Below are 57671 nucleotides of genomic sequence, written 5' to 3' on the forward strand. Positions count from 1 at the left end.
ACCGCCTGCCATCGGAAGTGGCGTTCACGTTTGACTGGAACTACCCGGCCTTCGTGAAAGCGTCGGGCGAAACCCTGGCCATCATCGCGCGCGAAACCAAGGACAACAAGGATGTTGCCCTGAAATACGCGGGCCAGGTGGCTGGCGTGAACAATTACTACAAGAACCGCCAAGGCATGCTCGATTCGTACGCGGGCAGCGACTTCCTGGCACGCAAGACGGCAGAACATGAAGCCCTGAAAACCTGGGTCAACGCGAATGCTGCCCGCAAGGCGGAATTTGCCGGCGACATCGAGCAAGTGGAAAAGCTGATCGCCGAGCGCGATGCCGACACCAAGCGCGATTTCTTCCTGGGCTACGCACAGCCACGCCTGCTGAACACGGCACGCAGCCTGTACCGCCTGTCCAACGAAAGCACCAAGGCCGACACGGAACGCAAGTCCGGCTACCAGTCGCGCGACTTGCCACGCCTGGAAGCGGGCATCACCTCGGTCGAACGCACCTACGATGAAAAAGTCGACAAGGCGCTGGTACTGAACAGCCTGGCCAAATACGCCGCGCAACCGGCAGCACAGCGCCGCGCCAGCTTTGACGCCGCCATCGGCATCAAGGACGGCATGTCGCCAGCCGACCTGTCCGCCGCCCTGGACAAACTGTATGCAGGCAGCAAGCTGGCCGACAAGGCCGAGCGCGCAGCATGGCTGAAACGCACGCCAGCCGAATTCCAGGCCAGCAAGGACAGCTTCATCCAGGCAGCCGTCGCCATGTATCCGGATTCGCTGAAAAACGAAGCAGAAGACGAAGAACTGGCAGGCAAGATCCAGCAAGCCTACGCCAACTACATGAAAGCAAAAATTGCCTTCATGAAGAGCAAAGGCCAAGCCGTCTATCCTGACGCCAACAGCACCCTGCGCGTCACCTTCGGCCGCGTTGCCGGCCGTGACCATGGCGCCGACGGCACCACCTGGACCGCGTTCACCACCGTCAATGGCGTCGTGGCCAAAGCCACGGGCCAGGGCGAGTTCAATGCACCGGCAAATCAACTGGCCGCGATCAAAGCCAAGGACTTCGGTAAATTCGTCGATCCGAAGCTGAAAACCGTGCCGGTCGACTACCTGGCGACCCTGGACATCACCGGCGGCAATTCCGGTTCGGCTGCGCTGAACTCGAAAGGCGAATTCATCGGCCTGGCCTTCGACGGCACCTTGGACTCGATCATTTCCGATTGGGACTACAACAAGGCCAACACCCGTTCGATCCAGGTCGACCTGCGCTACATGCTGTGGAACATGAAACACATCGACCACGCAGACAACCTGCTGAAAGAAATGGGCGCTGAATAACAAAAAGCAATAACCCGGCAACGGGCGCTTTAGCCTGAGCCACTCCTGCGGGAGTGGCTTTTTTTTCGCCTAACGTTTGTTCACTTTCGCAAAACGGTAAGGCACGGCTTGCTCTGCGCCAAACACTTGCGCGCTGCCACTTCCCAGCGGCAACATGACCCGCCGGCCATCCTGCAGCAGCAAGGCCAGGTCGGCGCCGGGAAAGCGCTGCGCCAGCAACGGATAGGCTTGCCGTTCGATGGGGGCGGCGGGAATCACGATGCGGTAGTCGCTCTCGCCAAAGTCCAGCAGCAGCGCGGGAAGCGCTTCAAGCCCCGGCAGCGCCGTGATGCGCAGGCGCGCGCTTCCCTTGACGAGCTCGAAGGCCGACCACAGGGGCAAGGTGCGCTGCATGGCGCCGATCTGCAGCAGCGGCGCATGGCGCGCATCCGCCGACGTCAGCACGATGTCAGGCCGCTCTTCCGGCACGGCGCCATCGATGGCCAGCAGCCAGCCCCGGTAGCGTATCAACGCGCCCTGCGCGACGGCCGTGACGGATCCGCCCTGCGCCACCGGTTCCTTGCCCGCAGGCAAGCGCAATGGCGCCGCCTGCACCGCCAGGCCTATCCCCCACACCAGCGCCGCCAGCGCTGCCATCGCCGCCTTGCCCATGCCGCCTCCCCTTGCGCGTGAAACGTATTCATAACACAAGTACGGCAACCAGCCCCTGCGGCGCCTCAAGGCAAGAGCCGGTGCTACAATTGGCCCCTAGCGGGCGTACTTACCCAGCGCGCCTTCCCCCTCCCAGACTCAGACCGCTATGCCACCAGACTTGCGCACGACCTACGAACTCGGTAACCACAACCAGACCACGACCTGGCTGGAATGCATCACCTTCTATCAAGATCTTGCCGCACGCTATCCGCAGGTGCTGCACTTCGAACAGATCGGCCTGTCCGACTCGGGCGTGCCCATCCACGCTGGCGTCGTCAGCGCGGACGGCGTGTTTGACCGCGAGCAAATCAAGCGCGCAGGCCGCACCGTGTTCTTCAACAATAACGGCATCCACCCGGGCGAACCGGAAGGCATCGACGCCTGCATGGCCATCGTGCGCGACCTCTGCACGCAGCCGGAACGCCTGGCGGCGCTGGGCAGCACGGTATTGCTGTTCATTCCGATCTACAACGTCGATGGCAGCCTGAACCGCGCCAACACGTCGCGGGTGAACCAGGATGGCCCGGAGCAATTCGGTTTCCGCGGCAACAGCCGCCACCTGGACTTGAACCGCGATTTCATCAAGTGCGACAGCCTGAACGCGCAAGTGTTCAACCGCCTGCTGGCCAGCTGGGACCCGGACGTGATGGTCGACACGCACACGTCGAACGGCGCCGACTATCCGTACACGATGACCCTGATCCACACGCAGACGGATAAGCTGGGCAATGGCCTCGGTCCCTTCCTGCAAGACACCATGCTGCCGCACATCTTTGCGCAGATGGAACAAGCCGGCTGGCCCACCTGCCCGTACGTGAACCCCGTCAAGGATAGCCCCGACCACGGCATCGCCGAATTCCTCGAAGTGCCCCGTTTCTCGACGGGCTTTGCGGCCTTGCATCACGTCATCGGTTTCATGCCGGAAACGCACATGTTGAAACCGTTTGCCGACCGCTACGCTTCCATGCGCGCCCTGCTCGACATCACCATGGCGTTCACGGTCAAACATGGCGAACAGATCAAGCAGCTGCGCGCGCAAGCGAAGGCGGCCGGACGCACGCAAGCCGCATGGCCGATCCACTGGACCATGAATGAAGAACAGCCGTCGACCTTCCCCTTCAAGGGCTATGCGGCGCAATACACGCCGAGTCTGCTGGGCGACTACCAGCGCCTGTCCTACGACCGCTCGCAGCCGTGGGAACGCGATATCAAGTATTACAACCGCTTCGATGCGGACGTCACCGTGGCCGCGCCGAAAGCCTATATCGTGCCGCAAGCGTGGCGTGAAGTCATCGAACGGCTGCGCTGGAACGGCGTCGAAATGCACCGCATCACCACCGAACAGACGCTAACGGCGCGCTACTACCATATCACCGACGTCGGCACGCGGGCCACGGCCTACGAAGGCCACATGTTCCACGACAATGTGGAACTCGAAGCGCGCACGGGCCAGTTCACCGTGCAGGCAGGCGATTATGTCGTCAGCCTGGACCAGGACAACGCCCGCTACGCCGTGGAAACCCTGGAGCCGCAGGCGCACGACAGCTTCTTCCGCTGGGGTTTCTTCAACAGCGTGCTGGAGAAGAAAGAAGCGTTTTCCGATTACGTGTTCGAAGACATGGCATCCGAGCTGCTGCGCGACGAGCCGGCGCTGGCCGCCAAGTTTGCTGAGTGGAAAGCAGCGAATCCCGCCCTGCTGAGCAATCAGGAAGCCGTGCTGAATTTCATCTTTGCACACTGCCAGCGCTTTGCCGAGCCAGAATGGCGTAGATATCCCGTAATTGCCCTGATGTAAATCAAGGCTGTAGCGACTGCAACATCCTGGCGCCGCATCGGAGACCCCGGTGCGGCGCCTCTTTCTGTGCCCTGCCCACAAGGTAATCCCATGCACTACGCACTGAACCTGCGCACCTTTATTTACAGCCATTATTTTTACCTGGGCTTGCGCGTGGCCATCGGTCTCGTCGGCCTGGCCTTGCTGACCCAGGAAATCAGCGACAGCGCCACCGCCATGACGGTGTGCATCGGCGCCCTGTGCACGACCCTGATGGACATGCCCAGCCCGCTGCGCCACAAGTTCAATGAAATGCTCGCTTCTGTGCTGCTGTGCAGTGCCGTCACCTTGCTGATCAGCTTGTGCGGCCCCGTGCAGTGGCTGTTGATGACGGTGCTCGTGCTCGTGAGTTTCCTCGCCAGCATGATGGTGGTGTACGGCAAGAAATCCATGCCCTTGCAGCTGGCCGCCCTGTTCATCATGACCATGTCGATGGAGCACCAGATGACGTGGCAGCAATCGTTCCACCATGCGGGCCTGTTCATGCTCGGCGGCCTCATCTATCTGGCGTACGCCATGGCCATCGCCTGGGTCTTGCGCCACCGCATCAAGCAGCAAGTGCTGGCCGAAGCCCTGTTCGAACTGGCCGCCTACATCGACATCAAGGCCGATTTCTACGACACGCGTTTTAACCTGACGGAACAGTTCAACAAACTTGTGCGCCATCAAAGCATCCTGGCCGACCGCCAGCAGGCATCGCGCGACTTGATTTTGCGCAGCCACAAGAACAGCAAGGATGCTATCGTCGTGCAGGTGCACGTGTGCATGCTGGATCTGTATGAACTGATACTCTCCACGCACACGGATTACGCGCTGCTGCGCCAGCACCTGGCGGACTCCGACGTGCTGAAATCCTTGCACGACCTGGCCTACAAAGCGGCGCGCGACATCGAAGCCGTGGCCTACGCCGTCACGCGCAAGCGCGCCTCGTATGCGCAGATCAGTTACGACAAGGAATGGGCCGATATCGAAGAGGAAATTGCCCGCCTGCATGTAAAAGGCGATGCTGCGCAAGAAGCGCTGGCCACCCTGCGCGCGCAGCGCAACAAGATCCGCGCCATTCTGAAAATGATCGCGGAATTGCACCTGGCCAGCCAGAAAGTGTATGACAACGTGCCGTTCTGGAGCGGCGCGGACATGGCGCCGTTCCTGTCGCAGCAGAAATACGAACTGAAAACCCTGCTGTCGAACCTGCGCCTGGACTCGCCCGTGTTCCGCTTCGCCCTGCGCGTCTCGATGGCCATCTCGGTGGGATTGCTGATCGGACACTGGCTGCCATATGCGGCGCACAGCTACTGGATCGTATTGACCATCGTCATCATCCTGCGCCCCACGTTCAGCATGACGCGCCAGCGCCGCGCCGACCGCATCATCGGCACCATCATCGGCTGCATCATCACGGCCATCGTGATCCGCTTCGTGCACAGCAATATCGTACTGATGGCCATCCTGTTCCTCTCCATCGTGGCCACGCCCACCTTCATCTATTTGCGCTACCGCTACACGGCCATCGCCGTGAGCCTGATGATTCTGCTGCAAATGCACCTGGTGGCGCCCAGCAACCCGAACCTCGTCAGCGAGCGCCTGATCGACACCCTGATCGGCGCGGCAGTGGCGACCGTGTTCAGCTTCGTGCTGGCCAATTGGGAATACCAGAGCCTGCCACGGCTGGTGCGCCAGGTGCTGAATGTGAATGTGAGCTATATGCAGGCCAGCTTCGCGCTGCTGCAGGGGAAATGTTTCGATGACTTCGCCTACCGCATCGAGCGCAAGCGATTGATGGACAGCCTGGCCGCACTCAGCTCGGCGCTGGTGCGCATGCTCGATGAACCGGCCAGCAAGCAGCGGGCAGTGGAAGACATCAACCTGTTCATCGTGCAAAATTACTTGCTGGTCGCCCACGTGGCGGCGCTGCGCTCGATCCTCGGGCGCCACGCCAGCCAGCTACCCGTCGCGCCCGTCAACGCCCTGCTTGGCCACAGCCATACGCAAGTGTGTCTGACCCTGTCGCGCGCACTGGAACAGCTCGATAACAAGGCCGCCATCAGCGCCCCGCTGGCCGCGCCTGCCGCACCGCCCGTCAGCGACGTGACCTGGTCGGGCTGGCCGCTGGTGCAGCGCCGCATCCGCTTGTTACAGGCAGATGCGGACAAGATCGTGATACATAGCGCGGCGATCGTGCATATTGTAGCGCCGCGCTAAGCCGGCGCAACTTACTTCAGATACTGCTCAAACCAGCCGATGGTGCGCTTCTGCAAGTCGCGCTGATGCTCGGGCTTGCGGAAGGAATGGCCTTCGCCATCGTAGATGAACAGGCTGGACGGCACGCCCATGGCGCGCAAGCCGTGCCAGAATTCCAGCGACTGGGCAGCCGGCGTTTCCACGTCGCGCTCGCCCACGTAGATCAGGGTCGGCGTCTTGGCCGCCTTGATCGATTCGATGGGCGAAGCCTTGCGGTAGACGGCGGGATTGTCATACGCGGAGGCGCCAAAGAACGGGATCATCCACTGGTTGATGCCGTTCTGGCCGTAATAGCTGATCCAGTTCGACACGCCCGCGCCCGCCACGGCCGCCTTGAAGCGGTCGCTGTGCGTGACGCCCCACATGGTCATGAAGCCGCCATACGAATGGCCGATCAGGCCCAGGCGGTCCCCGTCGATGGGCGCCACTTTTTGCGCGGCATCAATGCCGGCCAGGATGTCGCGCCAGTCGCCGCCGCCGAAGTCGGCCATGTTCGCGCGCGTAAAGGCCTGGCCCTGGCCAAAGCTGCCGCGCGGATTGGGCAGGAAGACGAAATAACCCTTTTGCGTCAATTCATGGATCAGGGTACTCGCTCCCACGTAACGGGGCGAGGCGGCGGCGCCCGGGCCGCCATGCACGTTGACGACCATCGGGTAGCGCTTGCCTGCATCCGCCTTCAACGGCCCCAGCAGCCAGCCTTGCACCTTGTATTGCTCGTTGTTCCAGCCCACGTTCTGCACCGTCAGTTGCGGCGCAAAACCGTCATTGTCGCGCGTAATCTTTTTCAACTGCCCCACCGGTCCCGCCACCAGGTAGCTGGCGTGCGTGAAATCTTCCTGGGCGGCAGCGGCGTGACGGCCATCGGCGCTGAACGACAGGCGGCCATCGCTGCCGCTGCTGCTGAGCTCACCGAGCAGCACAGGCCGGGCCGGGCCGCTTTGCGCATCGACGGGCACCAGCGCCAGCTGCGAATCGATCAGGGCCGTTGCCAGCAAGCCGGCGCCGCGCCAGACGACGCCATTGAAGGTGCCGCGATAGTCTGGCGTGAGATTGCGCGGCGTGCCGCCGGCCAGCGGTACGGTGTAGATATCGCCGCCGATGGAGCCGAAATCGCTCATCAGGCCGCCGATGAAGACCACCGTCTTGCCATCCGGTGAAACCGAAGGCAGGTTCAGCTGCATGGCCGGCGACGCGATCACGCGCAAGGCGCCCGTGGCTGCATCAATATGGCTGAGCTTGGCGACCCACCAGTTGCTGTCGCCATTGCCTTGCGCGCTGGTGGCGACAAAGCCGCGGCCATCGGGCGTCCAGCTGTATTCATATACATAGGTGTCGCCGGGCGACAGCAGACGCGGCTCGCCGCCGCTGACCGGCACGACGGCGATGCGCTGGGCATCGTCTTCGCTGCCCACTTCGCCCACCTGGCGCGCACCCGCTTCCACGGCGCCGGCCAGCTTGCGCGCGCCCACCGTCGCGAGCAGGGCCAGCTGCTTGCCATCCGGCGACCAGCGCGCCGTACTGGCCACACCTTTGATGCTCGTCAATATCTGGGCTTGCGCCTGTGTCATCGTGGCAAGGTACAGCTGCGCCGTGCCCGCCTTGGCGTCGTAGCCGACAAAAGCCAGCTGCCGGCCATCGGGCGACCAGCTGGGCTTGTCGTAGGAACACACGGCGCACGGATCGAATTGCTGCACGATGGCGCCGTTGGCGGCGTCGCGCACGACGATGACCGCGTGCGGACGCTGCGGCTGTTCGCCCGCCCTGCTCGATTCGATGGCGGCGATGCGCTGGCCATTGGCCGACAGGGCGACGGCACGGTAATCGCGCAAGGCCGGCTCGGTGGCAGGAGCGGCCTGTGCCAGGGTGCCCAGAAGGCTGCTTGCCAGCAAGCCGCAAGCGGCCAGATCAGTTATTTTCATCATGTAAATTCCGGTTAGAAATAAAAAAAACCGCCGGCAAGCGCGGCGGTTTCGGATAGAACAGACTGCATTAGCGGGCCTTCTTGCCCAGATGCGAATGCCGCATGCTGTACAGGAAATAAATGGCTACCGTCACCGCCATCCACACACTGAACACGACAAACGTCGTATGCGGCAAATCGCGCATGATGTACAGGCAAGCGAGCACGCTGAGGCCAGGAATCACATATGGCCCGAACGGCACGCTGAAGCCTTCGATGCGGTTCGCGCCCTGCTTGTGGCGCAGCACGGGCACGGCGATCGACACCACCATGAAGGCTGTCAAGGTACCGATGCTGACCATGTCCCACAGGTACGTGGCATCGACGGAACCAGCCACCACGGCCACCACCAGGCAAACGATGATGGTATTGCTGACCGGCACCAGGGTGCGCGGGTGGATCTTCTGGAACGACTTCGGGATCAGACCGTCGCGGCTGACGGCAAACAGGATGCGCGTCTGGCCGTAGATCGTCACCAGGGTCACGCTGAAGACGGAAATGACGGCGCCGGCCGACAGCACCAGCGCGGGCCAGGTCTTGCCCGTGACGTTTTGCAGGATCACCGCCAGGCCCGCTTCCTGGCCTTCGAACAATTTCGCCTGTTGCGCGCCGAGGGCGGCCACGGCCACCAGCAAATAAAACACGGTGACGATGAGCAAGGCGCCGAGAATGCCGCGCGGCACATTGCGCGTAGGATTTTTCACTTCATCCCCCGCCGTCGCCACCGTATCGAGGCCGATGAAGGAGAAGAAGACGGTGCCGGCCGCGGCTGTGACGCCCGTCATGCCGGCAAAGCCCTTGCTGTTGTCGGCATTGAAGAAGGGGAAGAAATTGTCGGCATTGAAGCCGGAAAACGCGATAACGATGAAAAACACGAGGATCGCCAGCTTGATGATGACCATGATGGCGTTCATCAGGGCCGATTCCTTGGCGCCGCGCAGCAGCAAAAAGCCGCACATGCAGATCAGGAAGATGGGCGGCAAGTTGATGTGGCCGGCATGAAACTCCATGCCATGCGGGCCGGAAACGATCATCGGCGTGCGCAGCATCTCGGGAATGTGCCAGCCGAAGGCATTTTCCAGGAAATTATTCAGGTAGGACGACCAGCCGATGGCCACGGCACTGCCCGCCAAGCCGTATTCAAGCAGCAGACAGGCGGCCATGATGAAGGCAAGAAACTCGCCCACGGTGGCGTAGGCAAACGAATACGAGGAGCCGGAGGCGGGAATGCGGAACGACAGCTCCGCATAGCACAGGGCCGTCAGGCCGGCCGTAATGGCGGCGATCAGGAAAGACAGGACGACCGAAGGGCCCGCCTTGGGGACGGCTTCGACCATGGTAAAGAAAATGCCCGTGCCGATGGTGGCGCCGACGCCGATCATGGTGAGGGAAAACAGGCCGATGGACCGGCTCAAGCCGCTGCTGCTGAGGCCTTCACCATATTCGACCGTGGTATCGATCGGCTTGGTGCGGCAAAGTTTCTGGACCAGGGTTTGGCTCACTAGACTTCCTTTATGAGGCATGCACTTGAACACCTGCCAAAACCTACTGCGCGTCGTGATTTGCGGCCTGCGATGCTCACTGTGCATTCGCACAGCTGCGCTTCTTAGCCACAACTTACATCCGCTCGCTACGGTTTTGTCAGGTGTCGTTCGAAACATGACGGGTAAAAACACTTAAAAACGGCGCCCCGGCCCTACCTGGCAAAAAACCGGAAAGATCGCGTCCATTTTCAAAACTAAGCGATTATAGGGCTTTCATCGGTTCAGCTAAACAGAACTTTGATGCAAGGAAACAACGCCAGGCGTGCGCCATCAAACGCGCACTGGCGCTAGTGCTGCATGGAATGGCCAATATGAAAGAAAAAGCGCGCCGCTGCAAGTGCAGGGGCGCGCTTTTGATTCAGCTCAACTAGGCTGGATTACTTCTTGCCGTGCGGCACATCGGCCGGCGGCCAGCCCGCTTCGTAGCCTTGCGGCACGTCGTCGCGGCGGTCTTTCGGCGCCAGGCCCAGCGCGTAGTACAGCACCGTCAGCAGGATCAGCCAGGCCGGCCCCACCATCAGGGCGATGCGCGTATCGGGGAAATACGCCATCAGGCCGATCACCAGCGCCAGGAAAGCCAGCGAAATCCAGGAACCGTAGGGCGCGAACGGCATGCGGAAGGCCAGGTTCTTGATTTCCAGCGGCGTCAAGGTCTTGCGGAACTGGATTTGCGTGACGAGGATCACGCCCCAGGTCCAGACGGCGCCGAAGGTAGAAATCGAGGTGACCCAGATAAACACTTTTTCCGGCACCAGGTAGTTCAGCAGCACGCCCAGCAGCAGCGCGAAGACGGATACCAGGATGGCGCGGCGCGGCACGCCGCTGGCCGTCGTTTCCGCAAACGCCTTCGGCGCCTGGCCTTGCAGCGCCAGGTTGTACAGCATGCGGCCCGTGCTGAAGATACCGCCATTGCACGACGACAAGGCTGCCGTCAGCACGACGAAGTTGATGATGCCGGCGGCCGTCTTGATGCCCAGGCGTTCGAACGTCATGACGAAGGGGCTGCCGGTGGTGCCGATTTCATTCCATGGGTAAATCGACAGGATGACGAACAGTGCGCCGACATAGAAAATCAGGATGCGCCAGAACACGGAATTGATGGCGTCGGGAATCGATTTCTTCGGGTTCGCCGCTTCGCCGGCCGTCAGGCCGATCATTTCCACGCCCAGGTAGGCAAACATCACCATCTGCAGCGACATCAGCACACCCTGCGCGCCATTCGGGAAGAAGCCGCCGTGCGTCCACAGGTTGGAAATGCCGATGGCCACGCCGCCATTGCCGAAACCGAAGATGATCATGCCCGTGCCGCCGACGATCATCAGGATGATGGTGACCACCTTGATCAGGGCAAACCAGAATTCGAATTCGCCGTAGGCTTTCACGGCCAGCAAGTTGATCGCACCCATGGAGCCGAGGGCCGCCAGGGCCCAGATCCAGCGCGGCACGTCGGGGAACCAGATGCCCATGTAGATGGCGACGGCGGTAATTTCCGCCACGCACGTGACCAGCCACAGGAACCAGTAGTTCCAGCCCGTCAGATAGCCTTGCAGGGGACCCAGGTAATCCTGGGCATAGCGGCTGAAGGAACCAGCCACGGGATTGTGCACGGCCATTTCGCCCAGCGCGCGCATGATCATGAAGATGACCGCGCCACCGATGATGTACGACAGCATGATGCCGGGACCGGCCATCTTGATCGCATTGCCGGAACCCAAAAACAGGCCCACGCCAATCGCGGCGCCCAGCGCCATCAGGCGAATCTGCCGCTCGCCCAGGCCGCGGTGCAAGCCTTGTTCACTCGTTTTCATTACGTGTCTCCGTTTTTTTCTTGAATACACCGATCCCTCCACCCCAATGGCGGTTCCGCTCTTGCTGGAAAGGAGGAAAAGGCGAGCCGGCGGCAAGCGCCGGCATGCTCAGCTGATCAGGCCAGTTCGGCGATCAGTTCGATCTCGACGCAAGCGCCCAGCGGGATTTGCGCCACGCCGAAGGCGGAGCGGGCGTGCTTGCCGCTGTCGCCGAAGACTTCGACGAACAGTTCCGAGGCGCCATTGGTCACCAGGTGCTGTTCCGTGAATTCGGAAGTGGAATTGACCAGGCTCATGACCTTGACGATGCGCTTGACCTTGCTCAAGTCGCCGCCGCATGCGTCTTGCAAGGTGGCGATCAGTTCGATGGCGATGCCGCGCGCAGCGATCTTGCCTTCTTCCGTGGTGACGTCCTTGCCCAATTGACCCACCCAGACCTTGCCATCCTTCTTGGCCAGGTGGCCGGACAGGAAGACGGTGTTGCCCGTGCGGGCATGCATCACGTAGGCGGCAGCTGGGGCGGCAACGACTGGCAATTCGATGTTGAGGGCTTTGAGTTTTTCGTAAAACGACATGCTATTTCTCCAAGAAAACAATATAAGCGAAACCAAAATTCATGCACGGCAGGGCACGGAGGATGACGCCCTGGCAGCGCGGCAGTGACCGACAACAGTGCCAGATTAAACGTCATCATATTGGTGAACCAGCAGTTTTAGTTCACAAATAGGCCAGGTTATTCAGTGGATTATACCGACAATCAAACAAAATTCAGCATCGGTTCATGAAGCATGCTCTCCAGGCATCGAGCGTGTATTTTTTCATTCAATTGTCACTTGTGCAATGTCAAGCCCTCCGGGTCAAGGTTTATCGCCTGCAGAAATGCCTGGTCGTGCGAAACCACAAGTAACGCCCCCTGATATTGCAGCAGCATCTGCTCGAGCGCCTGCAGGCTGGCCAAGTCCAGATGATTGTCGGGTTCATCTAACAGCAGCAATTGCGGCGGGGTCTGCGCATACAGTTCGGCCGCCAGCGCCACCTTCATGCGCTCGCCCCCGCTCAGCAAACGGCTGGGCATGGTGGCGCGCGCGCCGGCAATGCCCAGCAGCGCCAGCCGCGTGCGCAACTCGCCTTCCGGCACAATGCTGTTGCGTTCCTGCAAGCGTTGCACGGCGCTCCACTCGCCGTCTTGCAGCCCAGCATGCTGGTCCAGCCACGCCACCTGCGCATGGCAGCGCAGCGCGCCGCTGGCGGGCGCCAGCTGTCCCACGATCACGCGCAGCAGGGTCGACTTGCCGCTGCCATTGTCTCCCGTCACGGCCAGGCGGCGCGGGCCGCTCAGCACCAGGTTGATGGCGTGCGCCTGGCCATGCGGCAAGACCAATTCGCGCAGCTCCAGGATCAGTTTCCCGTTCGGCACGCCACTCTCGGGCGCCAGCAGCAGCCGTTCGGCCTCGGGCGCGCAGCGGGCGCTGGCGTCCATCACCCTTTGCTGGCGCGCCTGCTGCGCCTCTTGCGCGCGCACACGCAGCCTGCCCTGGCTATCCTGGCTTTTCTCCTTTTTCGCGTCCAGCAGCAGCTTGCTTTGATTGCCTTCGCGGCCCTCGCGCTCACCGCGCGTCACCCGTTTCTGCTGGCGTTCTGCCTGTTGCTGCGCCTCGCGCTGTTCGCGCCTGGCGCCGGCCTTTTCCGCCTGCAGGGCGGCGGCGTAGCCAGCCTGTTCCAGCGCGCGCTGCTGCGCAAACATGGCGTAATTGCCGCCATAGCTGCGCAAGCCCTGCGGCGACAGCTCGACAATTTCATCGACGTGCTGCAGCAAGCCGCGGTCATGGCTGATCAGCAGCAAGCCGCCTGGCCAGCGCGCCATCTGCGCCACCAGGCGGGCACGTTGATGGACATCAAGGTGGTTGCTCGGCTCATCGAGGACCAGCCAGTCCGCCTGCGACAGCCAGGCCCCTTGCAGGGCGATGCGCTGGCGCTCGCCACCGCTCAGGCCAGCCGTCGGCGTGTCGGCATCGATATGAGATAAATCAAGCGCGTCGAGCGCCTGGCGCAAGCGCGCATGGGCATCCCAGCGGTCTCCCACCAGGGTGTAGTCGGCCTCGTCGATGCTGCCTTCGGCGATGCGCGCCAGCGCCGCCAGCAAGCTGCTCACGCCAGCGAGGGCCGCCACGGTGGGATAGCGCTGCGGATCGAGTTCCTGTGCCACGTAATGCACGGCGCCGTCACAACGCACGGCGCCAGAAGACGGCTGCGCCTGGCATGCCAGCAGGCGCGCCAGCACGCTCTTGCCCACACCGTTATCGCCGACGAGGCCGATACGTTGCGGGGCAAACGCGAATTGCAAATCGGAAAACAGGGTGCGGCCATCGGGCAGCACGAAGGAAAGACGGTCGAGTTGTAGTAATGCGGGCATGGATACTCCTTGTACGTGCAGACAGGGCTGGCGAACCCGCGCGGCGCAAAGGCGCTGTGGCGGGAAGGGCGAGGCCGTGCACAGCACGGCAGTATCAATGGCGCATGTCGAAGTGTCCTGGAGAAATGGGGAAGAAGCGTCAGTGTAGCAGAGCAAGCCTGTTAGCGCTGCCCCAGGGTCGTGTCGCCGAACAGGTGCTTGAATTCGCGCGGCTGCGAGCGCCAGTACTGCGGTGGCGCCTGCACCTGCGCGCCCAGCTGGGCCGCAGCATGCCAGGGCCAGCGCGGGTCGAACAGGATGGCGCGCGCCAGCGCCACCATGTCGGATTGACCTTGCGCAACGATGTCTTCCGCCTGCTGCGCTTCCGTGATCAAGCCCACGCTGATGGTGGGCAAGCCGCTGTCGCGCTTGATGCGTTCGGCAAACGCCACCTGGTAGCCGGGACTCACGGGAATTTGCTGCTGCGGCGAAATGCCACCGCTGGAGACGTGGATGAAGTCGGCGCCCAGCTGCTTGAGTTCCTGCGCGAAGCGCACGCTTTGTTCTATTTCCCAACCCCCATCGACCCAGTCGGTGGCGGAAAGGCGCACGCCCACGGCCACGCTGTCGGGCACGGCGGCGCGCACGGCTTCATACACTTCCAGCGGAAAACGCATGCGGTTTTCCAGGCTGCCGCCATACACGTCGGTACGGTGATTGGACAGGGGCGAGAGGAACTGGTGCAGCAGATAACCGTGCGCCGCATGCAGTTCGATGCCTTCGATGCCGAGCGCATGCACGCGCTGGGCAGCCGCCACAAACGCGCCCTTGATCTGCAACAAACCCATCTCATCGAGGGCGATGGGCACGGTTTCACCGGGAGAGTGGGCAATGGCGGATGGCGCCACCGTTTGCCAGCCGCCTTCGGCCAGGTGCACGCAGGCACCGCCCTGCCAGGGCGCGCGGCTCGACGCCTTGCGTCCCGCGTGGCCCAGCTGCACCACCAGTGGAATCGGCGCGTGGCGGCGGATCGCCTGCACCACGTTGGCCAGCGCCGCCTGGTTCGCGTCCGACCACAGGCCCAGGTCTTCGGCCGAGATGCGTCCCTCGGGCGAGACGGCCGTCGCTTCCGTCATCAGCAAGCCCGCCCCGGACAGGGCCAGGTGGCCCAGGTGGATCATGTGCCAGTCGGTGGCGTTGCCGTTGTCGGCCGAGTACTGGCACATGGGTGCGATGGCGATACGGTTGGCCACGAGCAGCGGCCCCAGTGCATATGGCGTGAATAACTGGCTCATGGCGGACTCCGGAGAAGGGAATGCACCGATTCTACTGTGCTTTGGAAAGCGCGGCTTACACCTGCTTACGTTTGATACAGCGCAAGGGCTAGCCTTGGGCCGACGCGACCGTTAATCTGGACACATCAACAACAGCGCAACACCTTGCCACCCAGGAGAACACATGAACACGACGACTACCGCCAGCCGCATCCACCCCTTGATGGCCGGCGCCGCCATTTCCGTGACCGTCCTGTGCCTGGTCGGCGCGGCGTCCATCGCCGGCATCCTGCCCAATTCGCGGGCGAACGTGCCTGCCACGCCAGCCATTCCTGCCGACGTGGCCGCCATGACGCCGGCCAGCGCCGCGGCCCTGGCAGCGCCCGTGACGGCCCCGCTCGCCGCGCCTGTCGTGGCGCAAGCCGCCCAGGCACCAGCCCCGGCTCCCGTCGTGCACAAGCGCGTCGTGCACCACACGCAAGTGGCGCAGGCGCGTCCTGCCTACAACGATAACAATGATGGCTACCGCGACACGGCTTACCGCGAACCCGTACGCCAGCCGCAGCCAGTGCCTGCACCGGCGCCAACACAACCGAACTACGTGGGCATCGGCACGGGCGCCGTCATCGGCGGCTTGATCGGCAATCAGGTCGGTGGTGGCCGCGGCAAGGCGCTGGCGACGGTGGCCGGCGTGATCGGCGGCGGCATGCTGGGCAATGCGGTGCAGAATCAGGTCCAACAGCAGCCACAGCGTTAATCGTACGGTCCCAGATAATCGAGCTTGCCCACGGCCACGCCATTGTTTCTGAGGATGGCGTGGACCATCGAGACGTGGAAATAAAAATTCGGCAAGGCAAAGCTGAGCAGGTAATTGTCGCCCGAGAATTTCTTGCCCTCGTCGGTCCAGTTCAGCACGACTTCCTTCTGCGCGCTGCCCGCCATCTGGCCCGCATTCACGCTGTCGATGTAGGCGATGGTGTTGGCGATACGTTCCTGCAGCTGCTCAAACGACGCTTCGTTATCCTCGAACTTCGGCGCCGGCACGCCGCTCAGGCGCTCGACCGACATCTTCGACGTATCGCTGGCGCGCTGCACCTGCGCCGTCAGATCCAGCATGTCGGGCGCCAGCTGCGCGCCCAATAGAATCTCGGGCACGATGCCATCTTCCTCCACATGGGCTTGCGCTTTTTCCAGCAGGGCCGAGACGACCCGCAAGCCGCGGATGAAGACGAGAATGGTTGCCTGATACATGGACACGGACATGGCGGACTCCTGAGAATGAACGATGAGCCAGTGTACCCGAGGCGCCGTCTTCCGGCAGCGCGCGCAACGCCACTCCTGTGCGCCAGCGCACCGAGCGGCCCAGTTGCTATTACTTGTCCAGGTTTACCTTGCCATCCGGCGCATGGCCGGGCTGTTCCGCCGCTTCCGGCTGCGGTACTGGCTGCGGCTGCGGCGCCTGCTTATCCTTGCGCTTGCCGCCGAAAAACTTGACGATGGCCGCACCGCCGCCCACCACGGCCAGGATCAGCACTTTCTTGAAGGCCAACAACAGCGCCAGCAGTTTGCCAAACAGGCCCAGCTTGCTGGCCACGCCGCCCGCCACCAGCGCCGCCAGGCCATATTCGGCTACCTTGTCCGTCTTGCTGTCGAAATCCGTGTAGCGGTTACCCTCGGTAAATTCCGTGAACGCCGTCACTTGCTGCATCTCTTTCTTGATCGCCTCGATCTGCTGCATGCTGGCGATCGCGTTCAGGTTCAGCACGCCTTCGCGGCCCAGCACGCGCACGTTGTAGTTGAGCGAGTGTTCGCCGCCATCGACCATCAAGTCCTTGGCCCAGTACAGCTTGTGCGTATCCTTGGCATAGCTGGGTTTTTCCGCCCAGCCCATCAAATGGATGCCGGGATAGCCCTGCTTCTTGCGCTCCGCATTGTTTTCCAGCACGGACGCCTGCATATCCTTGAGCAATTCGTCGTACTTGATGCTGTCCGCATCGTCATCCTTGATATGCCCTTCCTTTTCATACGTGACGATGACACCCCAGCTGTCGCGCTCGAGCACGCTGGTCTTGGCGGGCACGATCATGCCCAGCGATACCATGCCCGGTGGATTGCCCCAGGCATCGACCAGCACGCGCTCGGCGTCCGTCGGCGACAGATAACGGAAGTTGGCGGGCAAGTCCAGGGTGGCGATACCGCCCGGCAAGGTGATCTTGCCGCGCTGCAAGTGCAACTGGGCGAGGAATTGTTCGGCCGTCATTTCCGGCGCAGAAGCCTTCTCATCGGCAGGGGCGGCAGCCGTCAGGCCGGAGAGGGTCAGGCACAGCAGGGCTGTCAGCAGGCGTTTCAACATGAACGGTCCAATAAATTGCAAAAGGGAAAATATTTTAAACCAATTGATTGCTTAATGGATAATTATTTCTGTGCGGCATCTTTTTGGCAAAAAAAGCGCCAGGCGGGTTTCCCCGGCTGGCGCCTGATGCTATGCATGACTGAAAGATCAGGAAGTACGCACCACCATCAAGCCCGCGCGCAAGCCCACACGCACGTCCGGGTTCGGAAACACCACCAGCTCTTCCGCATGCTGCACCGTGTAGACATGGTCGCCATCGCTGGCGATCACGGCGTGCTGCGGCAGGGAGGTGAAATTCTGCGTGCTGCGATCAAACGCCATGCGGAATTCATCGCTGTGCTTGATGATTTCCTGCGCCACCTTGAACACGTGCGGTTGCGCCTTGACGGGCTGCGCAGGCAAGCCGCGCAGCAAGCCATCGAGCGCCCGCGACACATCGTCGAACAGGGACAAATCGTTCTGCCCCAGGGTACCCACGCGGCCCAGCTCCACCGTGCTGGCAGCCGCGCCGAAATGCTCAGCCGAGTAATAACTGTAGGTGCCGGCCGACTGCGGGTTCATGATGATGGCGCCGATGGCCGCCTGGCCCAGCCAGTCGATCAGCTGTGCCTTGGCGTCGTCGGCCACCAGGTCGGGCACGATGGCAAACGTGGGGTACACGGAAGGCCGGATGGCTGTGTGCAAGTCCAGGTGCCAGCGCACGGGGCCCGCCGCGTCAAAGAACGCTGCTGTCGCAGCGATCATTTCATCGGCGCGCGCGCTTTCCGCCGCTTGCGCCAAACTCCCCCGCACGGGACGGAACATGCGATTCAGGTCGGCGTCGATGAAACGCTTGCCGGCCCGGATCGCATCGACATTGCCCACGCAAACGAGCAGGTCGACGGCCAGCGCCGACGCATCGCGCGACAGGGCGTCGAGCAGATGCGCCAGCACTTCGATCGGCCCCGTTTCGTCGCCATGCACGCCCACCGAGACGGCCACGCTGGCGCGCCCCGCATCGGCCTGCGGCTTGACGACTTGCAGCATGCCGGGCGCCGGCAAGGCCACCGTGAAACCGGCGTTGGCGAACAGCTGCGCCACGCCGCTGAAATCGGCCTGCGCCAGCGCCTGCACGGCTGGCGGCAAGCCGCCAGCGCCCGCTACTACCTGGGTTACTACCTGCGTTACTGCTTGCGTCATTACACCGCCGCTTCCGCTGTGGGTTTCGCCGTGATTTTATTCACGGCTTCCGACAAGGTCCACACGTCCAGCATGGCTTGCTCCAGTTCCGTCGCCGCCACATAGGCCGACAGGCCCAGCGCGCCCGTCACGGCATCGACGGCCTGGCCTGCATTGCCTTGCTCGGCGCGCGCCAGCACCTGCGTCAGCAGACGCTGTTGCGTGCGGCGCAGGGCTTGCTGCGCGTAGTTGCGCAACTGCTCCTGCGACTTGCCTTGCGCGGCCAGCTTCAAGCCACGCTCCAGCGTGCCGATACCCGCCTGGCTGCGCAGGGCCAGGCCCACTTGCAGGAAGGCCGCCAGGTCCATCGCCGCAGGACGCGGCACGGACAGGGCCGGGAACAGGAAGCCGGCGACGACTTCCAGCGCATCGACCGCATCCCACGCCTGCACGAAGGCTGGTGTCAAGCCCGGCACCAGTGCGGCTTCCGACTTGATGCCGACGGCTTTCAGCAGGTCGCGCTTCGATTCCGCGCCAAACAGGCGCGTGAGTTCGGCCAGGCCGGCGCCGCGCAACTGTTCGGCAGGCACCGACAGCACGCCGGCGATCATCGTTTGCTGCAGCACGCGCGTTTGCGCGTCGACCTTGATCGACACGTCGCGTGGGATCGTCAGCGCGTCCGCATCGAGCGCGTCGAACACGGGCGCCAGGTTCAGCGCCACCCATGCCTGGCCCCAGGCCAGGATCACGGTCGATTCGTCCACGCCGTGCTCCGCCGCCAGGTTGCGGATCATCAGCGGACCGCAGCGGTTGATCACTTCATTGGCCAGCACGGTCGCCAGGATGGCGTTGGCCAGCGGGTGGTCGAGCGCCGAACGGGTTTCCACCAGCAAGGACGGGAAGTAAGGCTTCAGGACCGGCTCGGCCCAGGTTTCACCGGTCAACGGCAGGCTTGAGAGGATGCGCTTGAAGCGGTTCTTCACGTTGGCGATCACCACGGCCAGTTCCGGCGTGGTCAAGCCACGACCGTCGGCCTTGCGGCGTGCCAGTTCGGCCACCGACGGCAATTGCTCCAGTTCGCGCGACAGGGCGCCCTCTTCTTCCAGGCTGGCAATCAGGGCGGCATAGCCATCCTGTACGGCGCTTTCGCTTTGCGCCTGCAATTCGCGCACCAGCAAATGCGTCTGCTGCGTGTTGTCGCGCAAGACCAGGCGCTCGACGTCGTCCGTCATCGCATACAGCTCGCGATTGCGGTCGGCTTCCGTCAGCTTGCCCGCATTGACTTCCACGTCCAGCCAGATTTTCACGTTGACTTCATGGTCCGAGCAATCCACGCCGGCCGAATTGTCGATCGCATCGGTGAAGATGCGACCGCCCGTCAGTGCAAACTCGATACGGCCTGCCTGGGTCGCACCCAGGTTGCCGCCTTCGGCCACGACTTTCACGCGCAGCTCATTGCCGCTGACGCGGATATGGTCATTCGCGCGGTCCTTCACCTGTGCATGCGTCTCGGTGGAAGCCTTGATGTAGGTACCGATGCCGCCGTTGTAGAACAGGTCCACGGGCGCCTTCAGGATGCGGTGCATCAGTTCTTCCGGCGGCAGCGAGGTTTCGGCGATATCGAGTGCGGCGCGGATTTGCGGCGACAGTTCGATCGTGCGGGCGGAGCGCGGATACACGCCGCCGCCTGCCGAGATCAAGTCCTTGTTGTAGTCGTCCCACGAGGAACGCGGCAAGGCGAACAGGCGCGCGCGCTCATCGAACGAGACGGCGACGTCCGGTGTCGGGTCGAGGAAGATGTGACGGTGGTCGAACGCGGCCACCAGTTTCAGCTGGCGCGACAGCAGCACGCCATTGCCGAACACGTCGCCCGACATGTCGCCCACGCCGACCATGGTGATCGGGGTGGTGTTCAGGTCGTGGTCCATTTCATAGAAGTGGCGCTTCACGGCTTCGAATGCGCCCTTGGCCGTGATGCCCAGCTTCTTGTGGTCGTAGCCGTTCGAGCCGCCCGAAGCGAACGCGTCGCCGAGCCAGAAACCGCGCTGCACGGCGATGCCGTTGGCGATGTCCGAGAACGTGGCCGTGCCCTTGTCGGCGGCCACCACCAGATACGGGTCGGCTTCGTCGAAGCACACGGTATCGACCGGCGGCACGATATTGCCCAGCGAGCGGTTGTCCGTCACTTCCAGCAGGCTGGAAATGAACAGGCGGTAGACGGCTTCGCCTTCGGCCGCGATGGTTTCGCGCACGGCGTCCTTCGGCATCATCTTGCAGACAAAACCGCCCTTCGCGCCAGCCGGCACGATGACGGCATTCTTCACCATCTGCGCCTTGACCAGGCCCAGCACTTCGGTGCGGTAGTCTTCCATGCGGTCGGACCAGCGCAAGCCGCCACGGGCGACCGGGCCGCCGCGCAGGTGCACGCCTTCGAAACGGCGCGAGAAGACGAAAATCTCGCGGTAAGGACGCGGTTCCGGCACCAGCGCCAGGCTGCTGGTGTCGAACTTGAAGATGATCTTGTCGCCGGCTTGATTGTTCTGGAAGTAGCTGGTGCGCAGCGTGGCGCTGATCAAGTCGGCCAGCGCGCCGAGGATTTCCTCGGTGTCCGCATGGTTCACGGAGGGCAGGCCGGCCTTGATGATAGCGATGGCCTCCAGGGCGGCCGCATGCTGCGCGTCGGACAGCGCAGGATCGAAGCGCAGCAGGAAAGCGTCGACCAGGGCTTTGACCTGGGCCGGCTGCTTGCGCAGGCTTTCGGCAATGTAGCGCACCGAGAAGCGGCTGCCCGTCTGGCGCCAGTAGCTGGTGTAGGCGCGCACCAGTTGCACTTCGCGCGTCGACAAGCCGCCTTCGATGACGAGGCCATTCAGGCGGCCATCTTCGGCCGTGTCGTTGAACAGGGCCGCAAACAGCTCCTGCGCCACGGCGACGACGGATGGCTGCGCCAGTTTCGCCGCGCTGGCGGCATCGACCGTCAGGCTGGTGACGAAATAGCGCGTGCCGTCGGACAGCGAAACCGAATACGCCTGTTCGCGGTCGATCGCCACGCCCGCATTGTGCAGAGCCGGCAGGATGGTCGACAGCGGCGGCACCTTGTTGGCCGAGTACAAACGGATGGTGGTAACGGCACCGGTCTCGATGCGCACGGCCACGTGCGCCGGGTCGGTATTGCGCAGGATGGTGTCGAGGTCGCGGAAGGCGATGGCGGGCGCGGTGGCGGCCACGTAATCGAGCGGCAAAGTAGCGCACAGTTTACGCAGGCTGGTGCGCAGTGCCACGTCGGGCACGGCGTCGGCCACGGCCGCAAAGCCGTTATGCCAGCCATCGAGCACGCCCAGCAACGGCTGTTCGATATCCGTTTCCAGGTCCAGCGGGTAGCGCGCGGCGTGGGCGATCAGGTAGACGCGCGCCAGCGGGCCGTCGGCCACCAGGGTCTGCGTGCTCACATGCGTGGCGCCGGAACTTGCTTGCAGGGCTTTTGCGAGGCTCGATGCCACGCTGGCGCTGTAGCGCTCACGCGGCAGGTAGACCAGCACGTTCAGGTGACGCGCATACACGTCGCGGCGCGCGAAGACCTTGGTGCGCGGCTGCTTGTACAGCGAGACGACGGCGCCGCACACTTGCGCCAGCCAATCGAGGTCCGCTTCCAGCGCTTCCGTGCGCGGCAGCGATTCGAGGATTTCGCGGAACTTCTCGGCACGGAAGCCTTGCTGGCGCACGCCGGCCAGGCTCAGTACCTTGGCCACGCGGCCGCGCGCAAACGGCAGTGCCGCCAGCGGAGTGGAATTGCCGGCGCGGGTGAACAGGCCGACGAAGCAATGCTCGCCCAGGATCGCGCCTTGCGCATCCATGTCGCGCACGCCGATGAAGTCCAGCTGCTGGTCGCGATGCAAAGTGCCTGCCACGTCAGCCTTGACGATGGACAGCGCCGAGTCGCGCTTGGCCAGGGTGTCGAAGTCGCCCGGGATATTCGCCAGGCAGGTGCCGTAGACGGGGTGCGCCGTATCCTGCAGCACGCCGACGCGGCTCGGGATGTCGCGTTCGAGTTCGCGCACGCCCGGCTTGACGCGGTAGTAGGCGTAGCCGAACACTTCAAAGCCGCCGCTGCGTGCCCATTCCAGGAAGGCGGCCACTTCCGCGCCTTCTTCGCCATGCTGGGCGGCAGTCGTGGCGACGGCGGCCAGGCGCTCGCTCATGGCGGCGCTATCGCGGCGCACCACCGCGGCGTCACGCGCGACCGTCTCCAGGGCGGCGACCAGCGCGGCCAGAGCTTCCGGCGCCAGCTCTTCGTCGAGCAGCACCAGCACATACGATTCGAGCGGGTCGCCCGGCTGGCGCACCGCTTCCACGCTGCCGTCGGCGGCGCGGCGCACGGGCAGCACGGTGTTCATCACACCGCGCACGGCCAGGTGCTGGCGGCGCATGGCCATGACGATGGAGTCGACCAGATAGGGCATGTCTTCGTTCAGGATCAGCAAGGCGCTCGCCATGCCGCCACGGCCATCCGCATAGCGCAGGGTGGCGATCTGGCAGCCATTGCCGGTACGTTTGGCCGCTTGCGTGAAGCCGTCGACCAGCACGGGCGCCAGACTGTCCGGCGCGATGTCGGCCAGGTCTTCGGCGTCGAGCGAGTCGAGCCATGCCTGCACCAGTTGCACGACAGGCGCTGCCGCCTTGCCTGCCTTGCCAGCCGCGTTAATCAACTCCAGCGTTTGTGTACGCAAATCTTGTGGCGTGTGATTCATCTTGCATCTCCATTACGGTAATGTGAATGTCCAACGCTGTCGTTCGGGCTTGTGGCTGGGCGGCAGCGGTGTCAAGAGACGGGGGTCGCCCGTCCAATTCTGTCTGTGCTACGGATAGTCTGTCTCGGATTTTTTCTGTGTATTTTCTATCGCCTACAAGTCGTACAATCCTGGTAAGTTGAGGATGATCGTCAATTCTTCAAGCGCCGCATGCACTTCCAGCGCCAGTTGCGGATCGGCCAGGTCGCCCGGCTCCAGATGGTCGCGGTAGTGTTTTTCCACCCACTGCACCAGCCGATGGTACAGCGTTTCCGTCATGATCACGCCCTGGTGCATGGCGCGCGCCTCGGTTTCCGTCAGGGCCACGCGCAAACGCAGGCAGGCGGGCCCGCCGCCGTTGCGCATGCTCTGGCGCAGGTCGAAATGTATCAGTTCATCGACCGGGCCTCCGCTGGCCACCAGGCCGTCCAGGTAGCGCGACACGGCGCGGTTTTCCTGGCATTCCTGCGGTATCACCAGCGCCATCTTGCCGCCCTCTTTCGTCAATAGCTGGCTGTTGAACAGATAGCTGCTGACGGCGTCCGCGATCGGCACCTGGCCCGTGTCCACGCGCAGCGCCTGCAAATCGGCCCCCGTGGCGGCGACGGCGCGGTGCAGCTGCGACAGGCTTGCCTCTTCATCGGCAAACGCCTGCTCGTGATAGAACAGCACATTGCCATTGCCGACGGCGATGACGTCGTTATGGAACACGCCCTGGTCGATCACGTCAGGATTCTGCTGCACGTACACGGTGCGTTTGGTGTCCAGGCCATGCAGGCGCGCCACGGCTTGCGACGCTTCCAGGGTCTGGCGCGCCGGATAGCGCTTCGGCGACGGCGCCGATGGGTCGAACTCCACGCGACCATACACAAACAGTTCAACCGATGGCGCACCGTGGCTTGCGCCCAGGCGCGTGTGGTTGGCCGCGCCCTCGTCGCCAAAGGCCGGCGTCGAGGGCAGCGCCTCGTGCACGGCGAAGTGCTTGTCATCGCTGAAAATGGCGCGCAGGCTGCGCGCCGACTGCGCGTGCTCGAAGGCGCGGTGCAGCTTGTTATTCAGGTTGGCGGCCGTGAAATGCACGCGGCCGTCCTGCGTGTCGGCCGACGGGCTGACCGTGGCGGCATTCGCCGTCCACATGGGCGAGGCGGAATACGCGCAAGCCAGGATGACGGGCGACTCCTTGTAGGCGCGCGCCAGCACTTCGGCATCCGTGCCCGTGAAACCGATGGAGCGCAACAGGCGGAAGTTCGGCCGCTCCTGCGGCGGCAGCAAGGCTTGCGCAAAGCCACGCGCGGCAAGGGCGCGCATCTTGGCCAGGCCCTGCAAGGCAGCCTGCTTCGGATTCGAAGCGCTTTTCACATTGCTGAACGAGGCCACGTTGCCGAACGATAGTCCGGCATAATTATGCGATGGCCCGACCAGGCCGTCAAAGTTGTATTCGCGCGTGCTGTGCATGGGATTTCCTTAAAAATTCAGGCCGGGCGACAGCTTGGCTGGCATTTCCAGCGCGCTGTTCTCGATCGAAGCGACCGGGTAGGCGCAGTAATCGGCCGCGTAATACGCGCTCGGACGGTGGTTGCCCGACTTGCCGATGCCGCCGAACGGCGCTGTGCTGGCCGCTCCCGTCGTCGGACGGTTCCAGTTGATGATGCCGGCGCGAGCGCGCGTTTGAAAAGTTTGCCACAGGGCCGGGTCGTCGGACAAGAGCGCCGCGGCCAGGCCGAATTCGGTGGCGTTGGCCACCTTCAGGGCCGCATCGAAATCGGCCACGCGGATCACCTGCAGCAGGGGACCAAACCACTCTTCGTCAGGGATGCCGGTAGCAGCGGTAACGTCGACGATACCGGCCGTGACAAAGCCCGCCTGCGGATTGAGCTGGCGCATCTGCAGCAAGGTGGTGCCGCCCCTGAAGACCATATCCGCCTGCGCCTGCACCAGGCGCGCGGCCACGGCACTGGACACCACTGGACCCATGAAGGGCTGCGGCTGGGCGTCGGACGCGCCGATGCCCAGTTTCGCGGCCACTTCCACCAGGCGCGTGACAAACGCGGCACCGGCAGCGTTGTCCTGCACCACCAGGCGGCGCGCGCAGGTGCAGCGCTGGCCGGCGGAGACAAAGGCGGAGAAAATCGCGTGGTGCACGGCCGCGTCCACGTCCTTCACGTCCCACACGACGAGGGCGTTGTTGCCGCCCATTTCCAGCGCCAGCATCTTGCCCGGCTGGCCGCCGAACTGGCGGTGCAGGCTGATGCCCGTCTGGCAGGAACCCGTAAACAGCACGCCGTCAAGGTGCGCATTGGCACCCAGGGCCACGCCCGTATCGCGCCCGCCGTTGACGAGGTTGACGACGCCATCCGGCAAGCCGGCCTGCTGCCAAAGCTGCACGGTTTTGATGGCCGTGCGCGGCGCATATTCGCTGGGCTTGAAGACGATGGTGTTACCGGCGATCAGGGCCGGCACGATGTGCCCGTTCGGCAGGTGGCCGGGGAAATTGTACGGGCCGAACACGCCGAACACGCCATGCGGACGGTGGCGCAGCACGGCGTCGCCGTCGGCGATCTTGCTTTGCGTGATGCCCGTGCGCGCGTTGTACGACTGCACCGAGATATCGATCTTGTTGGCCATGGTGGCCACTTCCGTGCGCGATTCCCACAGCGGTTTGCCCACTTCTTCCGAGATCAGCAGCGCCAGCGCTTCGGCGTGCTCCTTCAGCAGCTCGCGGAAGCGCACGCAGATGGCGATGCGTTCTTCGACGGGCGTATCGGCCCATGCTTCAAAGGCGGCGCGGGCGGCCTGGCAAGCCTGCTCCACTTCGTTTTCCGTCGCTTCCAGGCTGGCCCAGGTCTGCTTGCCGTTCGACGGGTCGATGGTGACCAGTTCGCGGCCCGTGCCTGGCAGCCAGGCGCCGTTGATGAAGTTCGATGCTGCGGTAGACGAATTAAATACGTTAGACATGGGGATGCTTCCTCGGGTTGAGTGACAAGGTGCGCACGGTGTCGCCGTGATGGCAGCGCAGCAAATGCAGTTCATCGTCGTCCAGCGCGATCTTGCCGCTGTGCGGATTGGCGCTGGTGACGATCATGCGGAAATCTTTCAGGTCGGTGTTCGACACCAGGTAAGGCTCGGCCTGGACGGCGTCGCCGCACACTTCAGACGCAGCCTCGGCGTCGAGCACAGCCGGCATGCTGTCGCGCATGGCGCGTAACTCGGACACGCGCGCCTGCAGCACGGGACCGGCGTCGAAAATGTCGACATAGCCTTCGAAGTGCAAGCCTTCCTGCTCCAGCAGGCGGCGCGCGGGCGCCGTGCTCAGATGCACCTTGCCGATGACTTCCTGCGCCTCGTCGGGCAGGTAAGCCACGTACATGGGCTGGCGCGGCATCAGCTCGGCGATGAAGGATTTTTTACCGAGGCTCGTCAAGTCGTCGACGTGGTGGAAATCCATCTTGAAGAAGTGGCGCCCCAGGCCCTCGTAGAACGGCGAGCTGCCGTCCGGCGCCTGGTAGCCGCGCATCTCCGCGATCAGTTTTTCCGTGAACAGGTGCGGGAACTGGGCGATGAAAAGGAAGCGGCTTTTCGACAGCAGCTTGCCGTTGTTGCCGCTGCGGTAATCGGGGTGCAAAAACAGCGAGCACAGTTCCGTGCTGCCTGTCAGGTCGTTCGACAGGTACAAGGTTTCCATGCGCGTAAACACGTCGAGTTCGCGGCTGGAATGGACCAGGGTGCCGATGCGGTAGTTATAGAACGGTTCTTCCAGGCCCACGGCGCCCTTGATGGCGCACACGCCGGCCAGGCGGCCTGTATCCGTATCTTCCATGACGAACATGTAGTCGCGCTTTTCGGGCGGGATGGTTTCGGCGAACGAGGCGCAGGCGATGGCCAGGCGGTCGCCCAACATTTTCATGTCCGGCTTGAGGGTGGTCATGCCGGTGCCGACCTGGCTGGCCAAGCCGTACAGGGCGTCCAGGTCAGAAGCGTTGATGGCGCGTACTACTAGCATAATGTTCTCTCGGTTAAATGCGCACGCAAATGACGCTGTCGCCTTCGGCCACGGCCAGCGCCTCGAGCAGCTCTGGCGGCAAGCCGATGGTGTCCTGCGCTTCGAGCGCATCGCAGGTAAAGGTGACGGCGCGGAAGTTGCGCTCCGCGCCCGAAGCGACCGCGTAATGCACTTTCAGGCCCGTGCGGCTGGGCGTGACGCCTGCGACGACGCGGCGCGTGAGCGAGCCCGTAAACGAGCGCAGCGCATGCTTGTGCGCCTGCAGGATCGGGCCGCCATCGAAGATGTCGATGTAATCGTCGGCTTCAAAGCCTTCTTCCGTCAGCAGATTGAAAGCCAGTTCGCCGCTCGGGTGGATCTGGCCCATGGCCGCCTGCGCGTCGCCGGGCAGCAGCGGCACGTACACGGGGTAATGCGGCATCAGTTCGACGATCAGAGTGCGGTTGCGCGCCCCGCCAATGACTTTTTCGGCATCGAGGAAATCCATCTGGAAGAATTTGCGGCCCAGCGCATCCCAGAACGGCGACTGGCCGTCGGCATCCGTGATGCCGGCCAGCGGCACGAAGAAGCGGTCGCCGAAACGGTGCGGCGCCAGCACGGCAAACAGCAGCCGCGCGCGCGACAGCAAGGCCGCTTCCAGGCCCGCCTGCTCCATGTTGCGCACATAGAAACCGGACAGCTGCGAATACGCCGTCAACTCCGAACACAGGGTCAGCGCATGCACGCTGTGGCTGATGTTCAGATCGCGCGAGACTTGCTGGATGACGTCGTTGCGAAAGGAAAAATAGGTGCCGTTCGAGCCGGCCGAGGCGAAGATGGCGGCCGTGCCGGCGATGCTCTTGTCGAGCAGGGATTCAAGCACGAAGAGATACGATTCTTCGCTGGGGATGTCGACATGGGCGGCAAACGAGGCGATGGAGCGCTCGACGGAGGCGGCGATTTTTTCGCGCGTCTTCGGCAGGGTATGGACACCCGGCATGGTTACCGCGGCCAGCGCTTCGAGGGCTGCAATATCCGCGATTTCTACCGGACGGACAACATACATGGGTACTCCTTCAATGCTGACGATACATGGGCTGAAAACCCGGGTAGAACCAAGCCGGCCCGCAGCAAAGCGGCGGGCCGGTGATCAAACAGGGAGCGAGGCTAGCCTCAGGCTTTCAGCATGCCGTCGATGGCGACGCGCAGCAGACGGCCCGCTTCGGCGATCTGTTCGTCCGAGACGATCAGGGCCGGCGCCAGGCGCACCACGTCCATGCCGGCGATCAGCACCATCAAGCCTTGCGCTTCGGCCGCTTTCTGGATGTCTTTCGCGCGGCCCTTGAAGGCATCGCTGACTACCAGGCCCAGCAGCAAACCGCTGCCGCGCACGACGGAGAACACTTGCGGGTAATCCGTGATCAAGCCTTGCAGCATGGCGATGGTGTTGACGCTCGCTTCTTTCACGCGCGCCAGGAACGCCGGCGTGTTGATCGTTTCCAGCACGGTCAGGGCCACGGTGGCGGCCAGCGGGTTGCCGCCGTAGGTGGTGCCGTGGGTGCCGACGGCCAGGGTTTGCGCCAGTTCATTCGTGGTCAGCATGGCGCCGATCGGGTAGCCGTTGCCCAGCGCCTTGGCGGCCGTCAGGATGTCCGGCGTGACGCCGTAGCCCATGTAGGCGAACAACGCGCCAGTGCGGCCCATGCCGCTCTGGACTTCGTCGAAAATCAGCAGGGCGCCCGTCTTGTCGCACAGGGCGCGCAGCTCCTTGAGGAATTCCGGATTGCCTGGCACCACGCCGCCTTCGCCTTGTACCGGCTCGACGATCACGGCGCACACGTCATCGCCGATGGCGGCGCGCGCCGCTTCGATGTCGTTGTAGGCGATGTGGTCGATCGACGGCGGCAGCGGCTCGAAGCCTTCCGTGTACTTGGCCTGGCCGCCGACGGAGACCGTAAACAGGGTGCGGCCGTGGAAGGAGCTGAAGCACGAGATGATGCGCGACTTGTGCGCGCCAAACTTGGTGTGCGCATACTTGCGCGCCAGTTTCAGGGCCGCTTCGTTGGCTTCCGCGCCGGAGTTGCAGAAGAAGGCGCGGTCGGCGAAGGTCGCTTCCGTCAGGGCCAGCGCCAGGCGCAGGACAGGCTCGTTGGTGTAGCCGTTGCCCAAATGCCACAAATTATTGATTTGCTTGGTCAACACGTCGACCAGGGCCGGATGGCAATGACCCAGGCTGTTGACGGCGATGCCGGAGGTGAAATCGAGGTAATGCTTGCCTGACTGGTCCCACAGGTCCAGTCCGGAACCGCGCACGGGCACCATGGCAGCAGGGGCGTAGGTAGGAACGAGGACCTGGTCAAAGGTTTCCCGGGTGACTGGACGAGCCGTTACGGTCGAATCAAGCTTGGCATTCATAGCATTTCCCCATCAATATGTTAGGTACTCCGCAGCTACGACAGCTACGTGTGTACTGCATTATAAAAAGCGGGATGCTAAAACTCTTTTGAATCTGCGACAAGGATTTTCACAATTCATCACAGCTGCCTTGACGCGGCGCTAGGCCGGCGGCATCAGCTTGCGCTGCCGCTCTTCGCGGGGGGTATTGCCAAACAGGGTACCGAAAGCCGTGGAAAAGTGCGAACCGGAGGAAAAGCCGCACATCAGGCCAACTTGCACGATGGAATAATGTGTATCAAGCAATAATTGCCGCGAGCGCTGCAGGCGCAGCTCCAGGTAGTAGCGCGACGGCAGGCTGCCCAGGTATTGCTTGAACAGCCGCTCGAGCTGGCGCCGCGACAGGCCCACCAGGCTGGCGATGTCGTCGGTCGACAGCGGTTCTTCGATATTGGCCTCCATCAAGGTCACCGCTTCGGACAATTTCGGCTGCAGCACGCCGAAGCGCGCCTGCAGGGCCACGCGCTGGCGCTCTTCCTTGCCGCGCACCTTGTCCACGCACAACGCCTCCTTGACGAGCGCCTGCACGTCGGCACCAAAGATGGTCTCGATCAGGGTCAGCGAAAAGTCAATGCTGGCCGCGCCGCCGCAGCAGGTAACGTGCGGACCGTCGATATCGAACAAATGCGGCGTCAAAATGGCCCGTTCGGCCTTCGCTTCCGCATCGGCATACAAGGCCCAGGGCAAGGCGATGCGCACACCATCCATGACGCCCGCGTCGGCCAGCCACAGCACGGCAGCGCCCACGCCGCCCCAGAATGGCGCCGAGCGGCAGCGTTCGATCACGGCCCGGCACAGCTCGACGCGCAGCGGCGCCTCCGTTTCATCGGCCACCAGCAGTGCGATATGCCAGTTGCCGCCCTGCGCGGCCACCTGTTCCGGCGTGCGCACGTCCAGCTGCAGGGCTTCCGGTCCCAGCGCCCGCGCGCACAGGCGCAGCGGCTGCACCAGGCCTGCCCAGGTAATCGACTCGGCATCGCCGGCATGGACCAGCAGCAAACGCAGCGGTTTGTCGAGGCCGATACGGGAAAGATTAGCGAAGGACATCGGCGAGGCGGGCCAGGGGCAAGGGCTGAGTTGCCCACATGATACCGGACTTCCGCCCCATCGAGCCCCTCATGCAAGGGCACATCCTGGCGCGGCGGAAAAAAGCGGGGCGGAAGGATATAATCCCCCCCATGGGTGAACGATATTTAAAAAGTATCCGGCTGCTGGCCGAATGCATGCAAGGCTTCGAGCGGTTTTCTGGCGACTTCGTGCGCCAGTACGGCTTGACGCATGCGCAATTCGACATCATCGCCACGCTCGGCAACACCTGTGGCATGTCCTACAAGGAACTGGGCCAGAAAACCCTGATCACCAAGGGTACCTTGACGGGCGTGGTGGACCGGCTGGAACAAAAGGGGCTGGTGATCCGCGAACGTTGTCCACGCGACAAGCGTTCCTATTACGTGCGCCTGAGCTGCGAGGGCGAACACGTGTTCCATGACGTGTTCCCCAAACTGACAAAACAGGGGCAGCGCCTGTTCGACGGCTATACCGAAGACGATTTCATGCGGTTGGAAACCACCCTGGCGGGCTTGAAGCACGCCATCGCCAACGGCCACGGCTGACCATACACCAAGCACAGACATTCAAACAAGACAAAGGAAACCAAGTTGAAAACCACACTGCTCGAAGGCAAAAAGCCCGCTCATTTCGATAAACACATCATCGGCAACCTGCTGCTCAACGCCAGCACGCCGGAACTGGTGCGCCAGGAAAAACTGATCATCGGCGTGCGCAACGAAGACGGCGAAATCTACCGCCTGATCGGCGCCACCAAGCACAACAGCTTCATGAACGCCGTCGAGGAATTGTTCGACCTGGGCCTGACGGATGAACTGGAAGACAGCGACGAGCTGGTTGAAGGCTGTGACGCCATCTTCAGCGAAGCTCTGTAGTAGCGCTGAACAGGACCTGCTGCGCGGTGCGCTTTGCGGCCGGCGATGCTCACCGGCTCGGCGCCCCCGTACTAAAGTACGGTTGCGCTTCTCGGCCACAAATCCCATCCGCTCGCGATGGTCCTGTCCAGCGCCGTGACGAACGCTGTCGTTAAAAAAAAGGCATGCCACCGATACAGGGGCATGCCTTTTTTCGCTTCCGGGGCATTTGCTTGCCTTTTGCCAAGCTGTTTGCGAAAAGATCACGGTTAAAAAGTTCCGTACGGAAATATTGCGAGTATAATTTTTTCAATGAACAGACTCGACGCCTTTAAAAGCATCGCCGCACAAGCCGCTCGTGGCGAGCTGACCTTTCCTGCCAATGTGGACGCTTCGCTCAAGCTGCAAGAGGCGCTGGCCGATCCCGACTGCCATATCGAAGCCGCAGCCAAGCTGGTGCAGGCTGACCCGCTGCTGGCGGCGCGCACGGTGGCCATCGCCAATTCCGTGGCGTTCAACCGGTCCGGCAATGAAATCACCAGCGTGCGCAACGCCGTGCAACGGCTCGGCGTGCGTACCCTGCAGTCGGTGGTGGCATCGCTGATCGTGCGCCAGCTGGGCAGCACCATCACTGATCCCGTGCTGCAAGCGAAGGCCAACCAGTTGTGGGAGCATACGGCCCACGTGGCGGCCCTGTCGCAGGTACTGGCCCGCCGCGTCACCAAGGTGGACCCCGATACGGCCCTGTTTGCCGGCATCATGCATGAAGTGGGCGGCTTTTATCTGCTGTCGCGCGCGGCCGAATTCCCCGGCATCCTCGACGGCGAACCGGAAGACTGGGTCGAACATGGCGAACAAGCGATCGGCCATGGCGTCCTGACCAAACTGAAGGTGCCGGAAGCGGTGATGGGCGCCATCGATGCGCTGTGGGAAGGCTTGCGCGCCATCCCGCCCGAATCGCTGGGCGATACCCTGCTGCTGGCGAATGACCTGGCGCCCGTCTCGTCGCCCCTCAACGAAAGCCCGGCCGCCATCGCCGTGCGCGCCGCCCGCGCCGCGCGCAGCATCGATTGCCTGATCGGCGACGATGCGACCTTGTCGAGCATCATGGAAGAATCGGACGATGAAGTGCAGTCGCTGCTGAAGGTGCTCGTGCACTAGGCATGGTTCAGCGGGCATGGCCGATGCCTGCCGGCTGATTTCCTGCCCCATCTGGCTGCCCATTGCTGACTGAGGCAGATCATGGGCAAAGCCTTATTTCTCGCGCTCACGGTAGACGCCTGCTCATTGAACGTATCGACGCCTGGCGCATCTCATTGCTTCATGAGGGATGCATGACTCTGGCAATGCGTCATCTACCACATCACATTTTTACCAGATTATCAAACCAGCTCTTGGCATCGTTAATTCTTGGTGGCTTATCTGATATTGAATATAAAAATCCGAACCATAGATAAACAATATCCTATGGATAACATGGAACTTATTGGATAGAAAATTCTCTATTCAAGGGATCCATACTTGAATCCCTTGAAAAAACCAATTAATCGAGTATCATTTTTGCAACAGCGAATACAACACAAACAACTGCCAATGCAGCAAGAGGACCCAAGCCACCGGATACAGCTTCAACTTCACTGATATTCATTTCTTGCATGATTCTATTTCCTTTAGTCTAAGGTTATATGCCATGGAAGTATTCTCAAGGCAGAATAATAGTAGCATAAAAAGAATATTTTTAAGCAATGATGAAAAAATATTTAACTTTTCTTTTTTAAATATAATCTAGAAAGTAGAATATAAAATTGGAGGATATTGGCCACTCAATCCTCATTGGAAATTTTTTAATTAGGCATATTGACCAAGACTTTCATCGATCCCATCCAGCAGGCCATGCTGAAGTGGCTGCGCACCTGGCATCCTGAAAAATAGCCATCAATCTCAATGAATAAGTTATTTTTTCAATAGAAAATTCACGTTGCAAGCCAGACACACAACAAATATATCAGTTTCATCCCAATACATAGCGTAAGCTGTACTTGACTATAATGGAATGCCAGTCCCATGTTTTATCCGGCAGCGTACGCTATGCAGCTTCTTGAACCTGTTGCATCACATCCTGAACGATTACTCCTTGCTGTAATATCACCACCCGCTGCGCCATGGCGATGGTTTCCGGGCGGTGTGCAACGATCACGCGCGTGAGCTGGATTTTCTGGATCGCGGCATTGACAGCTTGCTCGTTCCACACGTCCAGATGGCTGGTCGCTTCGTCGAGCACCAGCAGCTTTGGATTCTTATACAGGGCGCGCGCCAGCAGGATGCGCTGTTTCTGGCCACCGGACAGGCCGCTGCCAATGTCGCCCACCAGGGTATTGAAGGCCATCGGCATGGCGGCGATTTCCGCATGCACGGCGGCCAGGTGCGCGCAGACCTGGATTTGCTGGTCGTTCGGCGACGGGGAAAAAAAGCTGATGTTGTCGGCGATCGAGCCGGCAAACAAGGTGTCTTCCTGCATGACCGTACCCAGCAATTGCCGGTAGTTCGTCAAGCCCAGGCTGCCCAGCTGGATGCCGCCGATGAGGATTTCGCCTTCCGTCGGTTCCAGCAAACCCAGCAACAACTTCATGAGCGTCGTCTTGCCGCAGCCGGACGGGCCCGTGACGGCGATGCACTGGCCGGCGGGAATGCTCAGATTGAGGCCGCTCAAGACATTCGGTTCGCTAGCGGCATAGCGGAAGGTGAGGTTGCGGATCTCGATCGATGGCGAGATATCGTCCATGTCGACCTCGACGTCGCTGCCATCGGTTTCCGCATCGGTCAGGACGATGTCGGCCACGCGCTCACCATGCAGGCGCAGCATGCGCAGCTCAAATAATTTATCGACCAGGCTGGCCATGCGCTGGCTGAACTGGTCCTTGTAGCTGATGAACGCGAACAGCATGCCCACCGAGAAGCGGTTGTCCAGCACGGCCAGCGCCGCCATCCAGATGACGATCACCCGTTCGGCGCTGAACAGCAAAGTATTGGCCGTCTGGTAAGACACGGACAGCTTGGCGATGCGCAGGTCGGCATTGAACTGGTCGGCCAGCGCGTTGGTCCAGCTGGCGCGGCGCTCCGTGGCGCGGCCGAACAGGCGGATGCTCTGGATGCCGCGCACGGATTCCAGGAAGTGCGTCTGCTGCCGGGCCGCATGGATGATCTGTTCGGCCGTCGCTTCGCGCATGGCCTTGAACAAGATCCAGCGCAGCAACACATACAGCAGCACGGCGATGCAGGCCACGCCCGCCAGCAGCGGGCTGTAGACCAGCATCATGCCCAGGGTGGCCAGCACCAGCACGCCATCGATGGCGCCCTCGACAAATTGCGTCGTCAGGCTGCGCTGCATGGTCTGGATGGAATTGAAGCGCGAAACGATGTCGCCCGTGTGGCGCTTCTCGAAGTACGGCAGCGGCAACTTGAGCAGATGGGCAAAGGCATTCCCCAGCCATTGCAGATTCAAATTCGTGGCCAGCACCGTGGTGATCCAGGAACGCACGGCGCCGATGGCCGTCTGCACCAGCACCAGCAACAGGAAGCCGCAACCGAGCACGGTGATCAGGTCGCGGTCGGCGGCCAGCAAGGCCTCATCGACCAGCCATTGCATGTAGAACGGCGCCACCAGCGCGCACACCTGCAAGGCCAGGCCCAGCACCAGCAATTGCAGCAAGCCGCGCTTCAGGCCCACCACGCGCCCCATCAGCGACAGCAGGGAAAACTGCTGCTTTTCCTCGGCCTTCTTGAACTCGGCGGTGGGCGTCAGCTCCAGCGCCACGCCCGTAAAATGTTTCGCCACTTCCGCCAGCGGCAGGCGGCGCTCGCCCACGGCCGGGTCGTGGATCACCACATGGCTGCCGGAGACGGACTTGAGCACGACAAAATGGTTCAAATCCCAATGCAGGATGGCGGGCAGTTTCAGCTCGGGCAAATGCTGCATGTCGAGTTTTAAGGGGCGCGTATGCAGGGCTAGGCCCTGCGCCATCGCCATCAGCCCTTTTAAAGTCACGCCTTTCAATGACACGGAAAAGCGCCGGCGCATGCTGGAAATGTCGGTCTGGTGGCCCCAGTAGCTGGCCACCATGGACAAACAGGCCAGGCCGCATTCGGCCGCTTCCGTTTGCAGCAGGACGGGCAGGCGCTGGCTGCGCCAGAAGGACAGGTGGGCGAGATCAGGAAAATGCATGCGGCGCAGACGTAAAAAGTGAAAAGAGAGCGGGTGGGCTTACAGGCGCCCGGAAATGCTGAACAGGGGTTCGAGCACCCATTCAAACAGGCGGCGCTGTTCCAGCAGCACGCTGGCATCGACCAGCATGCCCGACTTCAGGGGCAGGGTTTCGCCATACGCCTGCACGCTCTGGCGCTGCAAGCTCAAGCGGATGCGGTACAAGGGTTCGCCATTCGTGCCGCTGACGGCGCCCGGCACCGCCAGCTCTTCGGGTCGCAGCGAGGTGCTGGCCACTTCGCGCACCAGCGCCGGATACTGGCCGAATTTCTGGTACGGATACGCCTGGTAGCGCAGCAACACCGTCATGCCCGGCTTGATGAAGCCGACCGAGCGCGACGGCGCGTAGATTTCCGCCTCCAGCTGGGCGCCTTGCGGCAGCACGGAGGCGAGCACGCTGTTGGCCGCCACGGTTTGCCCCAGTTCGGTGGTGATGGCCGTGACCATGCCATCCTGCGCCGCGCGCACGAGGATTTCGCGGCGCGCCTCGTTCTCCGTCAAATCTTGCTCGATGGCGGAGACATTGCGCTGCAAGCCTTCCGTATCGCGCTGGGCTTGCACCTGCAAGTCGCGCACGTCCGCTTCCGTGGTGGCCAGGTCGCGCTGGCTGGCCGACTTGATGCGCTGCAATTCCGCCAGGCGCTGGTGCTGGTCCAGCAGCTCGGCTTGCTTATCCTGCAGTTGTGCGGATGAAATGTAATGGGTGGCGTGCAGGTCGCCGTAGCGCTGGTAGGACTGTTCCGCCAAGGTAATGCGGCGTTGCTGCAGCGTGATCTGGTCATCCATGCGGGCGATTTCCGCCGCTAGGTCGCTGGCACGGCGCTGTCCCGCCGCCATGCGCTGGCGCGATTGCAGGCGCGACTGCTGCAATTCCGCGTCATAGCTGTCGCGCCGGCTTTTCAGCAGGGTCGAGACAACTTGCTGGGGCGCCCCCGCATTGGCGCTGCTGCGCTCGCCCGACAGCACGAACAACACTTCGCCCGCGCGCACGGCCTGCCCTTCCTTGACGCGCACCCCGGCGATGACGCCCGCCTGGCCCGGCATGACGCGGATCACGCCGCTGGTCGGCAGCAGCACGCCCTGCGACTGCGCCTTGCGGGTGGTGCTGAAGAAGATGAAGAAAGCGACGATGGCTAGCGCGATAGCGAGGAACAGCCAGGTCAGGAATACATGGCTGACGGGCCGCGCCAGCAATACGGTGCCGTATTGTTTATTGCCCAGATGCTCGATGGCTTGCTGGCGGAACAGTTTCTGGACTGGCTGGACGGGGCTGGTCTCGATAGCCGGGGCGCTGGGTTGATCACGCAAGATGATTTGCTTTTCGAAAAATAGTTTTAATCAGCCAAAACTGAACCTTGTTATGCAAGAGTGCTGCACTTTACAAATCAGACCGTGACCTCGCATTCCAAAACCATATGCCCCTGTCTTTCAGAATGCAATACGATGATTATTTTCATTGGCATAAAATATTAAAATTTATCAAAATGGAATCCAAAAATCAAGAAAGGTCTCATGCATAAGCAAACCATATCTTTTTAAAAAAATATGCGAAAAATATCCTGATTTTCAGGCCATTTGAAATTTACCTCTTTTTCATGTCACGAAAAACATCTTTGAAAATTTGACAATCAAAAGAAAATTCTACATTAATCCCATCAAAGAAATCTATCAAATTATCACAGAATGGTAAATTTAAAAATCACCAGGATTTTATTTTAAATACCTCACCAAGTTCAAAAATGACTTCCGTTTCGAATTGGGTAATTGCGCATCCCTGCATGGCTGCGCCCGGACCATCTCCCTGGTCCGGGAAAAAATCAAGAATGGGACGTTGCGGTGCCATCGCTGCTGAAGGTGCTCGTCCATCAAACAGCAGGCTTCTTGCCCGCTGGCGGCGGTGCCGCCGGCTTGACCGTGTCGACGATCAGCACATGCTTGTCCATGGCCTTCATTTCCTGCTTTTGCTGGACGACTTGCGTGGCAACCGCCTTGGTACTCAACAGGGGTTTCGGATGGCGTGGCATGAACATGGCGTACCTGCTGGCAGTGGGAGAGGCCCCATATGTGCAGCAAGTATCAAATTATCAAGCCACCCTCAAACACCGGACAAAAAAAACCCGCTCGAAAGCGGGTAAAGTCCAAAGCTAGGGATGTCCTGAAAGAGACAGCCCTATCTTATGCCGTGCGCCGCGCCAGCTCCGTGCGCTGGCACACTTAGCGCGCAGATTATCCCGGCGATAGCTGCACGTCCGTTTCCTGCCAGGCGCGCAGCTGCCGCACGCGGGCAAACCACGTCTGGATATGCTGGTACTGCGCCAGCGGCAGCCGCACGGCCTCGCTGTACATGAGCGGCGCGGCCACGGCGAAATCGGCCAGGGTCACATCTTCTCCGCTGAGCCAGCCGCGTCCCGCCAGATGCGCATCCAGCACCACGGCGCATTCATGCAGATCGCGCTCGCCGCGCGCCTCCTCCAGCGAATCCGCCGGACCATTGCCCGTCATGCCCTTCCAGGCGCGTTCCCAGGCCAGCACGCTGATGGCGGGCGCGAAGTGCTGCGCGGCCCAGAACAGCCACCGGTTGACGTCGGCGCGGGCTTGCGGCGCCTGCGGATAAATCGTCTGGCCCGGCATCTGCTCGGCCAGGTATTGCATGATGGCGCACGATTCCCACAGCAGGAAAGCGCCATCGGCCAGCACGGGGACCTTGCCGTTCGGGTTCAGCTCGGACAGACGGCGGCGGTCATCCGCATTCATCAGGTCGACTTCCGCCAGTTCCAGCGGCAAGCCGAGGTGGATCGCCGTCATCAGGGCACGGCGGGCATTCGAGGACATGGGGTGGTGGTACAGGCGCATGGCAGATGGCTCCGGTGAGTGAAGAAGCCACCATCGTAGTCGCCGTCACTGACAGTTTTTGTCAGGAGCGGATGTCAGGATTCCGGGGCGCTAGCTTTCCGGATCAATCTCGTGCGCCTTGCGCCAGGCATCCAGCAGCACATGGCGCCGCGTGGGATAGCGTTCGTCATGCTGCTGCACGCTGGCGATGCGGTCGATGCGGAAATGCCGGTAATCGCCGCGCAGCTCGCACCACGCGGCCAGCAGGCGCTTGCCTTCGAAAAACGCCAGGGCAAACGGCCACACCGTGCGCGAGGTGGCGCTGCCATGCTCATCCTGGTAGCCCAGGGTGAGCTTCTGTTCGTAGCGGATGGCCTCGCGCACGGGCTGCACGTAGCGGTCGGCCGGCTGCGTGCCATCGGCGGGGCGCCCCAGCGGCACCCACAAGCTGGTCTCGGCCATACTGTCGCGCAGGTCGCGCGGCGAGGCGGCCGCGATCTTCGCCAGGGCATTGCTGGCCGCCTGCGCCAGGCCCGCATCGCCCTGCCGGCGCACCCAGCGCGCACCCAGCACCAGCGCCTCCAGTTCATCGGCGCCAAACATCAGCGGCGGCAAGAAGGCGCCACGGCGCAGCACATAGCCGATGCCGGCCTCGCCCTGCAGGGGGGCGCCCAATTCGGCCAGGGTCTGGATATCGCGATAAATCGTACGCTCGGAAACACCCAGCTGCTGCGCCAGCTGAGCCGCCGTGACGGGCACGCGCCTGGCGCGCATGGCGTCCATCAGCAGGAACAGGCGGCCGCTGCGGCTCATGGACAGGCCTGCAAAGCCTGGTCGCCCATGACCAGGGCCGACAGGGCCGGCACGTACAGATAGCCGTCGGACGCCAGGCGCGCCGCGCGCGTCCCCTCTTGCACGCCGGCGATGCCGTAGCAGCGCTGCAGCCGGGCGGCGGCTGGCCACCAGTAGACGGCCGCCTCCTGGTCGGGAAAGCGCTGGCGCACGCTCTCGGCCTGCACCGCCACTTGCCGGAAATCGCGGTAAAAGGCGGGTGCGATGCCCAGCTCCGCGGCAAACGCCGTTTCCAGCGCTGCCGTCTCTGCCAATTGGGCCGCCAGCGCCGCCGTTTCACGGTCAAGCGCATCGGCAGGCACGCCCGCCTCGATCAGGCTGCGGCGCATGCGCTCCGGGCCGGCCTGCGCGCGCAGGAACGCCGATTCCTGCAGCGCCAGCACGGCGCCGGCGGGGATGTGCATATGGCGCGCGGCCGGGAAGACGTACAGGGCGCAGCTGCCCGCGCAGACGGTGTCGATGGTGAGACGCCATTGCTGCTGGCGCAGATAGCGGCCCAGTTGCATCGCCACCTGCGGGTCGCCTGCATCGCTATTGACGCGCAACAGCGTGGTGCCTGGCGCTGCCAACCCTTGCAGCTTGGCCACGTCGCCCGCGGCGATCGGGCCGCGCATGGCGATGCTATCGCTGCCAGTGCGGCTGAAATCGGCGGCGCCGGCCAGCGCCGTCACGCCCGCCATCAAACCTACCCATAAAAAACGCTTCATCGTCATCCGCCATAAAAAAAACGACCACCGCAAACGGTGATCGTTCTTCATTCGACCTGCAAAAAAACCTGCGCTTACACCACGGCGCCGTCGGTTTCGTCTTTTTCCTTGACCGGCTTGATCAAGTCTTCGCGCTTGACGCCCAGCCACATGGCGATCGAGGCCGCGACGAACACGGAGGAGTAAATACCGAAGCAGATACCGATGGTCAGCGCCAGCGCGAAGTGGTGCAGGGTCTGGCCGCCGAAGACCAGCATCGACAGCACCATCATCTGGGTCGAACCGTGGGTGATGATGGTACGCGAAATGGTGCTGGTGATCGCGTTGTCGATCACTTCATGCACGGAAGCCTTGCGCTGCTTGCGGAAGTTTTCGCGGATACGGTCAAAGATCACCACCGATTCGTTGACGGAATAACCGAGCACCGCCAGGATGGCCGCCAGCACCGTCAGCGAGAATTCCCACTGGAAGAAGGCAAAGAAGCCCAGGATGATGACCACGTCATGCAAGTTGGCGATAATCGCCGACACGGCGTATTTCCATTCGAAGCGCACGGCCAGGTAGATCATCACAAACACGACAACCATCACCAGCGCGTTCAAGCCGTTCTGCGTCAGTTCCTCGCCCACTTGCGGGCCGACGAATTCGACTTTCTGCAGCACCAGCGCTTCGTTGCCGGCAGGGTCCACGCAGGCGGTCTTGATGACGTGCTCGCCCTTGTCGGTGACGGTATCGATGCCCTTGGTCGTGCCTTGCTCGGCCTTGCACAGCGTTTCAAACACGCGCTGCGAGGTATTCGCGGCAGTCACGCCCTTTTCCACCGGCAGGCGTATCATCACGTCGCGCGCCGTATCGAAGCTGGTCACGCCCGGCTCTTCATAGCCGAGGCCGATCAGGGTGCCGCGTATGCCTTCAAGGTTGGCCGCTTTCGGGTATTTGACCTCCATCAGGGTGCCGCCCTTGAATTCCACGGACAGGTGCAAGCCCTTGTGGAACAAGAAGAAGACGGCGGCAATGAAGGTCACGGCCGAAATGACGTTGAAAATCAACGCATGGCGCATGAAGGGAATATCTTTTTTGATCCGGAAAAATTCCATGAAATCCTCTGAGTTCTATTCTGTGCGTCCGGCGGCTGGGCCGCAGGACGCTATCGCTGTTGACGCTATTCGGTAAGTCGGAACCCTGGCTTATTTGCTGGTGCCCGGTACCCAGACCGTGCCGATCGACAAGGTCGTCAGCTTTTTCTTGCGGCCATACCAGAGGTTGACCACGCCGCGCGAGACGAAAACGGAGGAGAACATCGAGGTCAGGATCCCCAGGCAATGTACGACGGCAAAGCCGCGCACCGGGCCGCTGCCGAAGGCCAGCAGCGCCAGGCCGACGATCAGGGTGGTCACGTTCGAATCGAGAATCGTGGCCCAGGCGCGGTCGAAGCCGGCGGCGATCGCCGCTTGCGGCGTATTGCCGGCGCGCAGCTCTTCGCGGATACGTTCATTGATCAGCACGTTGGCGTCAATCGCCATGCCCAGCGCCAGCGCGATAGCGGCAATACCTGGCAAGGTCAGCGTCACCTGTATCATCGACAGCAAGCCGACCAGCAGCAGCAGGTTGGTGGCCAAGGCCAGTACGCTGAAGGCGCCGAACAGCATGTAGTAGGCGATCATGAAGATGGCGATGGCAATGAAGCCGTACAGGGTCGAGTGGAAGCCCTTAGCGATGTTTTCCGCGCCCAGCTGCGGTCCGATCGTGCGTTCTTCGATGACGGTCATCGGTGCGGACAGAGCGCCCGAGCGCAACAGCAGCGCCAGTTCATTCGCGTTTTCCGCGCCGCCCATGCCGGTGATCTGGAAGCGCGAACCGAGTTCCTGCTGGATGGTCGCAACCGACAGCACTTCCGGCTTTCCTTTTTCAAACAGCACGATGGCCATGCGCTTGCCGACGCGCTCGCGCGTCGCTTCGCGCATCTTGCGTCCGCCGTCGCCATTCAGGTCGATCGACACGGCCGCTTGCTGATTCTGGTCGAAGCTGGCCGTGGCGCTGGAGATATAGTCGCCCGTCAGGATCACGTCTTTCGCCAGCACGACAGGGACGCCCTTGCCGACGGTGAACAGTTCCGAGTTGAACGGGATGGCGCTCGACAGTTCGGTGCCAGGCACGATGGTTTCATCGACCAGGCGCACTTCCAGAGTCGCCGTGCGGCCGATGATGGCCTTCGCGCGGGCCACGTCCTGCACACCAGGCAATTGCACCACGATGCGGTCAGGACCTTGCTGCTGGATCAGCGGCTCGGCCACGCCCAGCTCGTTGACGCGCTTGGACAAGGTGGAGATATTCTGTTTTACGCCTTCGTCGATGGTTGCCTTCAGGGCCGCCGGTTTCAGGGTGATGTTCAGTTTCAAATCGCTGCCTTCGCCCGCATCGGCGAACGCCAGTTCCGTCATCTGGTCGGACAGGACATTTTTTGCCTTCAGGCGCGTCTCGGCGTCACGGAAGTTGATTTGCACGCTGTCGCCCACGCGCTCGATGCCGGCGTGGCGTATATTTTTGTCACGCAACACGCTGCGCGCGGCGGACTGGACGCCCTGGACTTTCTTGTTCAGCACGGCTTTCGCATCGACCTGCATCAGGAAGTGCACGCCACCGCGCAAATCCAGGCCCAGGAACATGGGCAAGGCATGCAATTTTTGCATCCACATCGGTGTATTGGCTTGCAGGTTGACCGTCACGATGAACGCGGGATCGGTGGAATCGGGGTTCAGATCCTTTTCCAGCACCAGTTTTGCCTTGAACTGGGTATCGGGATCGGCAAAACGCACGCGCACGGAGGCGAGATTGCCGGCGCCATCCATGGTGACACCTTCCGACTTGACGTTCTCTTTCGTCAATATTTGCTCGACTTGCGTCATCAGCTCGCCCGTCACTTTGACGGTCGACTTGCCGCTGGTTACTTGCAGCGCCGGTGACTCACCGAAATAGTTGGGCGCCGTATAGAGTGCGCCCAGCAATAAGGCGACGACGATGATGATGTATTTCCAGGCAGGATAGCGATTCATAGTGATTCAGCGTTCAGTGTTGAGCGTCGGAGGCGTCGCGAGGGGCGGCCGATAGCCGCCCCGGATCTATCATTGCCAAGGCAATGACAGCGAGGAATTACAGCGCCTTCAGGGTGCCTTTAGGCAGCAAGGTGGTGATGGAACTCTTTTGCACCGTGATTTCGGTGCCGGCCGCCACTTCGATGGTGACGTAAGCGTCCACTACCTTGGAAACACGGCCCAGCATGCCGCCGGCGGTGACGACTTCGTCACCCTTGGCCAGCGCGTCCATCATCGCCCGTTGTTCTTTGGCGCGTTTTTGCTGTGGGCGGATCATCAGGAAATACATGACCACGAACATCAATACCAGCGGCAGGAAGCTGGTCAGGTTGCCGCCGAGGCCCAGGGCTTCGGTTGGGGCTTGCGCATAAGCGTTGGAAATGAAAAACACGGTGACTCCAGTTCTAATCAGTTTGAAAAAATAGCGCTGTATTCTAGCATTGGCTATACGTCATAACCCGAATTGCAGGCATGGCAACTTTAAATGGGGCTAAAAAAGCATTATGCAATGCTTTATCGCCCCAGTCCAAGCACCAATACACAAAACTTCCGGCCATGCCGCAGCCAGGGCTCAAGCTAAGCTTTTCTTAAGTTCCGCGTGCGCGTTCCGCATGGAATTGCAGGGTAAACGCGTGGAAACGGTCTTCGTCCAGCGCCTCGCGCATCTGGCGCATCAAGTCCAGGTAGTAATGCAGGTTGTGGATGGTGTTCAGGCGCGCACCGAGGATTTCCTTGGAGCGGTGCAAATGGTGCAGGTACGCGCGCGAGAAATTGCGGCAGGCGTAGCAGCTGCAGGTCTCGTCCAGCGGCGCCTGGTCTTCCTTGTACTTGGCGTTCTTGATCTTGATGTCGCCAAAACGGGTAAACAGCCAGCCATTGCGGGCGTTACGCGTCGGCATGACGCAGTCGAACATGTCGATGCCGTTCGATACGCCCGCGACCAGGTCTTCCGGCGTACCCACGCCCATCAGATAATGCGGCTTGTTGGCCGGCAAGCGCGGCCCCACGTGGGCCAGCATGCGCATCATGTCTTCCTTCGGCTCGCCGACGGACAGGCCGCCGATGGCGATGCCGGGGAAATCGATCTCTTCCAGCTTGGCCAGCGACTCGTCGCGCAGCATTTCGAACATGCCGCCCTGCACGATGCCAAACAGCGCATTCGGGTTTTCGCCGCGGTGGAATTCATCCTTCGAGCGCTGCGCCCAGCGCAGCGACATGCGCATGGACTTGGCCGCTTCCTCGATGGTGGCCGGACGGCCCTGGATTTCGTACGGCGTGCATTCGTCGAACTGCATGACGATGTCGGAATTCAAGACGCGCTGCACCTGCATCGACACTTCCGGCGAGAGGAACAATTTATCGCCATTGATGGGCGAATTGAAATGCACGCCCTCTTCCGTGATCTTGCGCATGGCGCCCAGCGAAAACACCTGGAAGCCGCCCGAATCCGTCAGAATCGGCTTGTTCCAGCCCATGAAGCCATGCAAGCCGCCGAATTTCTCCATGACGGTGTTGCCTGGACGCAACCACAGGTGAAACGTGTTACCCAGGATGATCTGCGCGTCGATCTCGTTGAGTTCCAGCGGCGACATGGCCTTCACGGAACCGTAAGTGCCCACTGGCATGAAGATCGGCGTCTGCACGATGCCATGGTTGAGTTTCAAGGTGCCGCGGCGTGCCTTGGTCAGGCCGCTCGTGTCGGTCTTGAGTAGTTTAAATTCCAGCATGTCAGTCTTTCACGGGAGTATCAAGGTTCAGCGCAGCGCGCGATTGCGTGGTGAGCAGCATCGCGTCGCCATAGCTGAAGAAACGGTAATTCTGCGCGATCGCATGCGCGTAGGCGCTGCGGATCGGCTCATAGCCGGCAAAGGCCGACACCAGCATCAGCAGGGTCGACTTCGGCAAATGGAAGTTGGTGATCAGGCGCGTTACCGTTTTAAATGCATAGCCGGGCGTGATGAACAGGGCCGTATCGGCGCTGCCCGCCACCAGCTGGCCGCTTTGCGAGGCCGATTCCAGCGCGCGCAGGCTGGTCGTGCCGACGGCCACCACGTCGCGCCCGGCAAGTTGGGCGGCGCGCACGGCGTCGACGGTTTCCTGCGGCATGGTGTACCACTCGGTATGCATCTTGTGTTCGGCCAGCACTTCCGTGCGCACGGGCTGGAAGGTACCGGCGCCCACGTGCAGGGTCACATAGGCAAAGTTGACGCCCTTCGCTTTCAGCTGGTCGAGCAGGGCCTGGTCGAAATGCAGGCCGGCCGTCGGTGCCGCCACGGCGCCGGGCACCTTGTTGAACACGGTCTGGTAGCGCGTTTCGTCAAATTCGTCCGCATCGTGCTCGATGTAGGGTGGCAGCGGCAAACGGCCATGCGCCTCGATCAGCTCGAACACGTCGGCGTCGAAGTGCAGCGTAAAAAACTCGCCGGCGCGCTGGCCGACGGTCACGTCGAAGGCATTGGCCAGGCGGATGCGGCAGCCGGGCGGCGGCGACTTCGACGCGCGCACCTGGGCCAGCACGGTGCGGTCGTCCAGCACGCGCTCGACGAGCGCCTCGATCTTGCCGCCGCTTTCCTTGACGCCGAAGAAGCGCGCTTTGAGCACGCGCGTATCGTTCATCACCAGCAGGTCGCCCGCCTGCAACAGCCCGACGATATCGGCAAAGCTGCGGTCAACCAGGGCGTCGCCGTCCAGATGCAACAGGCGCGAGGCGCTGCGCTCGGCCAACGGAGTTTGCGCAATGTTTTCTTGCGGCAAATTAAAATCGAAATCGGAAAGCGAATACATGCGTTTTGCTTCAAAAGTACGTCAAAAATGATTAGGAGTGCGCAATGGAACATCTGGCACTATACTGTGCGCCTATACAGGCATTACAATAATCCGCCGCAACAACTACGACTGCGGTACGCACAGGGTGTGCCGGACAACCCTCTATTTTACGCTAGCGGCACCAAAACCTTGCATATGTCCGATCCAAAGCCCGATCTTCCTCCCGCAGCCAAACCCGCCGCGAAGCCGAAAGCCGCCAAAAAAGTGGTCAGCACGGAAAGCCGGCTGGCCAAACTGGGCTTGCGCACGGATATGGACCTGGTGCTGCACCTGCCGATGCGCTACGAGGACGAAACCAAGGTCTACACGATACGCGACGCCTGCCTGCGCGGCGGCGAGTCGTGGCAAGTCGAGGGCGTCGTCACCAAGTGCGAAGTCAATTTCAAGCCGCGCAAGCAATTGCTGGTGACGATCGCCGATGAAACGGGCAATTTGCTGCTGCGCTTCATGAATTTTTATGGCAGCCAGGTCAAACAACTGGCCGAAGGCACGCGGGTACGCGCGCGCGCCGAACTCAAACACGGCTTTTTCGGCGCCGAGATGGTGCACCCGACGTATAAAGTGGTCAACGAAGGCGCGCCGCTGCCCACGGCCCTGACGCCCGTGTACCCGTCCGGCGAAGGCCTGTCGCAGCACGTGCTGCGGCGCGAAATCTCCGACGCCATGCGCCGCATCGACTGGCAAGACACCTTGCCCGATCATCTGCTGCGCGACATGCAGCTGTCGCCGTTCCGCGCCGCCGTGCACCTGCTGCACTATCCGCCGCAGGATATCGATGAAAGCGCGCTGATGGACCGTTCGCATCCGGCCTGGGTACGCATGAAGTTCGATGAACTGCTGGCGCAGCAGCTGTCGCTGAAACGCGCCCAGCGCGCGCGCCGCTCGAAAGGAGCCGCCTCGCTGCCCGTCGTCGGGACTTTATCGAAGGCCTTCGGCGCCGCCCTGCCCTTCAAGCTGACGGGTGCGCAGGCGCGCGTGCTAGAGGAAATCCGCGCCGACCTGCGCCAGCCCTACCCGATGCAGCGCCTGCTGCAAGGCGACGTTGGCAGCGGCAAGACGGTCGTCGCCGCCCTGTCGGCCACGCAGGCCATCGACAGCGGCTACCAGGCCGCGCTGATGGCGCCCACAGAAATCCTGGCGGAGCAGCACTTCCGCAAGATCGCCGCCTGGATGGAACCGCTGGGCGTGAAGGTGGCCTGGCTGACGGGTAGCCTGAAGAAAAAAGAAAAGACGGCGGCGCTGGCCCTGATCGAATCGGGTGAAGCGCAACTGGTGATCGGCACGCATGCGCTGATCCAGGACAATGTGCTGTTTGCCAAACTGGGCCTGGTCATCGTCGACGAGCAGCACCGCTTCGGCGTGGGCCAGCGCCTGACCCTGCGCAACAAGGGCGACAGCGCGGCCGTGCCGCACCAGCTGATGATGTCGGCCACGCCGATTCCGCGCACCCTGGCCATGACGTATTACGCCGACCTGGAAGTATCGGTGATCGACGAGCTGCCGCCCGGGCGCAGCCCCATCGTCACGCGCGCCATCGACCAGAACCGGCGCGACGAAGTCATCGCCCGCGTGTATGCGGCCGCGCTGGAAGGCCGGCAGGTGTACTGGGTCTGCCCGTTGATCGAGGAATCGGAAGCGCTGCAGCTGCAGACGGCCACCGACACCTACATGATGCTGGCCGAAGCCCTGCCCGCGCTGCAGGTGGGCCTCGTGCACGGCCGCCTGAAGCCGGCGGAAAAGCAGGAAGTGATGGACGCCTTCATCGCCGGGCATATCCACGTGCTGGTGGCCACCACCGTCATCGAAGTGGGCGTCGACGTGCCGAACGCCTCGCTGATGGTGATCGAGCACGCCGAGCGTTTTGGATTGTCGCAGCTGCACCAGCTGCGCGGCCGCGTGGGCCGCGGCACGGCGGCCAGCGTCTGCCTGCTGCTGTATCAGGGCCCCTTGGGCGGCGTGGCGCGCCAGCGTTTGATGACCATGCGCGAAACGACGGACGGTTTTGAAATCGCCCGCCGCGACCTGGAAATCCGCGGCCCCGGCGAATTTCTTGGCGCGCGCCAGTCCGGCCAGGCCATGCTGCGCTTCGCCGACCTGGAAACGGATCAATGGTTAGTAGATCAGGCGCGCGACGTGGCGCACGACCTGCTGCACGCCACCACGACGGCCGCCGCGGCCACCGTGGAAGCGCACCTGGCCCGCTGGTTGGGCGGCAAAGAGGAATTCCTGAAAGTCTAGGAGCGCCCTACATGCACATCCAGAAGCGGTTCGCCAGGTCCAGCATGAAATCGGGACGCAGATAGGCCAGGAAGACGAGAGCCAGCAGCGCGGCGCCAGCCAGGCGCCATAGCCAGGTGCGCCAGCTGGCCATTACGCGGCCACCGCCACGCGCTTGACGGCGTGCTCGTCGATGGGCAGGTTGATCAGCGCGGCCAGCAGGCCCAGGCCGATGGTGATCATCCACACGACGTGGTAGCTGCCCTGGTGCTCGTACAGATAGCCGCCCAGCCACGCGCCAAGGAAACTGCCCACCTGGTGCGAGAAGAACACCATCCCCGCCAGCATCGACAGATGCTTCACGCCGAAGATGCCGGCGATGATGCCGTTCGTCAGCGGCACGGTCGACAGCCACAGCACACCCATGCCGGCGGCGAACAGGTACACGGACCACGCCGATAAAGGCGCCAGCAGGAACACGGTGATGACCACGGCGCGCGTCACGTAGATGGCAGACAGCAGGTAGCGCTTGGCGATCTTGCCACCGAGTTTGCCCGCATAGTAGGAGCCGATGATGTTGAACAGGCCGATCAGCGCCAGCGCCGTGACGGCGATATTCGGATTCATCAGGCCCTGGTCCTTCAGGTAGGCCGGCAAGTGCACGCCGATGAACACCAGCTGGAAGCCGCAGACGAAATACCCTGCCAGCAGCAGCCAGAACGAACGGCTGGCGATGGCTTCGCTGAAGGCGGCGCCCACGCTTTGCTGCGGACCGCTGGCGTGCGACACGGGCGGCTCGCGCAAGTAGAAGGCCATCGGGATCATGGCCAGCAGCACCAGCGCGGCCAGCACATAAAAGGCGTTTTGCCAGCCCACGGCGGAAATCAGTTGCTGCTCGACCGGCATCATGAGGAACTGGCCGAACGAGCCGGCGGCCGACGAGATGCCGAAGGCCCACGAGCGCTGCTCGGGCGGCGCGCTGCGGCCGATGATGCCGCTGATGGCGCCAAAGGCAGTGCAGGCCAGCGCCAGGCCGATGAAGATGCCGGAACCGACGATGAACAGCGTGGGCTGCGTCACGAGCGCCATCCACACCAGGCCCGCCATGTAGCTGATGGCGCCGACGATGACGACGCGCATGGTGCCGAAACGGTCGGCCGCCATGCCGGCGAACGGGCCGAAGACGCCCCACATCAGGTTTTGCATGGCCAGCGCCAGCGAATACGTTTCGCGCGTCCAGCCATTCGCTTGCGAGATCGGCTGCATCCAGAAACCCAGGCCATGGCGCACGCCCATCGCCAGGGTCAGCACGACGCCGCTGGCGATGAGGACGGTTTTCAGGCTGGGACGGGATGGGTGCAATGTCATGGGGTTCCTGTTCACGCCTGGTCGGCTCGGTACACGAGGCCGATCTGGCCACGCATGGTGTCAAGGTTGTGCATCAGCGCCACGCTGTCCGCATGCGGCATGACGGGACTTTCCAGCAAGCCGGCGCGGATGCATCGCATCGCTTCGATCGCCTCGTGCGCATAGCCATTGCCCAGATGGGGCGCGGCGACGACGCGGCGTGCGCCATCCATCGCTTCGACGATCAGGTGGTCGGGCTTATAAAAACGGTTGGGCAGGCGAATCCGCCCCAGGCTGCCGGAAATGGTCATTTCCGTCGGCGTTTGCGCGCGCAGGCTGCAGGCGCAGGACGAGGTGCCGCCGCCCGCGTGCCGCAGCGAGAACACGACCTGTTCATCGACGCCTGTGGCGCCCATCTCGGCCAGCGCCTGCACCTGCGATACGGGGCCGAGGAAGAAGGCCGCCATCGACAACGGATAGATGCCCACGTCGAGCAGCGCGCCGCCGCCGAGTTCGGGATTGAACATGCGGTGCTCGGGCGGGAAATTGGCGACAAAGCCGATGTCGGCCTGCACCTGCTGCAGCACACCGATTTCGCCGCTGGCGATGATGCGCTGCGCTTCCTGCACGGCGGGCAGGAAACGGCTCCACATGGCTTCCATCAAAAACAGTTTTTTGTCGCGCGCCAGGTCGACCACGGCCTGCGCTTCGCGCGCATTCATGGTGAACGGTTTTTCGCACACGACGTGCTTGCCGGCGGCCAGGCACAGCATGGCATTTTCAGCATGCAGGGTGTGCGGCGTGGCGATATAGATCACATCCACATCCGGATCCATGGCCAGCGCCTGGTAGGAACCATGGCAACGCTCGATGCCGAATTCGGTGCCGAAGGCCTGTGCGCCAGCCTCGCTGCGCGAAGCCACCGCCACCAGTTGCGCACCGGGCGCATCGCGCAGGCCATTGGCCATCGCGCGGGCGATCTTGCCGGTGCCGAGGATGCCCCAGCGGACGGTATTTTCCATGCTATTGCTCTCTTTCTGCGCCAGCCACCTTGCGCTTCGGGCGGAACACCGCCGCGTCATTGTAAAAATCGTCGTCCTGGCCCTCGCACCAGCCGGGCAAACCGAGCACGGGTAGCGGCGTGAAGTCCGCCGTGGTGAGGCCTTGTTGCGCCAGATCCTGCGCCACCCGCTCGTCGAGCCAGGCGCGGCGTGCCGCATCGTCCAGGGTGAAATAGGCGTCGCCGGCGAAGATCACGCGCGTATGCGCCGTGATGGCCTTGCGCGGCACCACCAGTTTTTCCATCAGCGCGTGGCCGAACAGCCAGACCTCGGCGTCGCCGCCCGCGTCAAACTTGTCGCGCTGCGCAATGAACGCGCTGCGCCAGTCATGCCCGCGCAACGCCGCTTCCAGCGCGCGCCCCGCATCGCTGTCGCGCAGCACCAGCAGGGCGGAATTTTCGTCAAAAATCGTCGCGCCATCGCGTGCGGGACCGCGCGATTTTCCCACGCCAGACAGGGCGATCTGCGCCGCCTGCAGTGCGTTCAATTGCCGCTTGATGCGCGGGAAGGTGAGCCACACGAGCGCGTTGAAAAAATCGTGCAGATTGTCGCGCGTGGGCACGCCGCCCGTCGCGCCGATGAACTCCTCGTAGGCGACGCCATCGGGCAGGTCCGCTTGCGGCACGAAAGCCAGCGGCAGGCCGGAGGGATTGCGTAAGTCCAGCGCCCGTGCCCGGCCGTTCAACGCAGCGATCACCGTGTCGCGCTGCAAGTCCAGCTGCCGTCGCGCTGGCAGCACCGTGGCAAACCAGGGGCGGGTCCAGTCTATCGATGGCAGCATGGAGTAATTACACCATTTTCCAGTTAATCTGCTCGCCCGCATTGAGCGGAATCACATGGCTGTCACCCAGCGGCAGCGAAGCTGGCAAGGTCCAGCTTTCGCGCTTCAGGGTGATGGTGTCCGTGTTGCGCGGCACGCCGTAGAAGGCGGGGCCGTGGAAGCTGGCGAACGCTTCCAGCTTGTCGAGCGCGCCGGCCCGTTCGAACGCTTCCGCATACATTTCCATCGCATGCAGGGCCGTGTAGCAGCCGGCGCAGCCGCAGGCCATTTCCTTGGCGCCTTGCGCGTGCGGTGCAGAATCCGTGCCGAGGAAGAAGCGCTCGTCGCCGCTGGCGGCCGCCGTCATCAGCGCCAGGCGATGCTCTTCGCGCTTGAGGATGGGCAGGCAGTAGTAATGCGGGCGGATGCCGCCCTTGAAAATCTCGTTGCGGTTGTACAACAGATGGTGCGCCGTGATGGTGGCGGCGATGGGGCCTTCCGCTTCGGCCACATACTGCGCCGCATCCTTGGTGGTGATGTGTTCGAACACGACGGACAGGGCCGGGAAGGCGCTGCGCAGCGGGCGCATCACGCGCTCGATGAAGACGGCTTCGCGGTCGAAAATATCGATTTCCGGATCCGTCACTTCGCCGTGCACGAGGAAGGGCATGCCCACTTCCTGCATCACTTCGAGCACCTTGTAGCAATTTTTCAAATCCGTCACGCCCAGGTCGGAATTCGTCGTGGCGCCGGCCGGATACAATTTGACGGCCTGCACGATGCCGCTATCCTGCGCGCGGCGGATTTCGTCGGGCGAGGTGTTGTTCGTCAGGTACAGCACCATCAGCGGATCGAAGTTCACGCCTTGCGGCACGGCGGCCAGGATGCGCTCGCGATAAGCGGCGGCATCGGCCGTGGTGGTGACGGGCGGCTTCAGGTTCGGCATGACGATGGCACGGCCGAACTGGCGCGCGCTGTGCGGCAGCACGCTGGCCATGACGGCGCCGTCGCGCAGGTGCAAATGCCAGTCATCCGGACGGGTGATGGTGATGGAAGCGGGGGTGTGATCGAGTGTGGACATGGCGGCTGCTCTCAGGCGGTCATTGCGGATAGCGCCATTTTACCAGCCGCGGGGCCGACCCGCCGGCCAGGATCACCTGTATGCGCGGCCTCCCGGACGACAAAACGGCCGGTATGCGCCGGCCGTTTTCAATATCAAGAGTACACGCGAATCAGGATTTGGCCTGCGGCTCTTCCTGCTTCGCCACCCAGGCGCGGATATCGGCCAGCATCCGGTCCAGCGCGGCGCGGTCGTACACCTGGCCACGACTGACCACCAGGCGGATCTGGCGCGTGGCGCCGATGTCCTGCAGCGGATTCGCGTCGAGCACCAGCAGATCGGCCGCCTTGCCCGCCGCCACGCTGCCATAGCGATCCAGCTTGCCCAGGAAGCGGGGACCGTTGATGACGGCAGACTGCAAGGCCTGCTGCGGCGTCAAGCCATACTGCACGTACAGGCCGATTTCATCGTGCAAGGCCTGGCCCGGGTAGTCGAAGGAATTCAAAAAGCCCGCATCGGTGCCGGCGATGATGCTCATGCCCTGCTGCTGCAAGATCGGCAACAGCTTTGCCGATTGCTCGAACTGCGCGTGGCGCTGGGCGATGGCTTCCGGGCCATCCTTGGCGGCGCGCTGCACGCGCCAGTCGTAGGTGGCGCGCAAGCCCTTGCCGATGTATTGCAGGGCCGGATCGTGCGTGTGATCTTCGCGGTCCAGGTAAGCCGTCACGCGCGAACCCCACAGGGTAGGCACGATGGCCGTGCCGCGCGCGGCCAGGTAGCTGAAGGCCTTGCGCGCCGTCGGTTCGTCGTAGCTTTGCACGCTTGCGTGCATGGCCTCCTTGCCCGTCATCGCGCCGGCGGCCACCTTGTCCGTCAGCTCCTGCTCGCGCGGCGTGGTGGCGCGCAGCAAATACGATTGATGTTCGATCGTCCCCAGGCCCGCATCGGCCATCTGCTCCAGTGTGAGCTGCACAGGGATATGGCCCGAGGTACGCATGCCCCGTTCGCGCGCCTGGCGCAGCGCTTCCAGGTACAACTCAGGCTTCAGTGTGTTTTCCGTGATCTTCACGAAGTCCACTTGCTGCGCCTGCAGGCCGTCGAGCGCGCGCGTGACTTCCTGCGGCGTGCCCACTTCGATGGTGCCCTTCCACAGCGGCTTGATGCCTTCGAGCTTGGCGCCGGAAGTGAAAATCGTCGGCCCTTGCAACTGGCCTGCGTTGATCTGCCGGCGCCATGCCAGCACCGTGTCGGGCAAGTCGCCCGAGCAGTCGCGCACCGTGGTGATGCCGTGCGCCAGGTACAGGGGCAGCAACTGCTTGTTCTCGTCGATCAGCTCGGGGCCGCCGCCAAAGTGCACGTGCGTGTCCCACAGGCCCGGCATCAGGTATTTGCCGGGCAGGCGGATGGTCTGCTTCGGCGCGTAGCTGCGCAACTGCGCGTCGTCGACGACGGCGACGATGCTGTCGCCCTTGAGCAGTACGGATTGTCCCTTGACGGCACGGCCGCCGGCAACGTCGATCAGGGTGGCGTCGCGCAGGGCGATGTCAACGGCGATCTTGTCGGCCGCGTGGGCATGGGCGAGCAGGCCCAGCGCCAGCATGGCGCCGGCTATTTGTTTCATGACAGGCATTCGTACTCAACTTCAAAAAAAATTAATGGATGATCTTGGCGAGGAAATCGCGCGCGCGGTCCGAGCGCGTCGTGTTGAAGAAGTCATCCTTGCTGCAATCTTCGATGATCTTGCCCTGATCCATGAAGACGATGCGGTTGGCCACGCGCTTGGCAAAGCCCATTTCGTGGGTGACGACCATCATCGTCATGCCTTCCTGCGCCAGGCCCACCATCACGTCGAGCACTTCGTTGATCATTTCCGGGTCCAGCGCCGACGTGGGTTCGTCGAACAGCATGGCGATCGGATCCATCGACAGCGCGCGGGCGATCGCCACACGCTGCTGCTGGCCGCCCGACAGCTGGCCCGGGAATTTATCCTGCTGCGACAGCAGGCCCACGCGGTCCAGGTATTTCAAGCCCTTGGCATTGGCTTCGTCGGCGCTGCGGCCCAGCACCTTGATCTGGCCGATGGTGAGGTTTTCGCGGATCGACAAATGCGGAAACAGCTCGAAATTCTGGAACACCATGCCGATGCGCGCGCGCAGTTTCGACAGATTCGTTTTCGGATCGTTGACACTGATGCCGTCGACGATGATCTGTCCCTGCTGGATCGGCTCAAGGCCGTTGACGGTCTTGATCAGGGTCGACTTGCCGGACCCGGAAGGGCCGCAAATGACCATCACGTCGCCCTTGGCGACATTGGTGGTGCAGTCGGTGAGTACCTGGAACTGGCCATACCATTTGCTGACGTTATTGAGTTCAATCATCTTGTTCTTTCTTTTTCGGTTAGCGAATGATGGCGACGCGTTTCTGCAGGCGTTTTACCAGGAACGACAAGGCATAGCACAGCACGAAATACACGACGGCGACAAACACGTACATCTCCACCAGGCGGCCGTCGCGCTGGGCGATCTTCGAGGCGGCGCCGACAAAATCGGGAATCGACAGCACGTACACGAGCGACACGTCCTGGAACAGCACGATGGTCTGCGTCAGCAGCACGGGGATCATGTTGCGGAACGCTTGCGGCAGCACGATGCTGCCCATGGTTTGCCGGTAATTCATGCCCAGCGCCTGGCCGGCCCACACCTGGCCACGCGGAATCGACTGTATGCCGCTGCGCATGATCTCGCAATAGTAGGCTGCCTCGAACATGATGAAGGTGATCAGCGCGGAAGGAAACGCGCCCACTTTCACGGGTTCGTTCGCGCCGATGACCCAGGCGGCGATATACGGCACCAGGAAGTAGAACCAGAAGATCACCAGCACCAGCGGGATCGAGCGTATCAGATTGACGTAGCTCGATGCCACCCCCGAAACGATGCGGTTACCGGACAGGCGCATCAGCGCCAGCAGGGTGCCCAGCACGATGCCGCCGACCATGGCCAGCGCCGTCAGTTTCAGGGTGAAGACCATGCCGGTCTGGAACAGGTAGACCCACGAGCGGGAGATGACATCGAAGTCGAAATTACCGAACATATCAATGTCCTCCCGTCTTGGCGCCGGCGACGATGAAGCCCGGGATGGCGACCTTTTTTTCGATCAGGTGCATCAGCACCACCACCAGCAGATTGACGACGACATAGATGATGGTGGCGGCCGAAAACGCCTCGAACACCTGGAAGGAAAACTCCTGGATGGCGCGCGCGCTGGCCGTCAGTTCGATCAGGCCGATGGTCAGCGCCACGGAACTGTTCTTGATGATGTTCAAAAATTCGCTGGTCAGCGGCGGCATGATGACGCGCGCAGCCATCGGCAGCAAAATGAAGCGGTAGGTTTGCGGCAGCGTCAGGCCCAGCGCCGTGCCGGCCAGTTTTTGCCCGCGCGGCAGCGCCTCGATACCCGTCGTTACCTGCACGGCCACGCGCGACGAAGTAAAGAATCCCAGGCACAGCACGGCCGTGACGAAAGGCGCATTCGGCAGCGACTTGACCCAGGCGCCCAGGTCAGGCGGCAGCAGCTCCGGCATGACGAAATACCAGAGGAACATCTGCACCAGCAGCGGCACGTTGCGGAACAATTCGACGTAGGCATTGGCCACGCCCACCAGCCATTTGTTCGGCAGGGTGCGGATGGTGCCGATCACCAGGCCCAATATCAGCGCCATGATCCACGCCGCACCGGCCGTGGCCAGGGTCCAGACGAGGCCGGACCACAGGGTGTCCATGTACGTGCCCACGCCATCGGGAGAAATCTCCCAGAAAATGCGCCAATTCCAGTTGTAATTCATGATCATCCTTCCATGCAGCTAAAGGAAAGCGGCTTGTCCGCCACCCGTCCCGTAAATAAAACGGGAGGCTTGCGCCCCCCGATTTGTTACGCACTCTTGTTATTTTTTCCGTTTGTCCGAGGTCTTCTGCGCTTCCGGTACGGCCGCATACGCGGCCGGGTCGCCCGAATCGGTCGGATTCGTGAAGACCGCCTTCAATTGCGGCGGCATGGGGAATTTCAGGTTGATGTTTTTCGGCGGGATCGGCGAAGTAAACCATTTCGCGTAGATGCGGTTGATGTCGTCGCTCTTGTACAGGCGGATCAGCGCGTCGTCGACCACTTTCTTGAAGGCCGGATCGCCCTTGCGCAGCATGATGCCGTACGGCTCGACCGACAGCGCTTCCTTGGTGATTTCGTAGTCGTTCGGGTTTTTCGAGTTGGCCACTTGCGACGCCAGCAGGATATCGTCGTTGGCTTCGGCCACCGCGCGGCCCGTTTCCAGCATCAGGAACGATTCAGGATGGTCCTTGCCGACAGCAATCGTCATGCCCAGGTTTTTTTCCTTGTTCAAAATCGTCATCTGCTTGATGGTCGACGTGCCGGCCGTGGCGACCAGGGTCTTGCCGCGCAAGTCTTCCAGGGTCTTGATGTTCGAGGTTTTTTTCGACAGCACGCGGTTGCCGATGACGAACATGGTAGGGGCGAATGCCACCTGCTGCTGGCGTTCCAGGTTGTTCGTCGTCGAGCCGCATTCGAGGTCGATGGTGCCGTTGGCCATCAGCGGGATGCGGTTGGCCGACGTGACGGGGCTCATCACCACTTTCAGTTCGCTCAGGCCCAGGTGCTTTTGCAGGGCCGTGACGACTTTCATGCACAGGTCGATCGAATAACCCTGGTATTGCTGCTTGTCATCGAGATAGGAAAAAGGCACGGAGCCGTCGCGCACGCCGAGGGTGACGGAACCGGCTTTCTTGATCTTGGCCAAGGTGCCGGTCAATTCCTGGGCCTGGACTGGCGACATGCTGCTGATGACACCGACGCTGAGCAGCGTGGCGATGATTTTGGTCAATTTCATAAATTCTCCTGGGCGGA

47 protein-coding genes (1 of these 47 running past the window's edge) are annotated in these 57671 nt (G+C 62.3%); 8 read left to right on the plus strand and 39 right to left on the minus strand.

The genetic code is table 11. The features are described 5' to 3' along the window. A protein-coding gene (locus tag VPH40_RS16315) for a S46 family peptidase (protein WP_099666231.1) crosses the window boundary here: on the plus strand, positions 1-1343 show its 3' portion. 811 nt of this gene lie to the left of the window's left edge; the window shows 1343 of its 2154 coding nt (coding positions 812-2154); its start codon lies beyond the left edge, outside the window; its stop codon occupies positions 1341-1343. A gap of 69 nt (positions 1344-1412) precedes the next feature. On the opposite strand, the gene VPH40_RS16320 is transcribed toward VPH40_RS16315, so the two are convergent. Then, entirely contained in the window at positions 1413-1994 is a 582-nt protein-coding gene (locus tag VPH40_RS16320) for a hypothetical protein (protein ID WP_328573952.1), read from the minus strand. Between the two features lie 148 nt (positions 1995-2142). On the opposite strand from VPH40_RS16320, the gene VPH40_RS16325 reads away from it, so the two are divergent. Further along, the gene (locus VPH40_RS16325; protein ID WP_289900610.1) at positions 2143-3831 is read left to right on the plus strand and encodes a M14 family zinc carboxypeptidase; all 1689 of its coding nucleotides are present in this window, start codon (positions 2143-2145) and stop codon (positions 3829-3831) included. A gap of 90 nt (positions 3832-3921) precedes the next feature. Then, positions 3922-6072: an FUSC family protein gene (locus tag VPH40_RS16330; RefSeq protein ID WP_328573953.1), complete on the plus strand. Its 2151-nt coding sequence runs from the start codon at positions 3922-3924 to the stop codon at positions 6070-6072. A gap of 11 nt (positions 6073-6083) precedes the next feature. Here the strand turns inward: VPH40_RS16330 and VPH40_RS16335 are convergent, their stop codons facing one another. The 6 genes from VPH40_RS16335 to VPH40_RS16360 form a co-directional block, all read right to left on the minus strand. Continuing rightward, complete coding sequence (locus tag VPH40_RS16335) at positions 6084-8033, minus strand: S9 family peptidase (protein ID WP_328573954.1); 1950 nt, start codon at positions 8031-8033, stop codon at positions 6084-6086. Positions 8034-8100: 67 nt separating this feature from the next. After that, positions 8101-9573 carry an amino acid permease gene (locus VPH40_RS16340; RefSeq protein ID WP_099666227.1) on the minus strand — a complete coding sequence of 491 codons (1473 nt, stop codon included), beginning with the start codon at positions 9571-9573 and terminating at the stop codon, positions 8101-8103. Positions 9574-9992: 419 nt separating this feature from the next. Then, complete coding sequence (locus tag VPH40_RS16345; protein WP_099666226.1) at positions 9993-11423, minus strand: amino acid permease; 1431 nt, start codon at positions 11421-11423, stop codon at positions 9993-9995. 116 nt (positions 11424-11539) lie between these two features. Next, on the minus strand, positions 11540-11998 hold the full coding sequence (locus VPH40_RS16350; RefSeq protein WP_076571881.1) for a RidA family protein: 459 nt from the start codon (positions 11996-11998) through the stop codon (positions 11540-11542). Between the two features lie 254 nt (positions 11999-12252). Continuing rightward, entirely contained in the window at positions 12253-13836 is a 1584-nt protein-coding gene (locus VPH40_RS16355) for an ATP-binding cassette domain-containing protein (protein ID WP_328573955.1), read from the minus strand. A gap of 161 nt (positions 13837-13997) precedes the next feature. Further along, complete coding sequence (locus VPH40_RS16360; RefSeq protein WP_305054224.1) at positions 13998-15110, minus strand: NADH:flavin oxidoreductase/NADH oxidase; 1113 nt, start codon at positions 15108-15110, stop codon at positions 13998-14000. A 163-nt stretch (positions 15111-15273) separates the two neighbouring features. Between VPH40_RS16360 and VPH40_RS16365 the strand changes: the two genes are divergently transcribed. After that, on the plus strand, positions 15274-15846 hold the full coding sequence (locus tag VPH40_RS16365; RefSeq protein ID WP_328573956.1) for a glycine zipper 2TM domain-containing protein: 573 nt from the start codon (positions 15274-15276) through the stop codon (positions 15844-15846). Here the strand turns inward: VPH40_RS16365 and VPH40_RS16370 are convergent. The 10 genes from VPH40_RS16370 to VPH40_RS16415 form a co-directional block, all read right to left on the minus strand. Continuing rightward, on the minus strand, positions 15843-16352 hold the full coding sequence (locus VPH40_RS16370; RefSeq protein WP_328573957.1) for a DUF1993 domain-containing protein: 510 nt from the start codon (positions 16350-16352) through the stop codon (positions 15843-15845). The two genes, VPH40_RS16365 and VPH40_RS16370, sit on opposite strands and share 4 nt — an antisense overlap. A 109-nt stretch (positions 16353-16461) precedes the next feature. Further along, complete coding sequence (locus VPH40_RS16375) at positions 16462-17442, minus strand: DUF2167 domain-containing protein (RefSeq protein ID WP_099666222.1); 981 nt, start codon at positions 17440-17442, stop codon at positions 16462-16464. A 147-nt stretch (positions 17443-17589) separates the two neighbouring features. After that, positions 17590-18621, minus strand: a complete 1032-nt coding sequence (locus VPH40_RS16380) for a succinylglutamate desuccinylase (protein WP_289917799.1) — start codon at positions 18619-18621, stop codon at positions 17590-17592. Next, the gene (locus VPH40_RS16385; RefSeq protein ID WP_328573958.1) at positions 18621-23348 is read right to left on the minus strand and encodes an NAD-glutamate dehydrogenase domain-containing protein; all 4728 of its coding nucleotides are present in this window, start codon (positions 23346-23348) and stop codon (positions 18621-18623) included. The genes VPH40_RS16380 and VPH40_RS16385 overlap by 1 nt, the downstream gene beginning before the upstream one ends. Before the next feature lie 153 nt (positions 23349-23501). Next, positions 23502-24842, minus strand: a complete 1341-nt coding sequence (gene astB / locus VPH40_RS16390) for an N-succinylarginine dihydrolase (protein ID WP_328573959.1) — start codon at positions 24840-24842, stop codon at positions 23502-23504. Between the two features lie 9 nt (positions 24843-24851). Then, positions 24852-26342, minus strand: coding sequence for a succinylglutamate-semialdehyde dehydrogenase (astD, locus tag VPH40_RS16395; protein WP_328573960.1), 1491 nt, complete (start codon positions 26340-26342; stop codon positions 24852-24854). After that, complete coding sequence (gene astA / locus VPH40_RS16400) at positions 26335-27387, minus strand: arginine N-succinyltransferase (protein WP_328573961.1); 1053 nt, start codon at positions 27385-27387, stop codon at positions 26335-26337. Before astA ends, astD begins: the two co-directional genes overlap by 8 nt. Before the next feature lie 13 nt (positions 27388-27400). Continuing rightward, positions 27401-28432 (minus strand): arginine N-succinyltransferase, encoded by a 1032-nt coding sequence (locus VPH40_RS16405; RefSeq protein ID WP_328573962.1) that lies wholly within the window; start codon positions 28430-28432, stop codon positions 27401-27403. A 107-nt stretch (positions 28433-28539) separates the two neighbouring features. Further along, positions 28540-29781, minus strand: a complete 1242-nt coding sequence (gene astC / locus VPH40_RS16410; protein WP_289907249.1) for an acetylornithine/succinylornithine family transaminase — start codon at positions 29779-29781, stop codon at positions 28540-28542. A gap of 141 nt (positions 29782-29922) precedes the next feature. Then, complete coding sequence (locus VPH40_RS16415; RefSeq protein ID WP_099666215.1) at positions 29923-30867, minus strand: GlxA family transcriptional regulator; 945 nt, start codon at positions 30865-30867, stop codon at positions 29923-29925. Between the two features lie 131 nt (positions 30868-30998). On the opposite strand from VPH40_RS16415, the gene VPH40_RS16420 reads away from it, so the two are divergent. The 3 genes from VPH40_RS16420 to VPH40_RS16430 all read left to right on the plus strand — a co-directional run bounded on the left by VPH40_RS16420 (position 30999) and on the right by VPH40_RS16430 (position 32903). Further along, positions 30999-31433, plus strand: a complete 435-nt coding sequence (locus tag VPH40_RS16420) for a MarR family transcriptional regulator (RefSeq protein ID WP_180278670.1) — start codon at positions 30999-31001, stop codon at positions 31431-31433. Between the two features lie 45 nt (positions 31434-31478). Further along, complete coding sequence (locus VPH40_RS16425; RefSeq protein ID WP_070220679.1) at positions 31479-31763, plus strand: hypothetical protein; 285 nt, start codon at positions 31479-31481, stop codon at positions 31761-31763. A 291-nt stretch (positions 31764-32054) separates the two neighbouring features. Further along, complete coding sequence (locus VPH40_RS16430) at positions 32055-32903, plus strand: HDOD domain-containing protein (protein WP_046684532.1); 849 nt, start codon at positions 32055-32057, stop codon at positions 32901-32903. 382 nt (positions 32904-33285) lie between these two features. On the opposite strand, the gene VPH40_RS16435 is transcribed toward VPH40_RS16430, so the two are convergent. The 12 genes from VPH40_RS16435 to queA all read right to left on the minus strand — a co-directional run bounded on the left by VPH40_RS16435 (position 33286) and on the right by queA (position 46270). Further along, positions 33286-33399: a class IIb bacteriocin, lactobin A/cerein 7B family gene (locus tag VPH40_RS16435; RefSeq protein WP_143451431.1), complete on the minus strand. Its 114-nt coding sequence runs from the start codon at positions 33397-33399 to the stop codon at positions 33286-33288. A 429-nt stretch (positions 33400-33828) separates the two neighbouring features. Continuing rightward, positions 33829-35964: a peptidase domain-containing ABC transporter gene (locus VPH40_RS16440; protein WP_099666214.1), complete on the minus strand. Its 2136-nt coding sequence runs from the start codon at positions 35962-35964 to the stop codon at positions 33829-33831. Between the two features lie 39 nt (positions 35965-36003). Next, a complete protein-coding gene (locus tag VPH40_RS16445) occupies positions 36004-37311 on the minus strand; it encodes an HlyD family secretion protein (RefSeq protein WP_328573963.1) in 1308 nt (435 codons plus the stop codon). Positions 37312-37868: 557 nt separating this feature from the next. Next, positions 37869-38033 carry a hypothetical protein gene (locus VPH40_RS16450; RefSeq protein WP_328573964.1) on the minus strand — a complete coding sequence of 55 codons (165 nt, stop codon included), beginning with the start codon at positions 38031-38033 and terminating at the stop codon, positions 37869-37871. A gap of 196 nt (positions 38034-38229) precedes the next feature. After that, positions 38230-38856, minus strand: coding sequence for a glutathione S-transferase family protein (locus VPH40_RS16455; RefSeq protein ID WP_328573965.1), 627 nt, complete (start codon positions 38854-38856; stop codon positions 38230-38232). Between the two features lie 90 nt (positions 38857-38946). Further along, positions 38947-39648: a helix-turn-helix transcriptional regulator gene (locus tag VPH40_RS16460; protein WP_180278668.1), complete on the minus strand. Its 702-nt coding sequence runs from the start codon at positions 39646-39648 to the stop codon at positions 38947-38949. Next, positions 39645-40394: a hypothetical protein gene (locus VPH40_RS16465; protein WP_328573966.1), complete on the minus strand. Its 750-nt coding sequence runs from the start codon at positions 40392-40394 to the stop codon at positions 39645-39647. Before VPH40_RS16465 ends, VPH40_RS16460 begins: the two co-directional genes overlap by 4 nt. A gap of 74 nt (positions 40395-40468) precedes the next feature. Continuing rightward, positions 40469-41491, minus strand: coding sequence for a protein translocase subunit SecF (gene secF / locus VPH40_RS16470; protein ID WP_099666210.1), 1023 nt, complete (start codon positions 41489-41491; stop codon positions 40469-40471). 90 nt (positions 41492-41581) lie between these two features. After that, on the minus strand, positions 41582-43447 hold the full coding sequence (gene secD / locus VPH40_RS16475) for a protein translocase subunit SecD (protein ID WP_099666209.1): 1866 nt from the start codon (positions 43445-43447) through the stop codon (positions 41582-41584). 97 nt (positions 43448-43544) lie between these two features. Next, the gene (yajC, locus tag VPH40_RS16480) at positions 43545-43877 is read right to left on the minus strand and encodes a preprotein translocase subunit YajC (protein WP_077408845.1); all 333 of its coding nucleotides are present in this window, start codon (positions 43875-43877) and stop codon (positions 43545-43547) included. Between the two features lie 196 nt (positions 43878-44073). Continuing rightward, positions 44074-45213: a tRNA guanosine(34) transglycosylase Tgt gene (tgt, locus tag VPH40_RS16485; protein ID WP_077408846.1), complete on the minus strand. Its 1140-nt coding sequence runs from the start codon at positions 45211-45213 to the stop codon at positions 44074-44076. A gap of 1 nt (position 45214) precedes the next feature. After that, positions 45215-46270, minus strand: coding sequence for a tRNA preQ1(34) S-adenosylmethionine ribosyltransferase-isomerase QueA (queA, locus tag VPH40_RS16490; RefSeq protein WP_328573967.1), 1056 nt, complete (start codon positions 46268-46270; stop codon positions 45215-45217). Positions 46271-46447: 177 nt separating this feature from the next. Here queA and recG point away from each other — a divergent pair, with 177 nt between their 5' ends. Then, positions 46448-48550 carry an ATP-dependent DNA helicase RecG gene (gene recG, locus VPH40_RS16495; protein ID WP_328573968.1) on the plus strand — a complete coding sequence of 701 codons (2103 nt, stop codon included), beginning with the start codon at positions 46448-46450 and terminating at the stop codon, positions 48548-48550. A 7-nt stretch (positions 48551-48557) separates the two neighbouring features. Here recG and VPH40_RS16500 read toward each other — a convergent pair whose 3' ends face one another. The 10 genes from VPH40_RS16500 to VPH40_RS16545 form a co-directional block, all read right to left on the minus strand. Then, positions 48558-48683, minus strand: a complete 126-nt coding sequence (locus tag VPH40_RS16500; protein WP_255206293.1) for a hypothetical protein — start codon at positions 48681-48683, stop codon at positions 48558-48560. Next, complete coding sequence (locus tag VPH40_RS16505; RefSeq protein ID WP_328573969.1) at positions 48683-49897, minus strand: MFS transporter; 1215 nt, start codon at positions 49895-49897, stop codon at positions 48683-48685. The genes VPH40_RS16500 and VPH40_RS16505 overlap by 1 nt, the downstream gene beginning before the upstream one ends. An 11-nt stretch (positions 49898-49908) precedes the next feature. Next, positions 49909-50898 carry a Gfo/Idh/MocA family protein gene (locus tag VPH40_RS16510; RefSeq protein ID WP_328573970.1) on the minus strand — a complete coding sequence of 330 codons (990 nt, stop codon included), beginning with the start codon at positions 50896-50898 and terminating at the stop codon, positions 49909-49911. Between the two features lies 1 nt (position 50899). After that, positions 50900-51718, minus strand: a complete 819-nt coding sequence (locus tag VPH40_RS16515; RefSeq protein WP_328573971.1) for a DUF3025 domain-containing protein — start codon at positions 51716-51718, stop codon at positions 50900-50902. A 7-nt stretch (positions 51719-51725) separates the two neighbouring features. Next, positions 51726-52778 carry a dihydroorotase gene (gene pyrC, locus VPH40_RS16520; protein ID WP_099666203.1) on the minus strand — a complete coding sequence of 351 codons (1053 nt, stop codon included), beginning with the start codon at positions 52776-52778 and terminating at the stop codon, positions 51726-51728. Positions 52779-52929: 151 nt separating this feature from the next. Next, positions 52930-54378, minus strand: a complete 1449-nt coding sequence (locus VPH40_RS16525) for an amidohydrolase family protein (RefSeq protein ID WP_328573972.1) — start codon at positions 54376-54378, stop codon at positions 52930-52932. A gap of 31 nt (positions 54379-54409) precedes the next feature. Beyond that, positions 54410-55135 (minus strand): amino acid ABC transporter ATP-binding protein, encoded by a 726-nt coding sequence (locus VPH40_RS16530; RefSeq protein WP_099666201.1) that lies wholly within the window; start codon positions 55133-55135, stop codon positions 54410-54412. A gap of 19 nt (positions 55136-55154) precedes the next feature. Next, complete coding sequence (locus VPH40_RS16535; RefSeq protein ID WP_099666200.1) at positions 55155-55847, minus strand: amino acid ABC transporter permease; 693 nt, start codon at positions 55845-55847, stop codon at positions 55155-55157. A gap of 1 nt (position 55848) precedes the next feature. Further along, entirely contained in the window at positions 55849-56598 is a 750-nt protein-coding gene (locus VPH40_RS16540; protein WP_077409318.1) for an amino acid ABC transporter permease, read from the minus strand. A 99-nt stretch (positions 56599-56697) separates the two neighbouring features. Further along, positions 56698-57654, minus strand: coding sequence for an amino acid ABC transporter substrate-binding protein (locus VPH40_RS16545; RefSeq protein ID WP_099666199.1), 957 nt, complete (start codon positions 57652-57654; stop codon positions 56698-56700). Positions 57655-57671 lie beyond the last annotated feature (17 nt).

The organism is Janthinobacterium sp. P210005, from assembly GCF_036231865.1.
Lineage (GTDB): Bacteria > Pseudomonadota > Gammaproteobacteria > Burkholderiales > Burkholderiaceae_D > Janthinobacterium > Janthinobacterium kumbetense.

Coding starts and splice junctions, on each gene's coding strand:
- VPH40_RS16320 (WP_328573952.1), bottom strand. CDS start 1,994: ATGGGCAAGGCGGCGATGGCAGCGCTGGCGGCGCTGGTGTGGGGGATA.
- VPH40_RS16325 (WP_289900610.1), top strand. CDS start 2,143: ATGCCACCAGACTTGCGCACGACCTACGAACTCGGTAACCACAACCAG.
- VPH40_RS16330 (WP_328573953.1), top strand. CDS start 3,922: ATGCACTACGCACTGAACCTGCGCACCTTTATTTACAGCCATTATTTT.
- VPH40_RS16335 (WP_328573954.1), bottom strand. CDS start 8,033: ATGATGAAAATAACTGATCTGGCCGCTTGCGGCTTGCTGGCAAGCAGC.
- VPH40_RS16345 (WP_099666226.1), bottom strand. CDS start 11,423: ATGAAAACGAGTGAACAAGGCTTGCACCGCGGCCTGGGCGAGCGGCAG.
- VPH40_RS16350 (WP_076571881.1), bottom strand. CDS start 11,998: ATGTCGTTTTACGAAAAACTCAAAGCCCTCAACATCGAATTGCCAGTC.
- VPH40_RS16355 (WP_328573955.1), bottom strand. CDS start 13,836: ATGCCCGCATTACTACAACTCGACCGTCTTTCCTTCGTGCTGCCCGAT.
- VPH40_RS16360 (WP_305054224.1), bottom strand. CDS start 15,110: ATGAGCCAGTTATTCACGCCATATGCACTGGGGCCGCTGCTCGTGGCC.
- VPH40_RS16365 (WP_328573956.1), top strand. CDS start 15,274: ATGAACACGACGACTACCGCCAGCCGCATCCACCCCTTGATGGCCGGC.
- VPH40_RS16370 (WP_328573957.1), bottom strand. CDS start 16,352: ATGTCCGTGTCCATGTATCAGGCAACCATTCTCGTCTTCATCCGCGGC.
- VPH40_RS16375 (WP_099666222.1), bottom strand. CDS start 17,442: ATGTTGAAACGCCTGCTGACAGCCCTGCTGTGCCTGACCCTCTCCGGC.
- VPH40_RS16380 (WP_289917799.1), bottom strand. CDS start 18,621: ATGACGCAAGCAGTAACGCAGGTAGTAACCCAGGTAGTAGCGGGCGCT.
- VPH40_RS16385 (WP_328573958.1), bottom strand. CDS start 23,348: ATGAATCACACGCCACAAGATTTGCGTACACAAACGCTGGAGTTGATT.
- astB (WP_328573959.1), bottom strand. CDS start 24,842: ATGCACAGCACGCGCGAATACAACTTTGACGGCCTGGTCGGGCCATCG.
- astD (WP_328573960.1), bottom strand. CDS start 26,342: ATGTCTAACGTATTTAATTCGTCTACCGCAGCATCGAACTTCATCAAC.
- astA (WP_328573961.1), bottom strand. CDS start 27,387: ATGCTAGTAGTACGCGCCATCAACGCTTCTGACCTGGACGCCCTGTAC.
- VPH40_RS16405 (WP_328573962.1), bottom strand. CDS start 28,432: ATGTATGTTGTCCGTCCGGTAGAAATCGCGGATATTGCAGCCCTCGAA.
- astC (WP_289907249.1), bottom strand. CDS start 29,781: ATGAATGCCAAGCTTGATTCGACCGTAACGGCTCGTCCAGTCACCCGG.
- VPH40_RS16415 (WP_099666215.1), bottom strand. CDS start 30,867: ATGTCCTTCGCTAATCTTTCCCGTATCGGCCTCGACAAACCGCTGCGT.
- VPH40_RS16420 (WP_180278670.1), top strand. CDS start 30,999: ATGGGTGAACGATATTTAAAAAGTATCCGGCTGCTGGCCGAATGCATG.
- VPH40_RS16430 (WP_046684532.1), top strand. CDS start 32,055: ATGAACAGACTCGACGCCTTTAAAAGCATCGCCGCACAAGCCGCTCGT.
- VPH40_RS16435 (WP_143451431.1), bottom strand. CDS start 33,399: ATGCAAGAAATGAATATCAGTGAAGTTGAAGCTGTATCCGGTGGCTTG.
- VPH40_RS16440 (WP_099666214.1), bottom strand. CDS start 35,964: ATGCATTTTCCTGATCTCGCCCACCTGTCCTTCTGGCGCAGCCAGCGC.
- VPH40_RS16450 (WP_328573964.1), bottom strand. CDS start 38,033: ATGTTCATGCCACGCCATCCGAAACCCCTGTTGAGTACCAAGGCGGTT.
- VPH40_RS16455 (WP_328573965.1), bottom strand. CDS start 38,856: ATGCGCCTGTACCACCACCCCATGTCCTCGAATGCCCGCCGTGCCCTG.
- VPH40_RS16460 (WP_180278668.1), bottom strand. CDS start 39,648: ATGAGCCGCAGCGGCCGCCTGTTCCTGCTGATGGACGCCATGCGCGCC.
- VPH40_RS16465 (WP_328573966.1), bottom strand. CDS start 40,394: ATGAAGCGTTTTTTATGGGTAGGTTTGATGGCGGGCGTGACGGCGCTG.
- secF (WP_099666210.1), bottom strand. CDS start 41,491: ATGGAATTTTTCCGGATCAAAAAAGATATTCCCTTCATGCGCCATGCG.
- secD (WP_099666209.1), bottom strand. CDS start 43,447: ATGAATCGCTATCCTGCCTGGAAATACATCATCATCGTCGTCGCCTTA.
- tgt (WP_077408846.1), bottom strand. CDS start 45,213: ATGCTGGAATTTAAACTACTCAAGACCGACACGAGCGGCCTGACCAAG.
- queA (WP_328573967.1), bottom strand. CDS start 46,270: ATGTATTCGCTTTCCGATTTCGATTTTAATTTGCCGCAAGAAAACATT.
- recG (WP_328573968.1), top strand. CDS start 46,448: ATGTCCGATCCAAAGCCCGATCTTCCTCCCGCAGCCAAACCCGCCGCG.
- VPH40_RS16500 (WP_255206293.1), bottom strand. CDS start 48,683: ATGGCCAGCTGGCGCACCTGGCTATGGCGCCTGGCTGGCGCCGCGCTG.
- VPH40_RS16505 (WP_328573969.1), bottom strand. CDS start 49,897: ATGACATTGCACCCATCCCGTCCCAGCCTGAAAACCGTCCTCATCGCC.
- VPH40_RS16510 (WP_328573970.1), bottom strand. CDS start 50,898: ATGGAAAATACCGTCCGCTGGGGCATCCTCGGCACCGGCAAGATCGCC.
- VPH40_RS16515 (WP_328573971.1), bottom strand. CDS start 51,718: ATGCTGCCATCGATAGACTGGACCCGCCCCTGGTTTGCCACGGTGCTG.
- pyrC (WP_099666203.1), bottom strand. CDS start 52,778: ATGTCCACACTCGATCACACCCCCGCTTCCATCACCATCACCCGTCCG.
- VPH40_RS16525 (WP_328573972.1), bottom strand. CDS start 54,378: ATGAAACAAATAGCCGGCGCCATGCTGGCGCTGGGCCTGCTCGCCCAT.
- VPH40_RS16530 (WP_099666201.1), bottom strand. CDS start 55,135: ATGATTGAACTCAATAACGTCAGCAAATGGTATGGCCAGTTCCAGGTA.
- VPH40_RS16535 (WP_099666200.1), bottom strand. CDS start 55,847: ATGTTCGGTAATTTCGACTTCGATGTCATCTCCCGCTCGTGGGTCTAC.
- VPH40_RS16540 (WP_077409318.1), bottom strand. CDS start 56,598: ATGAATTACAACTGGAATTGGCGCATTTTCTGGGAGATTTCTCCCGAT.
- VPH40_RS16545 (WP_099666199.1), bottom strand. CDS start 57,654: ATGAAATTGACCAAAATCATCGCCACGCTGCTCAGCGTCGGTGTCATC.